This window comes from Enterococcus termitis, assembly GCF_001730305.1.
GTDB lineage: Bacteria > Bacillota > Bacilli > Lactobacillales > Enterococcaceae > Enterococcus_L > Enterococcus_L termitis.
Window position 1 is genome coordinate 1 of record NZ_MIJY01000008.1, and the last position, 57,671, is coordinate 57,671.

A 57,671-nucleotide genomic window follows, 5' to 3' on the forward strand; every position below is an offset into this window, starting at 1 on the left:
CTTCAAGGTATTCCTTTACTATGTTCAATTTAAAATCTGCTTCATAAAAGTTCAAAAAAATGACCTCCCAAAGTTGTATTTTTCATGTACAACTTTTGGGGGTCACCTCATTCTGTCCCAGCCTCTCTGCTGTTTATTCATCGTTTAGGCGACTGGTTGTAACTCATAAAGTTATCTTCCAGTTATTTTTTTACTATTTTTCCCACTCCTGCTGCATTTGATCTAATAGATCGATCACATCTCTTGTTAAAAAGAGAGAACGGTTCGGCAAGGTGCCTTCAATCATTTGGATCATATTGGTGATTTCGTAATTCAGTGCTTGAGAGCTATCGCCAGAAACGATTGTTTCCGTTGTCCCATCATTAAAATATACCTTTGCTTCATCCGCACGAGGATAGTCATTAATGACAAGATACGCATCTTCAAAGGCTACGACGCCTTGTTTGGGCATTTTTGCTTGGAAACTCAGAGAAACTGTGGCTATTTCCTGTACATCATTTTGTAGAATCGTTGCGGACTGCTCATCTACTCCAGTAGAAAAAGGCTGCATCACAGAAGCAATCACTTTAGGCTGAGCACTAAGGAACCAGCGGGCGAAAGAAACGGCGTAAGTCCCTATGTCTAAAAGAGCACCGCCTGCTAAATCTGGATTAAAAAAGCGGTTTGTAGGATCCGGCTCTTTATAACTACCAAAGGGCGCTTGGATCATTTTCAATTTACCAAAACGACCAGAATCGATCTGGCTTTTTAGTTCGTGGTATAACGGCATGTTAAAAATAGTCATCGCTTCAGCTAAAATCAGATTTTTTTCTTCGGCAAGTTTTGTCGCTTCAGTTAATTCAGAACTATTCATTGTAATTGCCTTCTCACAAAGTACATGTTTTCCAGCATGTAGAGCCTTTAAAATATGCTCAATATGCTGTCTATTCGGCACTGCGACATAGATGATATCGATTGAATCGTCTGTCAAAAGCTCGTCAAAAGAACCATATGCTTTTGGGATATTGTGCTGCTGAGCAAAACGTTCTGCCTTGCTTAGGGTGCGGGATGCAACGGCTTGAATCTTGCTATTTTCCTGATGAAAACTTTCTGCAAAGCTGGTTGCAATATCCCCAAGCCCGATTATTCCCCAATTGTAATTTGCCATAATCAATTCCTCCTTGAATAAAGATCACTCCTATTATACATGAGAAGAGTGAAATCGTGGACTATTTTAAGTTAAAGTGTGAAATCATAAAAATTATTGAAGAAAAAGAGGAATGTTTTTTAAAAAAACAAAAATAAATGAACCAAAGAGGTGCTTTTTTGTGGTATTTTCAGTAAAATAAAGAAAGGAGGCGAAAGTCATGCACCAAATGTATATAGATATTCTTATTGATGCAATTATAGAAGAGTTTGAAACGGAAGAAAAATTTTATACCGACTATCTCCAAACCTCAAAAGAAAACTGGGAAAATTGGAAAAAAGGCCGTACTAACTTAACGAATGAAGAAATGCAAAAAGTTAAAAATGTCTTCACGGATTATGAGTGGATGCTAACACAAAAAGTGTTACGTCAAACAATCCTTTTTCCGGAAAAAAGAAATATTGCAGTGTCTGAATATAAACGACTAAAAACGTTGATTGCCAAAAAATGGCTGCAGTCAGGAGTAGGTATTGCTGAATTGATCCCTTCAAAAGCTGCACATGAAAAAAAGGAACAGGCATTTATTGATTTGAAAGTCACAGTTTCTTATGGAGAATGGGGTTTTGATGATATCGTTACATTTCGACTACCAGCGACATTACAAGGGCAGCTGGAAGGGTCAAAAGTAGAATTGCTAGATTGGGTAAATGAAAATTTGATGGGGACTTACGTTGGTGAATAAGTAAGTGAGGAGCTTTTATGTGAAACAAATTTTAGGCATTTTATCCGTCATAATAATGTTGGGTGCTGTGATCTATGTGTTTTTTGGACACGACACCGAAAAAGATAAAACAAAGACAACGACTGAAACAAGCCAAACGGTTACGACGACGACTTCAAAAGTACCAACGAAAACATCGACAACTACAACTACGACAGCTGTTGATTGATTGTAATGAAAAAAACTGATATAATCAGTCAGCCATTATCCGAGAACAGTTCGGAACGAATACAAGAAAAAGTAGGGAATGTATGAATAGTCCAAGGTATAAAAAGAAAAGAAGACAGTCGAACTTGCCAGCATTATTTGCAGGTTTATTAATTGTCGGAGTTGCGTTTATCTTTTCAATCAATGTATTGTCTGACAGCTCGAAAAAGGAAGAGAATTCAGCACAACAAAATGAACAAGTATCAAAAGAACAATTTATCGATAGGATCAGTCCCCATGCACAAGAATTGCAGGCATCTTATGGTGTTTTACCGAGTATCATTATTGGTCAGGGGATATTAGAATCAAATTGGGGGCAAAGCACATTGGCTTCCAAATACAATAATTTATTTGGTATTAAAGCCTATGGTGACCAAAAAAAGATCAATCTGGAGACGCGAGAATACATAAACGAAGAGTGGATTGTCATACAAGGTGATTTTAGAGTTTATGATACGTGGGAAGAATCGATGGATGATCATACACGATTATTTGTTAATGGCGTCACATGGAATCCAAGATTGTATGAAAATGTTTTGCTGGCAACGAATTATAAAGAAGCAGCACAAGCATTACAAGACGCTGGCTATGCGACCGATCCGACCTATGCAGAAAAAGTGATTCATGTTATTGAAAGTTATGATCTGAACAAGTATGATTATTAATAAAAAGGAGGCGTTTAAATGGAAGAAAAATGGGTTCCGGAAATTGTTACCCCTTTGAAACAAGACATCGTTCAAGTTCCAAAAGTGATTGCACAAGCGAGCGGTATTAGGATTTTTGGTAAAAAAATCAAATCGATCATTTTTACTACTGACATTGCTATCATTCGAAATACAGATGCAAATGCAGTGATCGCAGTGTATCCTTTCACCCCGCATCCGGCAATAACGAAAAGTATCATTGAAGCGGCGGATATTCCTGTATTTTCAGGTGTTGGTGGTGGATTGACGCAAGGACAAAGATCGGCATATATGAGCTTGTTTGCTGAGGCGCAAGGATCAATTGGTGTAGTTTTAAACGGACCGACTCCCGTTGAAACGGTAGAAATGGTTTGTGAGGTTGTTGATATTCCTGTTGTAAGTACGGTGACATCAATACATACTCCGATCGATGAAAAAATAGCTGCCGGAGTGACGATGATCAATATTAGTGCTGGAAAGAAAACGGCAGAGACTGTTAAATATTTTAGAAATAAATATCCGGAGCTGCCGATTATTGCTACTGGCGGACCGACAGATGAATCGATCACTGAAACAATCCAAGCTGGGGCAAATGCCATTACGTATACGCCACCAAGTAACGGAGAACTTTTTAGTCATAAAATGGATAAATATAGAAATTTAGAAAAAGAAAACGACCAGGCTAACACCTAACGAACTCCATAGAGTAATAAAGAGCAAAGAATGTTAGTTAAAAATGCAGACAGAGAGTGCGGACAAAACGAAAAATCAGTTTTGTCCGCACTCTAAAACGTTATAAACGGTAGCCAAAGTCAGATTCTTCAGCAATTTAGCAAAAATTGAGTAATACAAAAACGTATTATACGATTGTTCTTTCAATTGCTCGAATCCAATCGACCTTTGACTGAACCTCATTCTCATTGTTACAAAAACGAATTATATTACAAATTAATGAAAAATAGAATAAGCTGACTTTACTAGTCAAAATTAGAGTATTTTTATGTTATCATTAAAGTAAATGAAATGAGGAGTTGGGAAAATGAAGAAAAAGTATAGTTACATAGTTATCGCTGCTTTTGCATTATTGGCAGTTGGTAAGGCTCAGTCTGTTGAAGCGACTGAGGTTTTTGGGGATGAAAGTTATCAAGAAGCGATCGAGGCTGGTTACACAGCAGAGCAGATCCAACAAATACAAGAAATGCCTGACTTTTCATTAGAAACGATCGAAGAACAGCCTAGCGCAAGAAGTGCAGCTACTTTTGCAGCGGTTTCTCAGAAAACACAAATCGTGAATGAAGCAAGAAGACATTTAGGTAAACCATACGCTTGGGGTGGCAAAGGACCCAATGTATTTGATTGCTCTGGTTTGACTCGCTATGTTTATCTGCAAGTAACTGGAAAAAATATTGGTGATTATACTGTGCCTCAAGAAAAATCTGGGGATCAGATCAGTGTTGCACAAGCAGAACCAGGAGATCTTTATTTTTGGGGAGCAAAAGGAAATACGTATCACGTAGCGATTGCGATCGGTAATGGTCAGTATATTCACGCACCTAATGCAAATGAAGTAGTAAAAATCAATTCAACAACCTATTTTAAACCTGATTTTGCTGTTCGAGTAATAAAAAACAGTAGCTCAACCCCAAACTTAGTAAGCTATAGAACTCACGTACAAGATTTTGGCTGGGGCGGTTATGTTCAATCTGGTCAATCAAGCGGAACAACTGGCAAAAAGAAACGTTTAGAAGGAATCCAGATCAAGTTGGATTCTTCTGTAAATGGGAATATTCAATATAAAACACATATCCAAGATATTGGTTGGCAAGGTTGGAAAACGAATAATGTATTGAGTGGAACGACAGGTCAAAAGAAAAGACTAGAAGCGATCCAAATACAGCTGACAGGAACTGCGGCAACACAGTATGATGTCCAATACCGTGTGCATTCTCAAGATTACGGCTGGCAAGCATGGACGAAAAATGGTCAATCATCAGGAACACAAGGACTATCTAAACGCTTAGAAGCAATCGAAATTAGAGTAGTTCCTAAAAATACTGCTCTGCCAACAGGTGGTAAAGCAGCGTTTATCAAAAAATAATCATTAATTTCATAGTATAAAAAAATATATGTAATCAAAGCTCTGTAAAATTTCAATGAAAAATAATTATTTTCATTGAAATTTTCAGAGTTTTATACTATTGTATAGTAATACGAGAAGCTTATATATGGTCATAATACGGATGACCGTTTCTACCCAATACCGTAAATATTGGTCTATAAGTGAAAAAGAGCCTGGGGGTCTTTTTTGCTTTTTTGCAAAGAAGGCTTTTTTGTTTTTTTATAGTTGGCGATCTGAAAAAAATGGTGAAGGAGTCGGAAGGAATGGAAGAACTAGTAAATCGAATCAAGGAAGATGGGAGAATTTTGGGGGATGGTGTACTAAAAGTAGACAGCTTTGTTACACACCAAGTGGATCCTGTATTGATGGAGGCTATCGGTTATCGGTTTGCAGAAGTATTTGCAAATGCAGGTATTACAAAAGTTGTTACCATCGAAGCTTCAGGAATCGCTCCTGCTCTTTTTGCAGCAAAAAAATTGAATGTACCGATGATTTTTGCCCGTAAAGCTAAAAGTTTAACAATGGATGAAGAACTATTGACCTCTTCTGTCTATTCTTTTACAAAGCAAGTGACTAGTCAAATTTCTATTTCTAGAAAATTTCTATCAAGTGATGATAAAGTGTTAATCATCGATGATTTTCTAGCAAATGGTCAAGCAGCTAAAGGCTTGATCGAATTGTGCCAACAAGCTGGGGCTGATGTGGATGGCATCGGTATTGTGATCGAGAAATCATTCCAGGATGGAAGAGCATTATTAGAAGAAATGGGTATGAGAGTGGTTTCTTTGGCTCGGATTGCTTCTTTACAAAATGGAGCAGTTGAATTTCTTGAGGGGGATGCATAACGTTGGAAAATGAAGAAAAACAAATTGCTGCATTGAATCAACCAGAAACAGAAAACGGTAAAGCCGCAGTATTGGGCTTGCAGCATTTATTAGCGATGTATGCTGGAGCTGTAGCAGTCCCACTACTAATTGGAACAGGTCTGAATTTTAATTCGGAACAAATGACTTATTTAATTTCTATTGATATTTTCATGTGTGGAATTGCGACGTTGTTGCAGTTGACGGTTAATAAATTTTTCGGGATTGGCTTGCCAGTTGTCCTTGGTTGTGCGATTCAGGCGGTAGCACCATTGATCATGATCGGGAATGATAAAGGAATTGGTGCGATTTACGGTTCAATTATTGCCTCCGGTATTTTTGTTGTTTTAGTATCAGGCATTTTTTCGAAAATCAAAATCTTATTTCCGCCATTAGTTACTGGAACCGTGATTACGGTGATTGGTTTGACCTTAATACCTGTTGCAGTGGAAAAAATGGGCGGCGGAGTTGCTTCAGCTGCTGATTTTGGTAGCGGCACTCATTTACTTTTAGCATTTGTCACGATAGCGTTGATTATTGTGGTTCAAGTGTGGGGTCGAGGATTTATCAAATCGATTGCTGTTTTAGTTGGTTTGGTCGGCGGTACAGTTTTAGCTGCTCTATTAGGTCAAGTTGATCTAGCGCCTGTTGGTGAAGCGACTTGGTTTCATTTTCCACAGCCCTTCTACTTTGGTGCACCGACATTTGACATTTCATCGATCGTGTTAATGATCATTATTTCGATCGTAAGTATGGTTGAATCAACGGGTGTCTATTTTGCTCTTGGAGATATTACTGGAAAACAAGTGGGAGAAGAAGAGCTGAAAAAAGGATATCGAGCTGAGGGATTAGCAGTTATTTTAGGTGGGATATTTAATACCTTTCCTTATACTGGTTTTTCTCAAAATGTTGGTTTAGTACAGCTTTCAGGAATCAAAACTCGGAGACCGATTTACTATTCCGCGTTTTTCTTAATTGCTTTAGGGCTATTGCCAAAAGTCGGCGCGGTCGCTCAAATAATTCCAGAATCTGTATTGGGCGGGGGAATGCTAGTGATGTTTGGTATGGTAGCTGTTCAAGGAATGAGAATGCTATCAAAAGTCGATTACACAAATGATAAAAATCTATTGATTATTGCTATTTCGATTGGTTTCGGTTTAGGCTTCACTATGATGCCAACCTTATTCCAGCAGATGCCTGAAACCTTGCGCATGTTTACTGGAAACGGAATCGTGATGAGTAGTTTAACAGCAATTATTTTGAATTTACTATTTAATGGTTTAAAATCTGATATAAAATAAGAGAACTATAGGAAGAAAAACCGAATACTATTTTGGTTTTTCTTTATTTTGTCTGTATATACGAACATTAGTATAAAAAAATACTCTAATATTCGATTTTATTTTGACAGCTACGTACAGCATTGCTAAAATGAAGAAGAATAGAGGAAGGGGAATGTTATGTCTGTCTTGGTTTCAGTAGTAATGGGAAGTACATCAGATTGGCCCACAATGAAGCATGCGTGCGACCGTTTAGAAGCATTTGGCATTTCGTATGAAAAAAAGGTAGTCTCTGCGCATCGAACACCTGATTATATGTTTAGATTCGCGGAACAGGCGAGAGATCGTGGTATCAAGGTAATCATTGCAGGAGCAGGAGGTGCAGCTCATTTGCCGGGAATGATTGCTGCGAAGACAACATTACCGGTGATTGGTGTACCGATTCAATCGAAAGCTTTGAATGGATTGGATTCTTTATTATCGATTGTTCAGATGCCTGGAGGAGTTCCTGTTGCAACCACTGCTATCGGTAAAGCTGGTGCAACGAATGCCGGACTGCTTGCAGTTCAGATGCTTTCCATGTATGATGTAGAGTTAGCAGGGAAATTAGCCGCTGAGCGGAAATTTCTTGAAGAAACAGTGATGGAAAGTAGTGATGAACTTGAATAAACCGTTATTGCCGGGGCAAATGATCGGTATTGTCGGCGGCGGACAATTAGGTAGAATGATGGCGTTGAGCGCACGTGAAATGGGGTTTCGCGTTGGTGTTTTGGATCCAACAGTCGATTGTCCAGCTGCTCAGGTCGCTGATTGGCATTTATTAGCTGAATATGATGACTTAGAAGCTCTGAAAGAATTGGCAACACGTTCACAGGTTTTGACGTATGAATTTGAAAATGTGGATGTTGAAACATTGATGCAAGTACAGGATTTGGTCGAGATTCCTCAGGGAACAGATCTTTTGGCAATCACCCAAGACCGCTTATTGGAAAAATCATTTTTAGAAGAAAATAACATTGTTATTGCCCCATATGCAACAATTGTTAGTCCTACAGATATTCAAGATGCGATTGATGGAATTGGGTATCCTTGCGTCTTAAAGACTACTAGAGGCGGTTATGACGGTAAAGGCCAATTTGTCTTGTACAGTACCTCTGATGTGGCAGCTTCCATGCCTTTATTGAGAGAAGGAACATGTGTCTTAGAAGCATGGATCCCATACGAAAAAGAAATCTCTGTTCTTGTAAGCGGCAATGGTCAAGGAGGATATACTGTATTTCCTGTTGTGGAAAACATCCACCGTAACAATATTCTTCATGAAACGATTGCTCCAGCGAGAGTAGAAGAAGAGGTTATCGCTGAAGCACAGAGGATAGCGCTTGTTATTGCGGAGTCCGTTGATTTAGCTGGAACTTTGGCTGTTGAGATGTTTTTGACGAATGATGGTGGCATCTATGTGAACGAATTAGCACCAAGACCTCATAATTCTGGACATTACTCGATCGAAGCTTGTTCAATGAGCCAATTCGATGCTCATATCCGTGGAATATGTGGTTGGCCGCTGGCAAAAGTGGATCTTTTATCTGGAGCGGTAATGGTCAATATTTTAGGTAACGAGATCTATGAAACAATGGATATCATTTCTGAAAAGCCAGACTGGCATTTTCACTATTATGGTAAAGCAGAAGCAAAAAAAGATCGTAAGATGGGACACATTACGATTTTAACAGAAGACACATTTGAAACATTAGAAGAGATTTACCAAACGAATATTTGGGATTAAAAAGGAGCAGATAAACGAATGATTGATCGTTATACACGACCGGAAATGGGCGCTATTTGGACAGATGAGAACCGTTACAAAGCATGGTTGGAAGTTGAGATTTTAGCTGATGAGGCTTGGGCTGAATTGGGCGAGATACCAAAAGAAGATGTACAGAAAATTCGTGAAAATGCATCGTTTGATGTTGCGCGTATTTTAGAGATCGAAGCAGAAACCAGACACGATGTGGTTGCTTTTACACGAGCAGTATCGGAAACATTGGGTGACGAACGAAAATGGGTTCACTATGGTTTAACCAGTACAGACGTTGTTGACACAGCCTATGGTTATCAATTGAAGCAAGCCAATGATATTTTACGAGAAGATCTAAAACGATTTACTGAAATCATTGGGGAAAAGGCAAAAGAACATAAACATACTGTAATGATGGGGCGGACACATGGCGTACATGCTGAACCGACAACCTTTGGATTGAAATTAGCATTGTGGTATTCAGAAATGAAACGTAACTTAGAGCGTTTTGAGCATGCTGCAAAAGGTGTAGAAGCTGGAAAAATCAGTGGAGCAGTAGGTACATTTGCGAATATTCCGCCATTTGTTGAAGCCTATGTTTGTGAACGATTAGGGATCAGAGCGCAAGAAATCTCAACACAGGTTTTACCTCGTGATCTACATGCAGAATATTTATCTGCAATGGCATTGGTTGCCACAAGTATTGAGAAATTTGCAACTGAAATTCGCGGACTGCAAAAATCTGAAACGCGTGAAGTGGAAGAATTTTTTGCAAAGGGACAAAAAGGATCATCTGCAATGCCTCATAAGCGTAATCCAATCGGCTCAGAAAATATGACTGGACTTGCTCGAGTGATTCGTGGACATATGGTAACTGCGTATGAAAATGTTACATTATGGCATGAAAGAGACATCTCACATTCTTCTGCTGAGCGGATCATCATTCCAGATACAACGATTTTACTAGATTACATGCTGAATCGCTTTTCTACTATTGTGAAAAATCTAACTGTTTTTCCTGAAAATATGAAACGCAATATGGATGCGACGTTCGGATTGATATATAGCCAACGTGTGCTTTTAAAATTAATTGATCATGGTATGGCAAGAGAAGCAGCTTATGACTTAGTACAGCCTAAAACAGCGTATGCTTGGGATCATCAAACAGCGTTTAGACCATTACTTGATGCAGATGAAAAGATTACTTCTGTTCTGACAAAAGAAGAATTAGACGATGCATTTGATTATAACTATCATTTAAAAAATGTAGATATTATTTTTGAGCGAGTGGGACTTGCCTAAAAAGACCGAGACAAAGGTATTTAGCTCTAATAAATAGCAAGAAATCCACGAAAGTTGTTCTTCAAACTTTTGTGGATTTCTTGCTATTTTGAATAAGTTGCCTTTTTCTCGTTGTTTGTTCGGATTTAGAGCATCTCTACATAGCTATCAAAATGTTGTTCAATAAAATAAGTTTGCGCCTCAATTTCTTTTGCAGATATCGAGGAATCTTCAGGAATGACAATCCATTTCGTTTCGTTGTCATCATTTCTATAAATCACAGCAGAAACAATACCAACAAACGTTTCTAACTTTTTTGCCGGAACATTTAAAATATACGCATCTTGCTCTTCATCATCCCCGCCGATCACACCTGCTACAAACCCATAATTGACTGGATAGCGATTACCATAAGAATCCAAGTAACCAAATGGACGATCAACAGTGACTCTGACTTTTAATTTTTCCATAAAAACCTCCTTTGGTAATAAAAAAACTTAGCTGAAGCTCTCAGAGCTCAAGCCAAGTTTTCAATTGTTTGTCTGAACGGTTAAACCGCAATTTCTCTAAATGATCGAAGCGGAGAAACATCAGGTGCTTTTAAAGTAGCGAGTAATTGTTCGATGACAATATAGCTACATTCAGTTGAGTTAAAATATATTTGAATACAATACTTATTTTTAAAGAAGTGCTGTTCATGAATCTGATGGATAAGCAATTCGTTATTATGGCTATTTATATAGCGAAATGTCCGTTTTCTTCTTTCGGAACGACGGCGGAACACGCGTTTTAGATTTTTGAATGTGTAGTATGAGCTGTGCTGGTTCAACTTGTGTACTTCTTCTAGTGCCAGTAAATCATTATACAATTTGGTTCGCTCTTCAAGTACTAATCCTGCCAAAAACTCCTGGGTCAAAGTATCATAATCGCTAGTCATTCTGGTGGTCCCTCCTAAAAAATCATCCATAAAAAACAATAACAGATTAAAAAGCTATTTTTTATTAGCATACCACTTTTGTCCTTTCTTGTAAATGCTTACAGGTGCTTTTCTCTTGTTTGAAGGAGCAGTAAAAGGATGTTCCGGCGAAAACACGAACGATAATAATAAAAAGGATTAGATTGTTAATAAATAGGTTGACGCTCAAAATATAGCTTGTTAAAATGTAAACAAGGTTAATAAACGAATTATTTTCGGTTTTATTACATTTAACGTACGGGAAAGAGAGTGTTGAGTAGCAATGAAGGATGCATTAGTGTATGAAGGTAAAGCTAAAAAACTATTTAAAACAGACGTGCCAGATCAATTACGAGTAGAATATTTAGATCAGGCAACAGCATTAAACGGAGCTCGCAAGGATGTCATTTTTGGTAAAGGGAATTTGAATAATCAAATAACCTCAATCGTTTTTGAACAATTACACAAGAAAGGCTTAGCCAGTCATTTTATCAAACAATTATCAAAAAACGAACAATTGATTCAAGCGCTTGACATTATTCCTCTAGAGGTCGTGATCAGAAATGTATCAGCGGGCAGCTTTGCTAAGCGTTTGGCTTTTGGGGAAGGAATTCAATTGGAACGTCCAATCCTTGAATTTTATTACAAGGAAGACGCGTTAGATGATCCAATGATCAATGATGATCACGTTCAGATTCTTAAAATCGCAAACGAGCAGGAAATAGAAACCATTAAAAAAGAGGCATTTAGAATCAACCAATTACTAATTGAGTTATTTAAGGAAATCGATATACGGCTGATTGACTTTAAGGTTGAGTTTGGCAGACGAGCCGACGGCGAGATTTTATTAGCAGATGAAATCACTCCTGATACGTGTCGTTTGTGGGATTTAGCAACAGATGAGCCATTGGATAAAGATGTTTATCGAAAAAATTTAGGAGAAATCGTACCAGTTTATCAAGAAGTGTTAGATCGGTTGGAGAAAAAATTTAACTAATAAAAAGGGGAATAGTCAATGAATTATCTAGTAAAGGTCTATGTTACGTACAAGGATTCAGTTTTAGATCCACAAGGAGAAGCGGTAAAAGGAGCTGTCCACCGTTTAGGTTTCGATGAAATCGAAGAAATTCGTATTGGTAAATATTTTGAGATCAAAGTAGCACAAAGCGAACGACCTGTGGAAACAGTGATCGAAGAAATTTGTGATAAGTTATTGGCAAATGTCAACATGGAAACCTACCGCTATGAAATCACGGAGGCTGATTAATATGAAATTTGCAGTCATTGTTTTTCCTGGATCAAATTGTGATATGGATCTTTTATGGGCTGTCAAAGATATTTTAGGGGAAGAGGCAGAATATGTCCGTCATGATGCTGAAAGCCTAGCAGGTTTTGATGGAGTGTTGATTCCAGGCGGATTTTCATATGGCGATTATCTTAGATGCGGAGCTATTGCTCGTTTTTCTAAAATCATTGATGAAGTTATTCGCTTTGCCGAGGAAGGAAAGCCTGTTTTTGGTACATGCAATGGTTTCCAAGTACTAACGGAGGCAGGATTACTGCCAGGTGCCTTGATTCGTAATGAATCTCTTCATTTTGTGTGTAAAACGGTGACATTAAACGTCGTGAACAATCAAACGAATTTTACATCTGAATATGAACAAAATGAACAGATCCAAATCCCAGTTGCTCACGGCGAGGGCAATTATTATTGTGATGAAGAAACACTTGAAGCATTAAAGGCAAATCAGCAGATCGTTTTTACGTATGCAAATGAAAATCCTAATGGAAGTTTGGAAAACATTGCTGGGATCATCAATGAAAAAGGAAATGTTTTAGGAATGATGCCTCATCCAGAAAGAGCAATGGAACGTCTTTTAGGCTCTGATGACGGGTTACGTTTTTTCAAATCGATCGTTAAAAATTACGCAAAGGAAAGGGCAAACGCATGATGAAAGTAACAGAACCAACACCAGAAGAAATCAAAAAACAGCGGATCTATTCTGATTGGGGCTTGACGGATGAAGAGTATCGGCTGATCGAAGAAGACATTTTAGGTCGTATGCCAAATTATACGGAGACAGGCTTGTTCTCAGTGATGTGGAGTGAGCATTGCTCTTACAAAAATTCAAAACCTGTTTTGCAAAAATTTCCTACGTCAGGACCGCAAGTTTTACAGGGACCGGGAGAAGGTGCCGGAATTGTCGATATTGGTGATGGTCAAGCAGTCGTTTTCAAAGCTGAGAGCCACAATCATCCTTCGGCGGTAGAACCATATGAAGGCGCAGCAACTGGAGTTGGCGGGATCATTCGTGATATTTTCAGTATGGGTGCTAGACCAATTGCGTTATTGGATTCCTTGCGTTTTGGTGAGTTGACGAATGAGCGGACCAAATACCTTTTAGAAGAAGTTGTTGCGGGAATCAGCGGTTATGGTAATTGTATCGGTATTCCAACGGTTGGCGGTGAAGTTGCTTTTGATCCTTGCTATGAAGGAAATCCTTTAGTAAATGCGATGTGTGTGGGATTGATCGATCATAAGGATATTCAAAAGGGTCAAGCCAAAGGTGTAGGGAATGCTATCATGTATGTCGGAGCGAAAACAGGACGTGACGGTATCCATGGAGCAACGTTTGCTTCTGAAGAGTTTGTTGAGGGAGAAGAACAACAGCGCTCAGCTGTGCAAGTTGGCGATCCTTTTATGGAAAAATTATTGTTAGAAGCTTGTCTGGAATTGATTCTAGAACATTCAGATATCTTAGTAGGAATTCAGGACATGGGCGCTGCTGGTCTCGTATCATCCAGTGCAGAAATGGCTTCAAAAGCTGGTTCAGGATTGATTTTAGATTTGGATGATGTGCCGCAGCGAGAAACAGGTATGACACCGTATGAAATGATGCTGTCTGAATCGCAAGAGCGGATGTTGATTTGTGTTGAAAAAGGACATGAGCAAACAGTGATCGATCTTTTTCAAAAGTATGATTTAGATGCGGTGACGATTGGAAAAGTAACGGATGATGGATTATATCGTTTGAACCATAGAGGTGAAGAAGTAGCTAATTTACCAGTTGATGCCTTAGCGGAAGATGCGCCAGTTTATCATAAAGAAAAACAGGAACCAGCTAGAATCAAGGCCTTTGAAGCGTTAGCTGATTTTTACCCAACATCTATTGATGGAGCACAAACATTACTCGATTTACTTAAGCAACCGACCATTGCATCGAAAAAAATGATTTATGAAACTTATGATTCACAAGTGAGAACAAATACAGTCGTATTACCTGGTAGCGATGCTGCTGTTTTACGTGTGCGTGGTACAAATAAAGCACTGGCGATGACAACCGATTGCAATGCTCGCTATCTTTATCTGAATCCTGAAATCGGAGGACAGATTGCTGTGGCCGAAGCTGCCAGAAACATTGTTGCCAGCGGGGGGCAGCCCTTAGCAATCACGGATTGTTTGAACTATGGTTCACCAGATAAACCAGAAGGCTTCTGGGAGCTATGGACTTCTGCGGATGGTATCGCAAAAGCCTGTAACGTTTTAGATACACCAGTCATCTCTGGGAATGTCTCTCTATATAATGAAACGAATGGAAATGCCATTTACCCGACACCTGTTATTGGTATGGTAGGGCTGATTTCAGATATAAAAGATATCACTACGCAAGATTTCAAAGCAGCAGGCGATTTGATTTATGTGGTAGGAGAAACAAAAGCAGATTTTAATGGCAGTGAGTTACAAAAGATGCAACTAGGACGAATCGAAGGAAAGCTGATGAACGTTGATTTAGCAGTCGAAAAGGAAAATCAACAGTTAGTGTTAGCAGCAATCAAAGCAGGAGTTGTTGCAAGTGCTCATGATTGTTCCGAAGGAGGCTTAGGTGTGGCGCTTGCAGAAGCAGCCTTTAAAAATAACTTAGGTTTAACAGTGAATCTGGAAATGAACGCAGCCTTATTATTTTCTGAAACGCAATCACGCTTTGTCCTTTCAGTGAAACCAGAAAATCAAACAGAATTTGAACAAGTAATGCAAGAAAAAGCGCAAAAAATCGGTACTGTAACTGATTTGGGAACAATTGACATACAAACAGCCGATCAAAAAATAGAGATACCGACACTAAAGGCGAAAGAAGGATGGGAGGAAGCCATTCCATGTCTTATGAAGTAAAAAGTTTAAATGAAGAATGTGGGATCTTCGGGATCTGGGGACATCCAGATGCCGCACGAGTGACGTATTTCGGTCTTCATAGTTTACAGCATCGCGGTCAAGAAGGTGCTGGTATTGTTACGAATCATGAAGGGAAATTGAATGGTCATCGTGGCTTGGGCTTACTTTCGGAAGTGTTTAAAGATGAGCGTTCACTAGCGTCACTTAAAGGGAATTCAGCAATTGGACATGTTCGTTATGCAACTGCCGGTAATGGCAGTGTAGATAATATTCAACCGTTTCTATTTAAATTTTTTGATGGAGCCTGTGGTTTAGCTCATAATGGAAATTTGACAAATGCGAAGAGCTTACGGAAAGAATTAGAGATAGATGGAGCAATTTTTCATTCTAACTCTGATACTGAAATTTTAATGCATTTAATCCGCCGTAGTAAAGAGCCTACATTCATTGAGCAGCTTAAGGACAGTTTGAGAAAAGTCAAAGGCGGCTTTGCCTATGTGTTGATGACGGAGACTGCTATGATTGCCGCACTTGATCCTAACGCTTTTCGTCCCTTATCCATCGGTCAGATGAAAAATGGAGCCTATGTGATCACCAGTGAAACGTGTGCACTTGAAGTGATTGGAGCGACCTTTGTTCGAGATGTTGGACCTGGAGAATTGATCATTATTGATGATAACGGCTATCGGATTGAAAAATATACGGAGGATACGCAATATGCTATTTGTTCGATGGAATACATTTATTTTGCTCGACCAGATTCAAATATTGCCGGTGTAAATGTTCATACTGCTAGGAAAAATATGGGCAAACGTCTTGCTGAGGAAGCGCCGGTCGAAGCAGATATGGTAGTGGGTGTGCCAAACTCATCACTTTCTGCAGCGAGTGGTTATGCTGAAGCAAGCGGCATTCCGTATGAAATGGGTTTAGTCAAGAACCAATACATTGCACGAACATTTATTCAACCAACACAAGAGCTAAGAGAACAAGGCGTTCGAATGAAACTATCAGCTGTTCGCGGTGTAGTTGAAGGCAAACGAGTGATCATGGTAGATGATTCACTTGTTCGTGGAACTACGAGTCGCCGAATTGTCCAACTGCTCAAAGAAGCAGGAGCGAAAGAAGTTCATGTTCGGATCGCTTCTCCACCGTTGAAATACCCTTGTTTTTATGGAATTGATATTCAAACGAGAAAAGAATTAATTGCCGCCAATCATTCGGTTGCAGAAATCGAGCAGCTGATCACAGCGGATTCATTGAATTTCTTAAGTGAACAAGGATTGATCGATGCGATTGGTCTTTCTTATGATGCACCTTATTCAGGGCTTTGTATGGCCTATTTTAACGGGGATTATCCGACACCTTTATATGATTATGAAGAAACGTATCGATCCTCTTTAAAGGATAAAATCAGTTTCGTTTGATAAATGATTTTACGTGCTGGAATTGAAAGAACGGGGAGGAACACAAATGGCAAATGCCTATGCAAAAGCTGGTGTAGATGTTGAAGCTGGCTATGAAGTAGTAGAAAGAATCAAGAAACATGTTAAACGTACAGAGCGTGCTGGTGTGATGGGAGCATTGGGCGGTTTTGGCGGATGTTTTGATTTGAGTAAGGTGGAAGTGAAGGAACCTGTCTTGATTTCGGGAACAGACGGGGTAGGAACAAAATTAATGCTTGCGATTGATGCAGATAAACATGATACGATCGGGATCGATTGTGTGGCGATGTGTGTCAATGATATCGTTGCCCAAGGGGCAGAGCCGTTATATTTTCTTGACTATATAGCCACAGGAAAAAATGTTCCAGAGCGTTTAGAAAAAGTGGTTGCTGGGGTCGCTGACGGGTGTCTTCAAGCAGGAGCTGCACTGATTGGCGGTGAAACAGCCGAAATGCCTGGTATGTATGGCGAAGCTGACTATGACTTAGCGGGATTTGCTGTAGGTGTGGCAGATAAAAGTCAAGTGATTACAGGAAGTAATGTCAAAGCTGGTGATCTATTAATTGGCTTGCCTTCAAGTGGGATCCACTCAAATGGCTATTCGCTTGTGCGGAAAATTTTCTTTGAGATGCATTCCTTTACAGGAAATTCTACCCTTCCAGAATTAAATGAGAAACAATTATACGATGAGTTGCTAGAGCCGACAAAAATCTATGTTCAATCTCTGCTTCCGTTGATTAAACAATCATTGATCAACGGTGCTGCTCATATCACAGGTGGTGGTTTTGTAGAAAATATTCCTCGTATGCTGCCTGAAGGTCTTTGTGCAGAGATCCAATTCGGTTCATGGCCGAACTTGCCGATTTTTACAACGCTTGAAAAGTATGGTCAAATCGCTCATTTGGAAATGTATGAGATTTTTAATATGGGGATTGGTATGGTACTGGCTGTTGCGCCGGATAACGTTGATAGCGTTCAAACGCTTTTAAAAGAAACAGGCGAAGCAAGCTACGTAATCGGAAAAGTTAGTGAAAGAGAAAATCAGTCGATTGTTTTTAAAGAGGTGTGAACATGAGATTAGCGATATTTGCTTCCGGAAACGGCAGTAATTTTCAAGCAATTGCTGAGGCAGTTAAAGCTGGAAGGATTCAAGGAGAAATCAGCTTATTGTTTTGTGATAAAAAAGAAGCGTATGTTATTCAACGAGCTAAGGATCTGTCTATTCCAGTTATTTCATTTTCACCTAAGGATTTTGAATCGAAAGAAATATATGAAGCGGAGCTGCTTCATTTGCTTGAAGAAGAACAAATCGATTTGATCATCTTAGCCGGATACATGAGAATTATTGGTCCAACTTTGCTAGAGGTCTTTTCAAATAAAATCATCAACATCCATCCTTCTTTACTTCCCGATTTTCCAGGTCTAAGAGGAATTAAAGATGCGTTTGAGAGTGGTGCAACAACAACAGGAGTTACTATTCATTATGTTGATGATGGCGTGGATACAGGACCGATCATTGCCCAGCAATCTGTCGAAATTGAAGCAGATGACACGTTGGCAGATGTAGAAACAAAAATTCATGCGATTGAGCATAAATTATATCCAGAAGTGTTAGCCCAGATAATAAAAACGCAGCAGGGAGAGAGTTGTTCATGATAAAAAAAAGAGCATTGATCAGTGTTTCAGATAAGACAGGATTGGTTCCGTTTGCTGAAGGATTAGTTGCACAAGAGATAGAGATTATTTCTACAGGAGGAACCAAAGCGGCTCTTGATCAGGCTGGGATTCCGACTCTTTCCATTGAAGAAGTGACAGGATTTCCAGAAATGATGGATGGTAGAGTTAAAACATTGCATCCTAAAATTCACGGTGGCTTATTAGGAAGACGTGATTTGGATACGCATATGGAGGCAATGGCGCAACATGAAATTCGTCCAATCGATTTTGTCTGTGTCAATTTATATCCTTTTAAAGAAACAATTTTAAAAGAAGCTGTAACAGAAGAAGAAGCTATTGAAAATATCGATATTGGCGGTCCCAGCATGTTACGTAGTGCTGCCAAAAATCATCAAGCTGTGACAGTTGTCGTTGATCCGTCAGATTATTCATTGATTTTATCAGAACTCGAAACAGCAGGAGAAACAACACTTTCTACTAGAAAAAGATTGGCGGCCAAAGTCTTTAGACAGACAGCTGCTTATGATGCACTGATCGCAGAATATTTAACAGAGCTGGTCAATGAAACAGAACCTGAATCAGTTACTTTGACCTATGAATTGAAGCAAACTTTGCGATATGGTGAAAATAGCCATCAAGAAGCTAAATTCTATCAAGATGCGTTGCCAGTTGATTTTTCAATTGCTAGTGCAAAACAATTACATGGTAAAGAATTATCTTACAACAATATTCGCGATGCTGATGCAGCAATTCGGATTTCTAGAGAGTATAGCCAACCAGCTGTCGTTGCGGTCAAACACATGAATCCATGTGGGATAGGGATCGGTGAAACAATCAATGAGGCTTATCAATATGCTTACGAAGCGGATCCAGTTTCTATTTTTGGCGGTATTCTTGTTTTAAATCGTGAGGTGGATCAACAGATCGCAGAAAAAATGCATAAGCTATTTCTTGAGATTATCATTGCACCAAGCTTTTCAAATGAGGCGTTAAGCATTTTGACCAGTAAAAAAAATCTTCGTTTGATGACTTTAGATTTTTCTAAAAAGGATCAAGCACTTAAAAACGAAAAAGTAACAGTATTAGGTGGGTTATTGATTCAGGATCAGGATGTAGTGAAAGAAGATGCAGCAGATTGGCAAGTCGTGACGAAAAGAACACCGAGTGATGAAGAAATGGCTGCTCTTGAATTTGCTTGGAAAGCTGTTAAACATGTGAAAAGTAATGCCATCGTGGTCGCTAACAATCATCAAACTTTGGGTATCGGTGCTGGACAAATGAATCGTGTGGGCTCAGTTCAGATCGCAATGGAACAAGCTGCTGAAAATATAGAAGGTGCAGTATTAGCCAGTGACGCATTTTTCCCTATGGGGGATAGTGTAGAATACGCTGGCAAACACGGCATTAAGGCAATTATACAACCTGGTGGAAGTATCAAGGACCAAGAATCGATCGAAATGGCGGATAAATATGGAATCGCCATGGTCTTTACAAATATTAGACACTTTAGACATTAAAAGGAGTTTATCATGGGATTAAATATTTTAGTGATCGGAAGCGGCGGTAGAGAGCATGCAATTGCACAAAAGATGATTCAAAGCCCTAAGGTTTCTACTGTTTATTGTGCCAAAGGCAATGCAGGTATGAAAAAAGATGGAATTCAGCTTGTCGATATTGCTGAAGATGACCATGCAGGTTTGATTACATTTGCAAAAGAAAAAAATATCGACTGGACATTTGTTGGCCCTGAAGTTCCTTTGTTAAATGGAATCGTTGATGATTTTATGCGGGAAGGACTGCTGATTTTTGGACCTAAAAAGGAAGCCGCAATTATTGAAGGCTCAAAAGATTTTGCTAAAGAATTGATGAATCGATATGGGATTCCAACAGCAGATCATCAAACATTTTATGATTTTGAACAAGCAAAAGCCTACGTTCTTTTAAAAGGAGCACCGATTGTAATTAAAGCAGATGGCTTAGCGGCAGGGAAAGGTGTTGTGGTTGCTGAAACAACTGCTGAAGCAATTACAGCCTTGGAAGATATGCTAAAGGATAATAAATTTGGTCAAAGCGGTGCCAAAGTAGTCGTTGAAGAATTTTTAGAAGGAGAAGAGTTCTCACTACTAGCTTTCGTACGAAATCATGAGGTTTATCCTATGGTCATAGCACAAGATCATAAACGCGCATATGATGGCGATTTGGGTCCGAATACCGGTGGAATGGGGGCATATACACCTGTTCCGCAAATTTCAGAGGCGCTGGTACAAGAAGCGATAGATAAAATTGTAAAACCAACGGCTCTTGGTATGATCCAAGAAGAGAGAGCCTTTACTGGTATTTTGTATACTGGACTAATTGCGACAGAGAGCGGTCCTAAGGTGATTGAATTTAACGCTCGTTTTGGTGATCCCGAAACTCAAGTTGTTTTGCAGCGCTTAGATAGTGATTTAGCACAAATTATCGATGATTTACTTAAGGATAGAACACCAAAAGTTGAATGGAAGCAAGAGGGCTATAGCTTTGGTGTCGTCGTAGCTGCGAACGGGTATCCTGGAGACTACCTAAAAGATCAGCTGCTCCCTGCTTTTTCAGATACTACCAACGAGCATATATATTATGCAGGCGTGAAGGAACAAGCAGAGCGATTGGTTTCAACTGGCGGTCGTGTTTATCTTGTTGAAGCTAGTAGAGACACCTTGAAGGAAGCTCAAAAGGCAGTCTATGATCGCTTGACACAAGCAGATACTACAGGTACATTTTACCGCAAAGATATTGGTTTTAAGGCAATCGATTGATCTTATAGATTTAAATTTTAGTTGAAGAAAATGCTTAAAATGTAGTTGGAATTGCTCAATAAATACGTCCTGTTTTCGACAGACAACTCAAAAGCCCTTCACACAATTTTTGTGTATGATATAATCGTCTAGGAAGGGAAGTTGACTAATGAAAAGTAAAAAAGAAATTTCTGTTTCGATCACTGATGTGAAACAATCTCCGATGACAGTTTTTGCAACGGCAAAAAAAGAGAACACAGGTGTCTATATTTATAATAGAAACAGGGTTGCAGGAGTCATGCTGACAGCTGAACAATATGAACGGTTGATTGAAAAGCAGTCTGAACAACAAGATCCAACAGTGAAAATTGCTGAGTTGGAACAATCAATTCGTAAGAAAGTTGCTTTTGGCTCGTTGATATCCGCTAAAAATCTAGATGAGCAATTAACTGCATTAGGGTTTATTACGAAAAAAAATGAAACAGATAATTACACTGAAATGATGAATGAATTGAATGAAACTGGCAAAATTGATTATCAGTTGCAAAAAAAGGAAGATCGAACCAATATTTTTGCCGAAGTGATTGGAGAGCAGAGCAATCAATCGCAGTTGCCAGACAAATTAATCGTCAAAAAAATTCATCTTAAAATCAATTAACATAAAATTGAACACGTACTAAGCTTCCAAAAGTGAACGATTCCTATAGAAGCAATTCAACTCTTATACTCAGGCTATTTTGGTAAAGGGCCTTTCGTTTCTTTTAAAATCGTCAACCTTTGGCAGCTCGTATTTTAGACACTGATGTGATCAAAACAAAGTAGCGTAGTAGTTTCTACTTCTGCTAGTTAGGTGACTGGACTATGACTCATAGAGTTAAGTCCAGTCACTATTTTTTTCTCATTGAAAATCGATCATATTGCCTCGAAAACGTTTTGGTAAATGTGACAGCTGAACTCGTTCATTTTTTCGTTCATCGATCGTCACAGCTTGAAGAAACGTGCGCCAATTTTGTTGAATGTCTTGTTCAGAATCGTGTGTCTGAAAAGCAGGTGGGTCTGTGTTTTCGATAAAACGAATATGAGACTGCTCAATCATTGCAAGGAGACGGTGTGTTTCATCGTAGATCATGAGTGTTTCATTTGGGTATCTTCGTGCGAAATGTGGGCATAAAAAAGGCAATGAAAAATGCTTTGGTGTAATTTGACTATATAATAATGTACCAATATATTCAAAACGAACAAAGCCGGTAAATAAATGCACTTCACTAAACAGTGCCTGGATTGACTTTTGTAAAGCCAAAATAGCTGGATGACCTAGATGATTCGTTAACAAATCCTTGGAGGTTAGAGCAAGATAAATTGCTTCTAGTAAGCAACGTTCCTTATTTTTCAATGAACAATAAAAACCCTCTACGATAAATTGGACATTTTCCTTTCGTACTCGTTGAACCAGTCGTTCATACATTTTTTTTGCTATTTTTTCGTTGGTATCGATCCATTCACTAAGAAATAGGGTTTCAACAGACGTCTCAGGTGTCAAAATCATCTCAGGAAAACTGTTTTTTTTAAATGCATGATAAACAACTGTTAAAAAACCATAGTAACTGCCGTCGTATTCCCAAACGTCAGTTGTCCTTTCAATATGCATAATGCGCTTCCTTTCTTTTCGTTGCTTCTAAGCGTTCAACGTCAAACAAAGATAATTGTTCATGCTGAGATTGGGTATTGTGTTTTTTTAAAGTATCGTATTGTTTAGAAGAAATCAAAGAAGAGATGATCCACTCTGGCTCTTGAATCAAGCCAGGTTGAACAGCTCCATTGCAACTGACAAAGTATTGAGCACGCTTAACAACAACGCCCAGCTTTTTCAAATCAGATAAGTGCAAATTATAGTATTTACGAGCTTTAACAATGTTTTGGGCGCTTTTTGGTCCGATCCCAGGGATTCGTAGCAATTGCTCATAGGAAGCCGTTTGAACGTCAATAGGGAAATGATCGTAGTTTTGAACTGCCCAATTTGCTTTTGGATCTAAATATAAATTGAAATTTGGTTTTTCCGGCGATAGAATTTCGTCAGCTGAAAAACGATAAAAACGCAAAAGCCAATCTGCCTGATACAATCGATGTTCTCGTAGTAAAGGCGGATCTGTTGTCACAGCAGGTAATAAGGAATCGTGATTTACAGGGATATAGGCTGAATAGTAGACCCGTTTTAGCTCGTATTTCTGATAAAGATTTTCGGCGATTTTTACAATTGAATGATCACTTTCAGGAGAAGCACCGATAATCATTTGAGTGGATTGTCCAGCTGGCACAAACGAACTGCCTTTTCTCAAGGCAGGAACCAGTGATTGCTCTTTTTTCTTTTGAGTGATTTGTTTCATAGGTTTATATAAAGCATAAGGATCTTTGTCTGGTGCTAGAAGCTTAAGGCTTTCTCGTGAGGGTAACTCAACATTGACACTCATTCGATCAGCAAGAAACCCCAATTCTTCAATTAATTTTTCATCGGCTCCAGGAATAGCTTTTACATGGATATATCCTTTGAAGCCTTTCTCATATCGTAAGATCTTCAACGTTTTTATCAGAAGCTCACTTGTATAATCGACATTTTTAATAATAGCTGAACTTAAAAAAAGTCCTTCGATGTAATTTCTCATATAAAAATCCATCGTTAAATCTGCAACTTCTTGTGGTGTAAAGGTGGCGCGTGGGATAGCATTGGACTTGCGGTTGATACAATAATGACAATCGAAAATACAGGCATTCGTAAATAATAGCTTCAGTAAAGAAACGCAGCGTCCATCACTAGTAAAGGAATGGCAGATTCCAGCTTTCGCAGTACTACCAACGGTACCTGAGCGATTATTATCGACAACCCCGCTGCTGGAACAGGAAACATCATATTTCGCTGATTCAGCGAGGATTTCTATTTTTCTAGATAGGTCCATCTTTTTTCCTCTTTTCTATCATTCTTTATCGAACGTATGTTCTTATTTTATCAAGTGGGAAGGTTTTTGTAAAGACAAAAAAACTGGTAATTGCCTACAGCGCAATTACCAGTTTTCTGATCTGTATAACTAAAAATAATTGATCAGCATGATGTATTAACGATCATTTAATCCTAAATAACGTGTTAAATAATCAGCGAGACCATCTTCATCATTTGTCTTATCTGTAATGTCGTTTGAAACAGATTTGATTTGGTCCGTTGCATTTTTCATTGCGACACCCCAACCAACGTAATCAAGCATTTCTTCATCGTTATGCTCATCACCGAAGGCAATGATATCTGAACGTTTAATGTCGAGATAGCTCGCAACTTGTTCGACACCCTTAGCCTTTTGAATTCCTTTAGAAACAATTTCTAAAATTGGCGTTGGACCACCCCAAGTTCTGACATCAACATAGTCGCCGTATTGTTTCATCAAAGAGTCGGAAACATTTTTTGCTTGCTCATGAGATGTACGAACCATCATAGAAGTTGGATCGGTTACTAAATTTTTAGTTGTTAATAAATTGTTCGGTGTCGCTTCAGAAGCGAAAAAGGCAGAATCAAAATAATCTAAAGTATCAATGAAAAAGGTTTCTTTATTTTCAGCTGCAACAAAGTCAAGGTTCAATGCTTGTTTTTGTGCCAGAATATCAAAAACTAAATCTCTTTGAATGCCTGTTTCCTTTTCATCCGCCCATTGCTTTTCAGGTAAATGAACAAGTGCGCCGTTAAAGTTGACCATTGGCGTCGTTAAACCTAATTGACGGTAAAACTGACTACTCATGCGGTAGGGACGGCCTGTGACGATACTAACGTAATGCCCATGATCTATTGCATTTTTTAATGCTTTTTCAGTAGTGGGACTGATAAGTGACTGGTTATTCAAGGTTGTGCCATCTAAATCGATTGCGATTAATTTTTTCAAAATGATTCCTCCATGAAGTTTACTTAAGGACAGTCTAGCATAAAATGGCAGAATAACAAGTTTTCAAGAAAATTTTTGAAAAAAATTAGTATTCATTGGAAGTGACAACTTTTGAGCTGAATAATCGTATTTCTTTATGATTAATATAGAAATAACCGGATAATTTATTGAGAAAATCACCTTGAATATCTGCTATTTCTATCCGATAGAATGGTCTTTAAAGTTCTATAGACAGTCATAGGATTTGAAAGAGGAGATTGACAGGGTGTTCGGAACTTGTTACTCTTAAATTAAGTTTTTTTAAAGACATGTTGGAAGAGAGGATTTAACAATGAAAAAGTGGCAAATCTCCTTATTAACAGTTTTCTTAACTTTTGGAGGTATCAGCGGCGGAGCTGTTTGGGGCAGTGAAGCGGTACAAGCAGAAACAATTAGAGGAACCAATGAGCAACAAAAGGCAACAATAGAAAGGCAAGCAGGAGAATCAGAAGAGTTGATTCCTCTGCAGATTCTAGGAATCAATGATTTTCATGGAGCATTAAATACCACAGGTTCGTTTTACGACGATTTAGGAAATAAGGTAGGAAATGCTGGTACTGCTCCACTTTTAGCTGGTTATTTGAACCAAGCGGAAGAACAGTTTGCGGCTGCAAATAAAGGAGCTCAGACTTTAAGGGTACAGGCCGGTGATATGGTAGGAGCAAGTCCTGCGAGTTCTGGTTTGCTTCAAGATGAACCAACGATCAAAATATTGAACCAGATGGATTTTTCAGTGGGAACTTTGGGAAATCATGAATTTGATGAAGGTTTAGCTGAGTTCAACCGTATCATGACTGGGAAAAATCCTGTCGAAGATCCCTATGGTATTTTAATGGATTATCCAAGAGAAGCGTCTAAAACAGAAATTGTGATCGGAAATGTAGTCAAAAAAGGAACAGAAGAGATTCCATTTAACTGGCAGCCGTATACGATAAAAGAAGTGGGAACAGGCACGAATAAAGTCAAGGTCGGTTTTATTGGGGTCGTAACGACTGAAATACCCAATTTAGTTTTGCGTGAACATTATGAAGCCTATGATTTTTTAGATGAAGCTCAGACTATTGCTTATTATTCTAGTGAATTAAGAAAGCAAGACGTAAATGCAATCGTGGTTTTAGCCCATGTACCTGCAACGAGTAAGGCAGGAAAAGTGGAGGGCGAAGCGCTGGAAATCATCAATGAAGTCAATAAAATTTATCCTGATAACAGTGTAGATGCTTTTTTTGCTGCTCATAATCATCAGTATACGAATGGCGTAGTAAACAACACGAGAGTCGTTCAATCAACTTCACAGGGAAAAGGCTACATTGATCTTCAAGGCGTGTTGGATCCTAAAACGAATGATTTTGTAAAAACACCTGAAGCGAAGGTTTCTGCCGTTGATCCAGCAGGAAAAGAAGTACCAAAAATCGATGAAACTGTCGACAAGCTGGTTAAAGATGCTGAAACCCGAGTCGCTGCTGTAACAAATAGAAAAATCGGCACAGCAAAAGATAGCGCGATGATCACTCGTGAAGTGAATGAATGGAAAGAATCGCCTTTAGGCAACCTGATTACAGATGGACAAGTAGCTATGGCTAAGGCACAGGGGATCGAGGCAGATTTTGCTATGACCAATAATGGCGGAATTCGTGCTGATTTGCTTGTAGGAGAAAACGGCGAAATTACCTGGGGAGCGGCGCAAGCTGTACAACCATTTGGAAATATCATGCAGGTCGTTGAAATGACTGGGGCTCAAATTGAACGAGTATTGAATGAGCAATATGATGAAGAAGAACGGTACTTTTTACAAATTTCTGGTTTAACGTATACATTTACTGAAACAGGTGATCCAAATCAGCCGTATGCAGTGAAAAATATGTATAAAAAAGACGGCACACCACTTCAAGCAGAACAGCCGTATCTTGTGGTCATCAATGACTTTCTTTTTGGAGGAGGAGATGGCTTCGCTGGTTTTACTGAAAGTCGGCTAATCAATGCGATTCAGCCGGATACAGAAACATTTATTGGTTACATCGAAAGTAAGGAAGCCGCTGGAGAGCTGATTGAAGCTACGATTGAAGGACGTAAAAAATTAGCTGATCCAGAAAAACAGCCAGATCCGGATCCAGCGGATAATGATCGGTTAAAAAAAGCAACGATTTTCGATCCTTTATATGAAGATGATGAGCTCTTAAGAGGAGTTACATTACCAAACGCAACGATTGTTTTGTTTGATGGAGAGCGTCCAAAAACACTGGCGAAAACAAGTGACATTCCAGAAGGTGATCTGGTCGGGCAAGCAGATGCACAAGGGATCATCAAAATCAATGTTACATCTTTGAAGCTTCAAGGCAAAGAAAAACTAACCGCTTTAGTGATTGATGAAAATCAACAACGCGCTGAGTTTACTATCTCTATTTTACCGAAAAAGGAAACAGAGACAAGTTTGGTCACTAATAATACTCAAAAGCTGGCTGAGACTTCTGCCAAAAAAGAGTTACCTAAAACAGGTGAACGGTCTGGAACCCTTATTCTGATTATTGGTGGTTTATCCGTTAGCTCAAGTTTCATCTTTTTACTTAAAAGAGTGTTTTAAAACGTTAGTCCATGCTTAACACACAGAAAAGTTGCCTATTAACTTTTCTGTGTGTTTTTATTTATATAAGTAAAACACGAACATTAAAAAGAAAAATCTCTTTTAAAGTTAATAATTTGTTGAAAAAGAAAAAAGATTAACTTATACTTTATAAGTATTCGTCAGGAAACAGGAACAAGCACTTATTTTTACTCAGCTGCTAAAAGGCTGATTTCATTATTTCTCTGACAATATATCGAGTAAAGAGAAAAGTATTTGCTGAAAACAAATGAATAGCGAACACTTGGATCGAGAAAAGGGAGAGACATACGTAAATGGAAAAGTTTTTCAAATTAAAGGAAAACAAAACAAACGTTTCAACTGAAATGATGGCTGGGGTTACAACATTTTTCGCAATGAGTTATATTTTATTTGTGAATCCATCCATTTTATCACAAACAGGAATGCCGTTTCAGGCAGTCTTTTTAGCGACAATCATTGCTTCGATCATCGGAACATTGATTATGGGATTATTTGCTAATGTTCCTTATGCACAAGCCCCTGGAATGGGATTAAACGCTTTTTTCACGTTCACTGTGGTCTTTGGACTAGGCTATACGTGGCAACAGGCTTTAGCTATGGTATTTATTTGCGGGCTGATCAATATATTGATTACGGTCACTAAAATACGTAAGCTGATCATTAAAGCGATTCCTGAAAGTATGCAGCATGCAATTGGCGGAGGGATTGGGATCTTCGTCGCTTATGTAGGGATAAAAAATGCGAAACTTCTTGATTTTACCGTACAAGCTGAACCAAAAAATGGAGCAGTCAATGGTGATAGCATCGTTCCTGCATTAGGGAATTTCAATAATCCTGAAATTATTTTGGCTGTGATCGGTCTTGTTTTGACAACAGTGTTGGTGGTTTTAAATGTCCGCGGCTCTATTTTGATTGGAATCGTTGCGACTACGATCATCGCTATTCCTCTTGGGGTCGTCGATCTTTCGGCAATCAACTGGCAACAAAATTCTTTAGGTAGTTCTTTTGGTGATTTGAAGACAACCTTTGGGGCAGCATTTGGTGCTGAAGGAATGCAGTCCTTATTCAGTGATGCTTCAAAAATTCCTCAAGTATTGATGACTGTTATTGCATTTAGCTTATCAGATACTTTTGATACAATTGGAACGTTTATTGGGACAGGTCGTCGTACAGGAATCTTTTCAAAAGAAGACGAATTGGCTTTGGAAGATAGTAAAGGTTTTTCTACTAAAATGGATAAGGCCCTTTTTGCTGATGCGATCGCTACATCGATCGGTGCTGTATTTGGCACATCCAATACAACGACCTATGTAGAAAGTGCTGCTGGGATTGGTGCCGGCGGACGAACTGGGTTAACTTCTGTTGTGGTAGCTGTTATGTTTGCTTTAAGTAGTTTGCTTTCACCACTGATTGCGATCGTCCCTGCTCAAGCAACAGCACCAGCGTTGATCTTGGTAGGTGTAATGATGTTAGCTTCCTTCAAAGATATTGAATGGACGAATTTAGAAGAAGCTGTTCCAGCATTTTTTGCATCAATTTTCATGGGCTTATGCTATAGCATTTCTTATGGGATCGCAGCTGGTTTTATCTTCTATGCAATTGTGAAAGTAGCAAAAGGCAAATTTAAAGAAGTCTCACCGATTCTATGGATCGTAAATGGGTTGTTCATATTGAACTTTATCATTTTAGCAATTTTATAATTTTTGCAACAAGCCTCAATCATTAGCGTGCAAAAAGATAGAACAGAAATGTTTAGCCCAAAGCCTAAGTTCTTCAATTCCTTAGTGTTTTGATATGTAGAGATGGTGGGGGCGAACTGGCTACTTCTGCCGCCATTGATTATTTATATTTTAAGAGACTGGATTGTAACTCATAGAGTTATCATTCAGTCTCTTATTTTTCCATTTATTGATAATTTTTTGAGAGATTTTGAATTTTGGAGTATAGTAAATAGTGAAGAACTTGTGAGGTGTGCATGAATATGAAAATTGATTGGAAAAAGAACTTGATGGTCGCTTGGTTAGGTTGTTTCTTTACTGGTTCCAGTATCAGTTTGGTCATGCCGTTTATTCCGGTATACGTGGAACAGTTAGGGACGCCGAAAAGTCAAGTCGAGTTGTTTTCGGGTTTGGCAATTTCGGTGACAGCATTTGCTGCGGCTATCGTAGCACCAATTTGGGGCAATTTAGCAGATAGAAAAGGTCGGAAGCTTATGATGATTCGAGCGGCTGCAGGGATGACCTTTACAATGGGTGCTTTAGCGTTTGTACCAAATGTATATTGGCTTTTGATTATGCGTTTTTTTAATGGGATTTTATCTGGTTATATACCAAATGCGACGGCGATGATCGCATCGCAGGCTCCTAGAGAAAAAAGTGGCTGGGCATTAGGGACGCTATCAACAGGAGCGGTTGCAGGAACATTGATCGGCCCTTCATTTGGTGGGGCATTGGCGCAATGGTTCGGGATGGAAAATGTATTTATCATTACTGGAATCGTTTTGCTGATCACGACTTTGTTGACAGTATTTATGGTTAAAGAAGACTTTAAACCGATAGAGAAAAAAGATTTGCTGAGCACAAAAGAAATATTTTCAAAAATGGATCATGTTTCTATCTTGATCGGTTTATTCGTTACTACCTTGATTTTACAAATTGGGGTAACAAGTATTAGTCCGATTCTAACATTATATATTCGCTCTTTGAGCAGTGACACAGGGAATATATTATTTGTTAGTGGGTTGATCGTATCAGTTGCAGGTGTTTCGGCTGTGATTTCTTCACCAATTTTAGGGAAATTAGGGGATAAAATCGGCAATCATAAAGTTTTATTAGCAGGATTGGTTTTGTCATTACTTTGCTATATACCGATGGCGTTTGTTAATACTCCTTTTCAATTAGGACTCTTACGTTTTATTTTAGGCTTTTCAACAGGTGCCTTAATGCCGTCAATCAACACATTGATCAGTAAAATCACACCAACAGAAGGTGTAAGTCGTATTTACAGTTACAATCAGATGTTTAGTAATTTTGGTCAAGTTCTCGGCCCGATGATTGGCTCTACGGTAGCGCATGGTATGGGCTATAGTTCCGTATTTATTGTGACAGCTTGTTTTGTTTTCGGGAATATCTGCCTCTCTCTGTTTAATTTCCGGAAAATTTTGACGAAACGGTTATAATAAGTCGAGACACAAGACATTTAAAGCTATATAATAGGTAAAATCTATAACGAACGGTTTAGATTTTGTCTATTTTTTTCTGGTTTTAGGACAGTATAGAATTTGCTTAAATAAAAAATTGATAGAAGAGAAATGAGTGCCTAAAAGTTTAAGCATCACACAAAGAAGGCTAAGAAAATAGACGACAACAGCAGCTAAGCAGTGTATAATTAGTTTATACAAGTAATGATTATTCAGCAGTTTAATTTAGAGGCGAAAAAATGGAATGCACAAGCAGTCAAAACATTGAATAAGCCAAAATAAAAAGGAAAAGCTGGTTGAGTTAGCTTTTCCTCTTACTATTTGCTTAAGTTTCCTAATTAAGACCACGTTTTTGTAGTAACTAGTCTTTTTTATGTTTTTCTCAATGGTAGAGAACGTGATTATTGCACTTGTTTTGTCGTTTCTTTTTTTGGTACGGCAAATTGTCCGATCAATAGAATAACAAAACCACAAATCAATGATATAATTGTTGTTAGCATAAAATCATAAGTTCCGTTTGTTAAGGCTCCGCCGATATAACCAACGACTTGCCCCAGAATAAAAGACCACAACAATACAAGAATGTAACGCATGGCTCACACCTCTTTTCTAGCTTTTAGTTTAGCACAATTTTTCTAAATGTAAAGAATTTGAAAGGCACAATTTTAAGTTGAAAAGATGTGATAAGAAAGGAGATGCCCAATGCTCTTTCCACAATTATATACAATTACATCGTATTCGTTACTTTCTAGTACAATACGAATTTCAGAATTTGTTCAACAAGCTAAAAAAATGGGGTACACGACTCTTGGAATCACAGATATCAATGTACTACATGGTGCAATAGAGTTTTTTGAAGCGTGTAAAAAAGAAGCAATCAAACCAGTGATCGGACTGACACTGGAATACACTCCGCAAAAATCTGAACAATCTGCACAGCTTATATTATACGCGAAGGATCTACAAGGGTACCAAAACTTGATGCAGATCTCGACAGCTAAAATGACTGGAGAAAAAGTCTTCTATCTAGAAACGATCAAAGAGTATTTATCTCATTTATTTGCCGTTATGCCTTCAGAGAAAGGAGAAGTTACTGCTGCTTTCAAAAGAGGAGAACAAGAAGGGGCTGCCAGTCTTGCTCAATTAGTGCAGTTATTTGATCCTGACTCTTTTTATGTAGGTGCATCATTGACCAGTAATCCAGAAACTGCTCCGGAACTTTTTGATTTTTATATAAAAGAAAACCAGCCCTTGCTGGCCTTACAGGAAACACGCTATTTACATCGCGAAGATGGTTTTGCACTAAACGTTCTAACACATATTGATGAAGGACAACATATGACGTTAAATGCGGAAGAAACCAAAATTGAAGGCCCGTATTATTTAAGAAATCAGGCAGATGCAGCAAAACAGTTACAAGTAAAAATCGGGGAAGAAGCGGTTCAAAATGCAGAGAAGATTGCTTCGTTATGTTCAGTGGAAATTCCTCTGCATCAACGGTTATTACCACATTATCCGGTTCCTAACGACAAATTAGCAGGTGAATTTTTAAAAGAACTGTGTGTGCAAAAATTACCACAAAGAGTACCAGACTGTTCTTCTATTTATGAGGAACGTTTAGCAAAAGAGCTGGACATCATACATACGATGGGCTTTGATGACTATTTTTTGATCGTTTGGGATGTGATGGCGTTTGCCCATGAACGAAAAATCGTAACTGGAGCAGGACGTGGTTCGGCTGCCGGCTCGTTAGTTTCCTATGTTCTATCGATCACGGATGTTGATCCGATCAAATATGATTTACTCTTTGAGCGTTTCTTGAATCCCGAAAGACATTCCATGCCGGATATCGACTTGGATATTCCAGATAACAGACGAGAGGAAGTCTTGCTTTATGTACGTGAAAAATACGGACATGAGCATATGGCCCAAATTGCTACTTTTGGTACGATGGCGGCAAAAATGGTTTTACGCGACGTGGCAAGGGTTTTTGGTCTTTCTCAAAACGAATCGAATCGCTGGTCAAATGCAGTGCCAAATGCTTTAAAAATGACTTTGAAAACTGCGTATGATGAGTCAAAGAAATTGGTTGAATTGGTCAACTCATCGGATACCAACCGCCTGCTTTTTGATACAGCATTGCGCTTGGAAGGATTACCACGACATGTTTCGACGCATGCTGCTGGGGTCGTAATCAGTGATTTGAATTTGTTAGAGCTGGTTCCTTTACAACCAGGAACAAACGATATTTTACTTACACAGTTTACGATGAACGATGTGGAGAAAATCGGACTGCTAAAAATGGATTTTCTTGGTTTAAGAAATTTATCGATCATCGATGATACGATCAGAACAGTGAAGCGTGTCAATCAAAAAGACATCATTCTTAATCAGATTCCTTTGGACGACGAGAAAACATTAGCTCTTTTTAGACGTGGTGAAACAAGTGGTGTGTTTCAATTTGAATCTGCTGGTATACGGAATGTTTTGAGAAAATTAGGCCCAACCAGTATTGAAGACATTGCTGCGGTCAATGCATTATATCGACCAGGTCCGATGCAGAATATCGATTTATTTATTCGTAGAAAAAAAGGCTTGGAGCCGCTCACTTATCCTGATGCTAGCTTGGAACCGATTTTAAAAAATACGTATGGCATTATTGTCTATCAGGAACAAATCATTCAGGTTGCTTCTCAAATGGCTGGCTTTAGTTTAGGGCAAGCGGATATTTTACGCCGTGCTGTCAGTAAAAAGAAAAAGGATGTCTTGGACGAGGAAAGAAAACATTTCGTTGACGGGGCAAAAAATCAAGGGCACGATGAACAATCGGCAAATCTGATTTACGATTATATTGAGCGTTTTGCAAACTATGGGTTCAACCGTTCACATGCATTTGCTTATTCTTTTATTGGCTTTCAAATGGCGTATTTAAAAGTGCATTTTCCTGGTGCATTTTATGCAGCGATTCTTCATTCTGTTCGGCATAATCCAAATAAAATCAAAGAGTATATCAGTGAAGCACGAAAGAATAAGCTAGTGATTTTACAGCCATCGATCAACACTAGTCAGTATAGCTTTTACTTGACCAAGGATAATCAGATCATGTTTGGCTTTAGTTCGCTTAAGGGGATTCGACGGGATTTCATTCAGAACATTTTACAAGAACGGAAAGAACGAGGCCCTTTTCAAACGTTTGATCAATTTTTATTACGTATCGATCGTAAGTGGTTAAAAGCTGAAAATATTCAGCCGTTGATCGCGATTGGCGCTTTCGACGAATTAGAGCCGAATCGTCGACAATTAGCAGTAAGTTTAGATAGCGAAATCCAAAATATCATATATAGCGGAGGCAGTATGAATCTTTTAGAAGATACATTAAAACTAAAAGAGGTCGAAATAGCGGATTATACGCTTGAAGAAAAACTTGAGCAAGAAGAACAATATTTAGGTGTTTATCTGTCAGGACATCCTACGGAAGAGTTTAAAAAGACGAGAATTGCCAAACAAACTCTGCAGATCAGCGATGTTGTAGAAAATCAAGCGGCGCGTTTATTGATTTATGTCAAGGATGTGCGGGTGATCCGAACGAAAAAAGGGGAGCAGATGGCATTTGTTGAAGGGGATGATTTATCTGGTTCATTGTCTTTGACCTTGTTTCCAACTGTCTTTCGATCATTGAGGCAAACCGTTGAACAAAATCAAGTCTATTTTGTAGAAGGAAAAGTAGAAAAAAGTAATTATAATCAGGAACTGCAGCTTTTAGTCAACCGTATCGAAAAAGCTAGTGATATAGAGCAAAGCATTAGTGCAACGACTTGTTATTTAAGAATAACCGAAGAAAAAGATCAGAAAGATATTCTAGCGAGTGTCAATCAGCTGATCCAAAAAAACAAAGGCAATGTTCCTGTAATCATCTATTTTGAAAAAACTGGAAAGAAACTTGTTTTGGGTGAAGAAAACTGGTTAACTGAAACAACAACGGTAAAAGAGCAGTTAGTAGACATTTTAGGAGATGAAAATGTCGTTTTCAAATGATTTACGGTAAAAATTACTAATTGTTTTCATCTTTTTTCAATTTTTTCTTCTTAAATCAAGACATTTTGCACTATTAATGGTAAAATGAGTGACGTAATATTTTTGAGTAATGAATAACTGTGACAAAACCTGTTGCAGCTTAAAAGTATATTATATGAGGTGAAAGAACGAATGAAACGTATCGGTATTTTAACCAGCGGGGGAGACGCCCCAGGAATGAACGCTGCAATTCGTGCAGTGGTACGTAAAGGGATTTATGATGGAATCGAAGTTTATGGGATCAACTACGGTTTTGCAGGTTTGGTGGCTGGAGATATCCGCCGCTTAGATATTGCTGATGTTGGCGATAAAATTCAGCGTGGAGGAACATTCTTATATTCTGCACGTTATCCAGAATTTGCAACAGAAGAAGGTCAGCTAAAAGGAATCGAACAATTGAAAAAATTCGGTATCGAAGGTTTAGTTGTTATTGGTGGTGACGGTTCTTATCATGGAGCGATGGCGTTGACAAAACGCGGTTTCCCTGCTGTAGGAATTCCAGGTACGATTGACAATGATATTCCGGGAACGGATTTCACGATCGGATTTGATACAGCGATCAATACTGTCTTAGAATCGATTGACCGTATTCGTGATACAGCAACATCTCACGTACGTACATTCGTTATTGAAGTAATGGGCCGCGGAGCTGGAGACATTGCTTTATGGTCAGGAGTTGCTGGTGGAGCAGACGAAATCATCATTCCAGAGCACGACTTTGACATGGTTAATGTTGCTAAACGTATTAGAGAAGGCCGTGACCGTGGTAAGAAACACTGCTTAATCATCTTAGCTGAAGGTGTGATGGGCGGTAATGAGTTCGCCGATAAACTTTCTGAACATGGCGATTTCCATACACGTGTGTCAATTTTAGGGCACGTTGTACGTGGAGGTTCACCTAGTGCACGCGACCGTGTATTGGCAAGTAAATTTGGTTCATATGCTGTAGAATTATTGAAGGCAGGAAAAGGCGGTCTATGTATTGGAATGTTGGATAACCAAGTTGTTTCAGCTGATATCGTTGACACTCTTGAAAACCACAAACATAAACCTGACTTATCACTTTATGATTTAAATCAAGAGATTTCTTTTTAAGCAGTTGTCGTAATCATTGAAAAGGAACCTTGAGGAAAATAGATAATCTTCATAGTATAAACAAAATTGGAATAGGAGCGTTTGGTAATGAAAAAAACGAAAATCGTATGTACGATCGGACCAGCTAGTGAAACTGTTGACATGCTAGTAAACTTAATGAATGCAGGGATGAATGTTTGTCGTTTGAACTTCTCACATGGTGATTTCGAAGAACACGGCAACCGTATCAAAAATATTCGTGAGGCTGCAAAAATTACAGGTAAACGTGTAGCAATCTTGCTTGACACAAAAGGTCCAGAAATCCGTACGAACGAAATGGAAAACGGTGCGATCACTTTAAAAACTGGTGATACAATTCGTCTTTCTATGACAGAAGTTTTAGGAACAAACGAAAAATTTTCAATTACTTATCCAGAATTAATTGACGATGTAAATGTTGGCTCTCATATTCTTTTAGATGATGGGTTGATTGATTTAGAAGTAACTGACATCGATCGCGCTGCAAACGAAATCGTTACATTAGTGAAAAACGAAGGCGTATTAAAAAATAAAAAAGGTGTTAACGTACCTGGCGTTTCAGTGAATCTTCCAGGGATCACAGACAAAGATGCCGCTGATATCCGTTTCGGTATCGAACAAGGCGTTGACTTTATCGCTGCCAGCTTCGTGCGTCGTGCAACAGATGTTTTAGAAATTACAAAAATTTTAGAAGAAGAAAATGCAACACACATTCAAATCATTCCTAAAATCGAAAACCAAGAAGGAATCGATAACATCGATGAAATCTTGAAAGTTTCAGATGGTTTGATGGTTGCTCGTGGAGACATGGGTGTTGAGATCCCAACAGAAGATGTTCCTGTTGTACAAAAAGAATTGATCAAAAAATGTAACGCATTAGGTAAGCCTGTTATCACAGCGACACAAATGCTGGATTCTATGCAACGTAATCCTCGCCCAACACGTGCGGAAGCAAATGACGTAGCTAACGCTATCTATGATGGTACGGATGCGGTTATGCTTTCTGGTGAAACAGCTGCTGGGGATTATCCTTTAGAAGCCGTTCAAACGATGGCTCGTATTGCTGTACGTACTGAAGAAGCGTTGGTCAACCAAGATTCATTCGCTTTGAAACTTTACAGCAAAACAGATATGACAGAAGCAATCGGTCAATCTGTTGGTCACACTGCGCGTAACTTAGGGATCCAAACAATCGTTGCTGCGACAGAATCTGGACATACAGCTCGTATGATTTCTAAATACCGTCCAAAAGCACACATCGTTGCGATTACATTCTCTGAGCAAAAAGCTCGCAGCTTATCATTATCTTGGGGTGTTTATGCCACTGTAGCAGAAAAACCATCAAATACTGATGAAATGTTTAGCTTAGCAACGCATGTTTCTCAAGAAGAAGGCTTTGCAAGTGAAGGCGATCTAATCATCATCACTGCGGGTGTTCCAGTTGGAGAAAAAGGTACAACGAACTTAATGAAGATCCAAATGATTGGTTCAAAATTAGTTCAAGGTCAAGGGATTGGCGAAGATTCAGTTATTGCCAAAGCAGTTGTTGCGAATACAGCTGAAGAAGCAGTAGCAAATGCAGTAGAAGGTTCTGTATTGGTTGTTAAAACAACAGATAAAGACTACATGCCTGCTATCGATAAAGCAATTGCTTTGGTTGTTGAAGAAGGCGGCTTAACGTCTCATGCAGCAGTTGTTGCAATTGCAAAAGATATTCCAGTTATTGTTGGTGCTGCTGATGCGACAAACCTTATCAAAAATGACGAATTGATCACAGTTGATCCTCGTCGCGGTATCGTTTATCGTGGAGCAACAACTGCAATCTAAAACAAACTGTATCCTATCAAAATGGAAAATGAATCGTGCAGAATGATTCATTTTCCATTTTTTTTGTGTATGTTGAACAAATTTTCTCTTTTTGTGAACATTTTTTCGAATATGCTTTTAAAGCGATTTCGTACATGGTAGAATGTAAACGTTACTATTAATGATAAATATAGGAGTGATTGTGTGAAGGCAGCTGTTGTAAGTAAAGAAAGCAATGGAAAAGTAGAAATTAAAGAAATGAACTTAAGACCACTAGAAGCTGGTGAGGCTTTGGTGGATGTAGAATATTGTGGTGTTTGCCATACTGATTTACATGTGGCTCACGGAGATTTTGGAAAAGTGCCTGGGCGAGTAATCGGTCATGAAGGTATTGGAATCGTCAAGGAGGTCGCATCAGATGTAAGTAGCCTTAATGTAGGTGATCGTGTCAGTATTGCCTGGTTTTTTGAAGGCTGCGGTACATGTGAATATTGTATTACTGGACGAGAAACATTTTGTCGCCAAGCGAAAAATGCAGGATTTTCTGTCGATGGCGCAATGGCAGAACAATGTATCGTCAAAGCTGACTATGCTGTAAAAGTTCCAGATGGATTAGATCCAGCTCAAGCGAGTAGTATTTCTTGTGCAGGCGTTACTTGTTATAAGGCGATCAAGGTATCAGAAGTAAAACCGGGTCAATGGATCGCTATTTACGGAATCGGTGGGTTAGGAAACCTAGCCATTCAGTATGCTAAGAATGTGTTTAATGCAAAAGTAGTTGCCATTGATATCAATGATGACAAATTAGACTTTGCAAAAGAATTAGGCGCTGATCTTGTCTGCAATCCCCTAAAAGATGGTGATGCTGGTGAGTGGATCCAAAATGAAATCGGCGGAGCCCATGGCGCAGTGGTTACTGCTGTTTCAAAAGTAGCTTTTAATCAAGCTGTAAACTCTGTGCGTGCTGCAGGAAAAGTTGTTGCTGTAGGACTGCCACCAGAAACAATGGACTTAGAAATTGTAAAAACAGTATTAGACGGTATTCAAATTGTTGGGTCATTGGTTGGAACGCGTAAAGATCTAGAAGAAGCTTTTCAGTTTGGCGCAGATGGGAAGGTCGTTCCTGTTGTCGAAACTCGTTGTTTACACGAAGTTAATGACATTTTCGAAGAGATGGAACAAGGAAAAATCAAAGGCAGAATGGTTGTTGATTTAAAAAAATAGTCTAGAGTTCGTTGGAATGACATAGATTGAAATAGAGATTCTCAAAACGCTAGGAGATTCATTTCTAGCTTATGAGGGTCTCTTTGCTTCATCTTCTAAAAAAGTAGGGATTATTAGGGTCATTGATAGCTTCTTAAAATAGATTCTGTTAGTATAAGTAGAAAGAATTTAAACTTTCATATACAAAGGAGGAGGGCTGAAGTGATCATTCGCTTAGAAGCAGAGAAGGACTTCGAGAATCTTTACACCTTTACAAAAGAAGCATTCAAAACAGCTAAAGTCAAAAGTGGAGACGAACAAGATTTTGTAAATCGTTTAAGACAGAGCAAAGAATATTTGCCTGACCTTGCTTATGTAGCAGAAATCAATGATGAAATCGTGGGACATGTAATGTCGACAAGATTATATGTTGAATCCGAGCATAATGAACACGAGCTTTTACTTTTAGCACCATTGACAGTCAGGCTTGATCAAAGAAATAAAGGCTTGGGCGGAGCCATTAATGAATGAAGCTGAAGCCGCCGCAAGAAAGACCGGAGAACAGGCAATCATTTTAGTAGGAGATCCAGAATACTATACTCGCTATGGCTACCAAACAGCAAGTGATTTTGGGTTTTTAGTGGGACAAGAAATCCCTCAAAAATACATATTGGTCAAGAAAATTGGTCAAACGGAACTGACAGAATTAGCTGGAAAATTGATGATTCCAGAGTAAAGAAAGTATTCGTTAGGAGGAATTCAACATGAAGGAAAGTGCAAAGGCTGGTATTTCTTTTGGTTGTGCATTAGCAATGGTTATTTCTTATGTAAATTGGCATAGCATCATTTGGGCAATTGTGCATGGGATTTTAAGCTGGTTTTATGTGATTTATTACGTGATTGTCTATGGGCTGAACTAAAATAAGCGCAGGATTAAATTCTATATTTGCCTATGGTTCGTTTAAACAGGATAGAATAAAATGAGAATTTTTTTCATTCGAGTTTGATAAAAATTAAAAAAAATGTTAAACAAAGGATTTTCAGAAAATTTCTGTTAATAATCAGATAAATTATGCTATAATTACATAATTAAGATGGGAGGTTTGGTGCACATGGAATCCATTTCAAAAGAGTTTGCTATTCAGTTATTAAACGAGGATGCACAAAGAATTATGATGCTGATCCGTAATCAAAAAAATAGCCTATGTATTTCCCAGTGTAAGGCTTTTGAAGAAGTCGTAGATACACAAATGTATGGTTTTTCTCGTCAGGTGACCTACGCGATTCGTCTTGGTATTTTGAGTTCGACCCAAGGACACCAATTATTGAGTGATTTAGAAAAAGAGCTTAATCAATTATATAGCGATGTTTACGAGGAAACACAAGAAAAAAAAGAGATTGGCAAGGAGGTCTAAACTTTGCCAAACAAGATAAAAAAGCGTCATCTGTTAGATTATAGTATTTTGATTCCGTACATGGTTCTTAGTGCGATAGGTTTGATCATGGTATACAGTTCAACTTCTTCACTATTAGTATCGCAAGGAAAACCGCCGACCGGCATGGTGATTACACAACTTCAATTTTGGCTTTTAAGTTTAGTAGCGATGTTTTTTATTTATAAAATGAAAACGACCGTTTTTCAAGTCAAAGGATTCATCATGTTGGCAATCGTTGTCATTTCAGTTTTGCTGTTAGCTGTTCGTTTTACAAAGCTGGGAGCTGAAATCAATGGTGCCAAAGGGTGGATTCAAATTGGTTCATTTTCAATGCAGCCGGCTGAATATTTAAAAATTATGGTTATTTGGTATCTTGCCTATATATTAGGGCGCAGACAAAAGTATATTGACAAAGAATTTAAAAAAGCAGTATTTAGACCAATGCTTTTGGTTGGTTTTTTAATTTTTCTAGTTGCGATTCAACCCGATTTAGGAAACGCAGCAATCTTAACGTTATTAGTGATCATCATGGTGCTTGCCAGCGGTATCAATTATATGTATACATATTTGGTCGGTGGTGTTGGTATTTTAGGAAGTATTGCCGTTATTGAAACATTACTTTTAACGGGTGGAAGTTTTATTCCTGCTAGGTATCAGTATGTGTATCAACGTTTTGCTATTTTTTTGAATCCATTTAAAGATGAACGAAATGCAGGTCATCAGTTAGCGAATTCTTATTATGCTATCAATAATGGAGGCTGGTTTGGCAAAGGCTTGGGTAATAGTATCCAGAAAAAAGGGTTTTTACCTGAGGCTCATTCAGACTTTATCTTTGCCATTACGATCGAAGAATTAGGCTTGTTCGTTTCATTAATCATTTTAGCCATTTTAATGTTTATGATTGCTCGCATTATTTTGGTTGGTGTACGTTCTAAAAAACCATTCAACTCATTAATGTGTATCGGGATAGGCTCAATGTTATTACTACAAGTTTTTATCAATCTAGGCGGGATCACAGGAGTCATTCCTCTAACAGGGGTAACTTTTCCTTTTCTAAGTCAAGGCGGAAATAGTGTATTGATCATTTCAATTGCTGTAGCATTTGTACTAAACATTAGCGCGGATGAAAAAAGACAAAAGATGGCTCAAGAATATCAATTATTAGAAAATCAATAAATGAAGGTAGCTAAAATGACAAAAGGCTTTTGAATTTTTTGTTATAGCTTCAATAAACAGGTAGGAGTGAAGGAATGAAAAAAGTTTTAGTAGCGAATCGTGGAGAAATTGCAATCAGAATTTTTAGAGCCTGTACAGAGATGCACATCGGGACAGTGGCAATCTATGCAGCAGAAGATGAATATTCAGTACATCGTTTTAAAGCGGACGAAGCTTATCTAGTTGGTAAAGGGAAGAAGCCGATTGAAGCCTACCTTGACATGGAAGATATTATTCGAATCGCAAAAAAATCGGGAGCAGATGCAATTCATCCAGGATATGGTTTTTTATCTGAGAATCTAGAATTTGCCCGTCGATGTGAAGAAGAAGGCTTGATTTTTGTCGGTCCTTCGTTGCATCATTTAGACATATTTGGTGATAAGATCAAAGCAAAAGAGGCAGCTGTTGCAGCTGGAATCGCCTCAATTCCTGGTTCTGATGGACCCGTTGAGACCGTTGAGGGTGTTTTGGCATTCGGTCGGACTCATGGGTTTCCGATCATGATCAAAGCAGCATTAGGCGGCGGCGGTCGTGGTATGCGTGTGGCTCACGATGAAAAAGAAGCCGCAGAAGGGTACGAACGAGCTAAAAGTGAAGCCAAAGCAGCCTTTGGTTCAGATGAAGTTTACGTAGAAAAATATATCTCCAATCCAAAACATATCGAAGTTCAAATTTTGGGAGACAAACATGGTAACGTGATCCATTTATTCGAACGAGACTGTTCTGTTCAGCGCCGTCATCAAAAGGTAGTAGAAGTTGCTCCCTGTGTTTCAATGAATGAAGAGCAACGAAACAAAATCTGTGCTGCCGCAGTTCAGTTGATGAAGCATGTTGATTATATCAACGCTGGAACAGTTGAATTTTTAGTCGAAGGGGATCAGTTCTACTTTATTGAAGTTAATCCTCGTGTTCAAGTAGAGCATACGATTACAGAGATGATTACAGATATCGATATCGTAGTGTCTCAATTACAAATTGCTCAAGGGCTTGATTTGCATAAAGATATGAAGATTCCGCAACAAGCTGATATCACTTTGAATGGTGCAGCGATCCAGTGCCGGATCACGACAGAAGATCCATTAAATCAGTTCATGCCAGATACTGGTAAGATCGATACTTACCGTTCACCAGGTGGATTTGGCGTACGTCTTGATGTTGGAAATGCCTATTCAGGTGCAGTAGTGACGCCTTATTTTGATTCACTTCTTGTAAAAGTCTGCACGCATGGTTTTACATTTGATAAAGCCATTCAAAAGATGGAACGTTGTTTGCGTGAATTTAGAATTCGCGGAGTCAAAACCAATATTCCATTTCTGCATAAAGTGATCGGTCACCCAGAGTTTCAGTCTGGTGAAGCTAAGACAACCTTTATTGACAACACACCGCAATTATTTGAGTTTCCTAAATTAAGAGACCGCGGCAATAAAACCATGAAATACATTGGCGAAGTCACTGTAAACGGCTTTCCAGGTATTGAAAAGACAACGAAGAAATACTTTGATGCACCTCGTATCCCGACTGATCTTGAATTACGCAGTGATTATATTACTGCTAAAAATGTTCTTGATAAAGAAGGGGCCGCTAGTGTGATCGACTGGATTCGAGCACAGGAAAATGTCTTATTAACAGATACAACGTTTCGTGATGCGCATCAAAGTTTACTTGCGACACGTGTCAGAACACAAGATTTCAAAGAAATCGCTCGCTTGACTGGTGAAGGATTACCTGAACTATTCTCGAGTGAAATGTGGGGCGGAGCAACCTTTGATGTTGCGTATCGTTTCTTGAATGAAGATCCTTGGCAGAGACTTCGCAAAATCCGTAAGCTGATGCCGAATACTTTACTGCAAATGCTATTTAGAGGTTCGAATGCTGTTGGTTATCAAAATTATCCAGATAATGTAATCGAAGAATTCATTAAAGAGTCAGCACGACAAGGGATTGATGTTTTCCGTATTTTTGATAGTTTAAACTGGCTTCCACAAATGGAAAAGAGCATCCAAACCGTTAGAGATACAGGCAAAATCGCTGAAGCAGCGATCTGTTATACAGGAGATATCAACGATCCATCTAGAGCAAAATACAATGTTGAGTATTATAAAAAAATGGCTAAAGAGCTTGAAAAAATGGGTGCACATATCATTGCAATCAAAGATATGGCAGGCTTGTTAAAACCACAGGCAGCCTATCGTCTGATTAGTGAATTGAAAGCGACAACTGATTTACCAATTCATCTGCATACACATGATACCAGCGGAAATGGAATCATTACTTATTCCGCTGCGACAAAAGCAGGCGTCGATATTGTCGATGTTGCGACAAGTGCGATGAGCGGCGCAACAAGTCAGCCAAGTATGAGCAGTCTATACTATGCGTTAGTCAATGGGGAACGTACGCCGGATATCAACATCGATAATACACAAAAAATCAACCATTATTGGGAAGATGTCCGCATGTACTATAAGCCATTTGAAAATGGGCTGAATGCACCTCAGACAGAAGTGTATATGCATGAGATGCCAGGCGGTCAATATTCCAATTTGCAGCAACAAGCAAAAGCTGTTGGTTTAGGACATAAGTGGGACGATATCAAAAAAATGTATCATACCGTGAATTTGATGTTTGGTGATATTGTCAAAGTAACACCTTCATCAAAAGTGGTTGGTGATATGGCTTTATTCATGGTTCAAAATGATCTGACTGAAGAGGATATTTTTGCAAATGGAGACAGCTTGAGTTTCCCAGAATCTGTTGTAACCTTTTTCCAAGGCGATTTAGGTCAGCCAGTAGGCGGTTTTCCTAAAGAGCTGCAGCAGATCATTCTAAAAGGTCGTCCAGCATTTACAGAAAGACCAGGAAGTTTGGCAGCACCAGTGAAATTTGATAAAGTAAAAGCAGAATTAGCAGAACTGATCGGTTATGAACCGAGTATGGAAGAATTACTGAGTTACTTAATGTATCCACAAGTATTTCTTGATTACCGTACTTCTTACCAAAACTTTGGTGATGTGACGTTATTAGATACGCCAACTTTCTTCCAAGGAATCCGTCAAGGAGAATCTGTGGAAGTTCAAATCGAAAAAGGGAAAACATTGATCATTCGTTTGGACGAAGTCGGTGAACCTGATATTGAAGGGAATCGAGTGCTGTTTTTCAATTTGAATGGACAACGGAGAGAAGTCGTGATAAAAGACACGTCAATCAAGTCTGCCGTTCAAGCAAAACGAAAAGCAGAACCTACAAATAAGGAGCAGATCGGTGCAACAATGTCTGGTTCTGTTTTACAAGTCTTAGTTAGAAAAGGCGATAAAGTCAAAAAAGGTGACGCGTTACTTGTTACTGAAGCAATGAAAATGGAAACAACGATCGAAGCACGTTTTGATGGCGTCGTAGAACATATCTATGTAGCCGAAGGAGAAGCGATCAGCTCCGGTGATTTACTGATCGAAGTCAGCGAAAAATAAATGAAAGTGGGGAAAAAGATGAGACGATTTTTAGCTTTCTTAGGCATATTTCTTGTAGTCCTAACAATCGGCTATTTAGAGCCCGTCTTTTTCCCCGCTGAAAAACCGCAGCACGTTGCAGAGGATTCTGGGAGACAAAATGTCTCCCACACTGCTTTGCCGTATGAAGAAATCAAGACATCAGGCTATGCTGAATATGTTGGAAAACCAGCAAGTAAATTTATAGAGAAATTTGGAGAACCTGTTGAAAAGCAAGCCTCCGGTATGTCATATGAAGTATGGACTTATGGTGAGAAGGATTCAGATTACCTTGAACTAAACATTCAAGATGATAATATTTCAATGATCAAAGCGTTTAATGACTCAAAGGAATTATCTCCTTTCTCAATAGGAATGAACTTGTCAGATATCTCTGAACGAATGACGATATACTCTGACTTTGCTTTTACATATAATGAGATGAACTATAACATAGAGTTAACGGAAGAAGATATGAACTATCGTCCTTTGATTGCTTTTGATAATCAAACGTTTGCAATTTTGTTCTTTAATCAAGGAAAAAGTGAGCTTGCAGCAGTTGTTTATTTAGCTAAAGAAGCTTTGTTGACCTTGATGCCTTATCAATTGATTGAAGGCGAAGCACGTCCGCTTTTACCGAAAGATCAATTAGCTGGTTTTGATCCAGTAAAAAGCAATCAAATGGTTAGAGTGATTAATATGCTAAGGTCGGATGAAGGATTACCAACCTATCATGTGAACACTGAAAATCAGAAAAATGCACAAAAGCTTTTTGAATTATTATCAAAACAACAGAAAAACATTTTTTCGATGGAAAGACTCGAAAATTGGCAATTCAGTAAGGAACAGCTGAGTGCGACTGAAATGTTCACTCTGTCAAATGATGAATATCAAAAACTTTTAAAGCTCGGACAATTAGATAAGAAAAATGCAACTGGCATGTACACAGAACCTATTTATGATCCTACCTTCACGGTTCTTTCATGGTTTTCAGATTCACTTTATCATTCTCGATTTGCTCATGAAGGAAATGAAAACATTGGCGTTGCATTCTCCAAAGCAAGTGTGTTAGTCTTAATACAAGAAACTGAAAAAGAAATATCTCAAACAGAGGATAGTGAATAAGTATGATCGTTACAGAAAAACTTTTTGAAATAGAAGATCAAGTAGAAAATCTTGTTGAAGCAATTTTAGCAAGTGATAGTATTACTTCTTATAAAAATAATCGAAAAAACATGTATGACTCCCAAGATGTTCGTGAAAAGCAAAAGGCCTTTTTAGATGCAAAGGATTCTTTTGAACGGATCGAAGCATATGGCAATCATGCTCCAGATTTTCGAACAAAACAACGTGCTGTTCGTCAAGCCAAACGGGCATTAGATATGAGTGAAGAAGTGGCTGAATTTCGTTTTTCTGAGACAGAAGTTCAAACAATTTTAGATTTGGTTGGCATGTCCGTCGCTCAAACCATTTCAGAAGATATCAAGGTAGATGCCGGCAATCCATTCTTTGAAAAAGGAAAACACTCAGGTTGTGGAGGTAATTGTCATGCAAGTTAATGAGGAAAAAGAACTCAATATCCAAAAACGACGTTGCTTGGTTGTTTGGGTCTACAGCTTAAAACAATTAAGAACTTTGAAGCGATTCGGCTTGATTCATTATGTGTCGCGTCGCATGAAGTACGTGGTCATTTATATGAATGAAGAAGACATTGAGACCTCAGAAGCAAAAATAAATGGGCTGCATTTTGTCCGTAAAGTAGAACGATCTTATAGACCAGATGTAGAGATGAATTTTGCTGAGAAAATCGGTACCAAAGCAGCCTATCAATACAAAGAAGAAGAAGGATTTGAAGTTGAAGAATTAAAAACAGAGATCCGTCTAGCTGAAAACGTCTAAAAATCAAGATGAAAAATGTGCACGAACGTCAAACATTTTTCATCTTTTTTCTGTATATTTGGTATACTATTAAAGGATAATAGAGCAACAAGTAAAGGAGCGTTATAAAGTGCGTGTGATTTCTGGAGAATACGGCGGTCGCCGATTAAAAGCATTGGACGGAGATAATACACGTCCAACAACTGATAAGGTTAAAGAATCGATTTTCAACATGATTGGCCCCTATTTTGATGGTGGTACAGTTCTAGATTTATATGCAGGCAGTGGCGGACTTGCGATCGAGGCAGTATCAAGAGGGATGGAAGAGGCTATTTGTATTGAAAAAAACTTTGCAGCAATCAAAATTATTAAAGAAAACATTGCTGTAACGAAAGAACCTGAGAAATTTACGATAAAAAAAATGGATGCAAACAAAGCACTCGACTTACTAAAAGAGGAACAGAAGAAAGTTGATTTGGTATTGTTAGATCCGCCGTATGCTAAACAAGAGATTGAAAAGCAGATCGTGCATATGCTTGCAAATCACTTATTGAACGAAGACGTTATTGTTGTTTGTGAAACAGATAAATCTGTCGAGCTTCCTGAAAATATCGGACAACTAACTAAGGTACGTGAAACAGTGTATGGTATTACACAGATAACGATTTACAAATGGGAGGAAGACAATGAGTAGAACCGCACTTTTTCCGGGAAGTTTTGATCCTTTGACAAAGGGGCATTTGAATTTAATCGAACGTAGTACAAAAATCTTCGATAAAGTAATCATCGGGGTTTTTGTTAACACCAATAAAAAGTCTTTGTTTACCTTAGAAGAAAAACTTTCTCTCATCAAAGAATCAGTTAAACATCTAGACAATATAGAAGTTGTGGTTCAAGAAACAAAGCTGACTGTTGAAAGTGCATCTGAATTGGGTGCAAATTTTTTGGTTCGAGGAATTAGGAATGTTAAAGACTATGAATATGAAAAAGACATTGCCATGATGAATCATCATTTGGCATCTGGAATAGAGACAGTTTTTTTATTAGCAGACGAAGCCTATAGCCATGTTAGTTCTAGTTTATTAAAAGAAGTTCTGGCATTCGGAGGAGATGTCTCTGCCTATTTGCCTAAACCAGTCAATGAGGCACTAAATCAAAAGAATCGAGAGTTGAAACTATATGAATAATGAACAGGAAGAAAAAATATCCATTAAATCGATGCTGCCATTTGTGCTCATTGTATTGTTGATTATAGCTATCTTAATGCCGATTCCTTATTATATTGAAGGACCAGGTTCTACCGAGAATCTAAAAGAATTCGTGACAGTAGATAATAAACAGGACACAGAATCTGGCGCCTTTTATTTAACGACAGTTGGTGTGCGTAAAGCAACATTAGGCTCTTTGCTCACTGCGAAATTTTCTGATTTTCAGGAAATCATTAGTAAAAAAGACTTAATGGGAACAAGCACAAATAGTGAATATGAACGTATTCAACAATATTACATGGATTCATCTAAAAACGCAGCAATCGAACAAGCACTAAAATTAGCAGAGGTACCTTATGAAATGTCCTTTAAAGGTGTTTATGTTTTAGCTATCGAAGACAACTCGAGTTTTAAAGGAAAAATTTCAGTGGGCGATACGGTGACGGGAATCGATGGACACACATTTAAAAGCAGTGAAGAATTTGTTACGTATGTAAAAAAACAAAAGGTTGGTCAAGAAGTTACAGTAAGCTATTTGCAAGATGGCAAAGCCAAAGAGGCGACAGGCGAGTTGATTGAACTGCCGACTGATAAAAAGGCTGGTATTGGTATTGGGTTGACCGATCATACTGAAATCGATTCTTCGGTTCCTGTTGAGATCGACTCCGGCGATATCGGAGGACCTTCAGCTGGGCTGATGTTTACTCTAGAAATCTATGAACAGCTGACGCAAAAAGGCATTCGAAAAGGCCATAAAATCGCTGGAACAGGAACGATTAATTCTGATGGAATCGTTGGACGAATCGGCGGAATAGATAAGAAAGTGGTCACTGCAAGTAAAAATGAGACAGAAATTTTCTTTGCGCCAGATGATGAAATCACAAAGGAAATGAAAAAAGCCGAGCCGAGAATCAAAACGAATTATGAAGAGGCAAAGGCAGCGGCAGAGAAAATTGGAACTAAGATGAAGATTGTTCCAGTGAAAAACGTACAAGATGCACTTGATTATCTTGACACACTGAAAGAAAAATAATTAAAAAAGATAACAACAATTAAGCATAAGCTAGGATTCATAAAAAGGGATATTCCCTTTTTGTGAATCCTAGCTTATTTTAGAACTCTATAAATATAGTACTTTAGTCTTTAGAGTGTTTTAGCTGTGTATTTGACTTCAAAAGAGTGAGGTAAAGCTTGTGGTTGAACTAGTCTGTACCTTTTACCTCAGAAAATGACTGAAAAGCGCTGGAAATATTGTCGCTGTACTGAAGTCAAACATGTGTTTTGCTGGTCCAAAGTGAAAGAATCCACCTAATGCTAACAACAAGAGGAACACAACAACGGCTACAATCGAAAAATAATATGTAAGCCGATAAGCTAGCACAGGATTGTTTACGACTCGGTCAAAGCGTTTTTCACGATAGATCTCTTTCGTTACAAGAATTGTTTGCAATGCAGGGATTTCAGCAAGTTGGCGTTTCAAGATTTCAGCATCTCTTTCACTTAATAATTCGGAAAAAATATGATTGTCGGATTCAAAATCAAAAGTGTACGTATGAAGAGTCAAACGCTTAGGCGAAAATCGATTTTCCCAGTCAAAATAAGAAAGCTTGTTTTGTTTCAGTGTGATTGCTCTGATTGTGCTATACGGATAGCTGAAAAAAGGTTGTTTGTCTAAAAATTCAATAATCGTGGTAAAGATCATTCGTTGATTCGTAAAAACAAGTATTCGATTTCCTCTAAGATCATTAAACTCTTTTATATACGCTTTGGCTGCTTCAGTTGTTGGATGATACATTCCTAATAAACCAACGCCCACAACTGAAGCATTCTCTCCATCAGCTGTCATTGGTAAATAGGCAACGATTTCTTCTTCTTCATGTAAATGAGTCTTCAACTGTTCAATAAAATCCTGTAAGAAAATATACATTTTTGTTTGATTGTATAGTTCCTTTTTTTGTTGATTATTTAATTCATTGTTGATACGTTTTATCGTAGATTTAAATGGATTGGGCATTTGAGATTCCTCCTAACATAACTTGTATTTACGTTGGCTTGATCGAGTGTCTAAGTTTTTCGCGTCCTCTAGATAAGCGATTATAGATTTGAGTAACCTCCATATTCAGCTCTTTTGCAATTTCTGCTGCTGAATCTTGATAGTAGTAGTATTTTAGAAAGATCAATTGATCGTCATCTGTTAAATACGTTAATAAATCTAAAAAGTTTTCTTTTTCAAAATAATCCTCTTCCCAAAAGCTCTCTGGTAGTTGCTCCATCGGGATGATCTGTTGCTCGCGGATAATCTGTCTTTTTTTATCAAGACAAAGATTTCGCGTGATCGTAAGACTCCACGTTTTTAAACTACTTTTTTCGGCATCATAAGAAGCTATCTTTTGCCAAATTCGGTAAAACACTTCATTTTCAACCTCTTTATGATACATTTTTTCCTTTGGATGATTCAAAATTGAACGAATACATTTAATGATGTCCGTACCAAATAGATCAATGAATTTTTCCAATCCTAAAAAATTTTTAGCGATTAAAAGTGCGATAACTTCCTTTTCCATATTTCATCACCTTCTTACCTTATTATACGATGGACTTTTCTATTTTCTATCATGAAAACGAAAAAATAATGCGTATCTTACTTATGAAGGAGGAAAAAAATGAATTATCAAGAACTCTTCAAGAAATACAACTATTATTTGCTCGGAGCTGGCCTCATGGTAATAGTTTTTAGCATTGTTGTGTTCATTTATTTGAATAGATCCAGTGAAACAATCGATGAAGCACTTCAACTAGAGTCTACGTCGCCTAGCTCGCTGGAAAGCTCCAGTGTTTTTGACGAGCCCAAACAACTATATGTTGATATAAAAGGTGCAGTAAAGCGGCCAGGCATGTATGAAGTAAAGGAAAATATGCGTGTTTGGGATGCGATTTTACTGGCTGATGGAGTAGAGGAGGAAGCAGATACAAAGCAAGTCAATTTTGCAGAACAGGTCACTGATCAAATGGTGATTTACGTGCCCAAAAAAGGAGAAGAGCCACTAGTAAAGCAAGAGCTGAACAGTGAAGAGAGGGATGAGGCAGATACTAAAATCAATCTTAATCAAGCGGATGAGAATCAACTACAGACATTGCCGGGAATCGGTCAAAAGAAGGCACAGGAAATTATTCGCTATCGTGAGGATAATGGCGGGTTCAAATCGATTGAAGACATAAAAAATATTTCTGGGTTTGGAGAAAAGACATTTGAAAAGCTAAAGGAAAGTATCACTGTTTCATAAACATTTGGAAAACAAATCGATCATTCTACGTATTTTTTTTAAATATATCGCCGATAATCTTGACGAGACTTTTTCTATAATTTACTATTTGTATAGCCTATTATATTTTAGAATCAGCAATAAAGTATTTTTGAAAAACAATATTATTCATATAGAAGAGGAGCATGAACGAATGACTTTAGAACGGATTCCTTGGGACCAATATTTCATGGCACAAAGTGTGCTGTTGTCTTTAAGAAGCACCTGTACTCGATTAGAGGTGGGAGCGACGATAGTCAGAGATAAACGTATCATTGCAGGAGGGTACAACGGCTCTGTCAGCGGAGATGTTCATTGTATCGATGATGGCTGTTATGTAGTGGATGGACATTGTGTTCGAACCATCCATGCGGAAATGAACGCCATTTTACAATGTGCAAAATTTGGAATACCGACAGATGGTGCGGAAATTTATGTTACCCATTTTCCTTGTCTACAATGTACCAAAATGATTTTACAAGCAGGTATTAAAAAGATTCATTATTTAAAAGATTATCGTAATGATCAATATGCATTGGCTCTGATTGAACAAGTTGGAGCAAGTGTAGACCAAGTGACACTTTCAAAAAAATATTTTGCTGAACTACAGTTAGGAGAAGAGCTTGCTTCAATCGATGAAGCACCTCAAACAGATCAATAATTTCTGGATCTTTCCAGTATTATTAATGGCCGCATCTGTTTTTCTCATTATAGAATTCAGTTGGTCGTCAAGTTTATTATGTCTTTATCTCTGTTACCGAATCATTTATACCAGAAATAAGCTCCTTGTCTTGATTAGCTTGGTGGCAGTTGGAATAATAACCTTCTCGTGTGTGTTGCTGCTAAACAAAGAAAAACAGCCCAAATTTCCTGAAAATAGTGAACAGATTGGTGAACTGACAGTTTTACCAGATCAACTGCGAATCGATGGTGATGGACTCCAAATGGAGGGGCTTTTTTCTTCTCAAACTCAAAAGCGGAAGGTCATCGCTTTCTATCGGTTCTCTTCTGAACAAGAAAAACAGTATTGGGAGCAGACAGCACATGTTTTGACTATGCAAATTGTTGGAAACGTTGAAACACCTCTTCCTCAAACAAATTTGCATGGATTTGATTATCAAAAATATTTAAAGACAAAAGGAATTTATCAAACAATAACGATAAGCAGTATACAAGAAGTTTGTGCAAAAAAGCGTCCTTTTTGGGATGTTTTTTCGTGGATCAGTATCTGTCGAAAAAAAGCGATCGATTATTGTTCAAAAGCGTTTATGCGTGAAACGGCACTTTATATACAAACGCTTTTATTTGGATTTAGATCAAGCGATTTTTTTCAGAAAGAAGCTGCTTTGGCGAATCTTGGAATCCTACATTTATTTAGTTTATCTGGTATGCATGTGACTTTTTTTATAGGTAGTTTTAGGTATCTATTTTTAAGAAGCGGCCTAAGTGTTGAAAAAGTATTTTGGCTTCAATTGTTATTTTCAGTCATCTATGCAGGTTTTACAGGATTTTCTGTTAGTGTTGTTCGGGCGTTAGTTCAACGGTCAATAATGTTAACCAACCGTCGATTTTCTTGGAAACTATCTGGACTGGATTGTTGGAGCTTTACCTTGATGATAGGGCTACTTGTTCAACCGTATGTATTGTTTTCTATTGGTGGTCAATTAAGCTATGGTTTGTCTTTTATTATTATAGTTGTTGACCCGATTACTGAACGTATCAGCAATCGGTATTTGAAAAGCTATTGTTTTTCCTTGCTTTTGAATATCGCCATTCTGCCTTTAGTAGGACTTTCTTTTTTTGAGTGGCAGATTACAGGTAGTATATTTACCTTTTTCTTATTGCCGCTTTTTGAGCGGATTATCTTGCCAGTTCTTACTTTTAGTTTTTTCAGTTCGTTTTTTGTTCAATTTGATTTTTGGCGGGTGGGCTTGGAATTCTATTTTTTATTGCAACAACAATTAGTTGATTGGCTAAATGACACGAGCACTTTTTCCATCGTTACGGGCCATTTTCCTTTCTGGCTATTCCTGGTAGCGGCTTTTTTAGAGGGTCTACTCCTAAATCAGTTGGTTCAGCGATCAAAAAAGGCTTATCTAGCAGGAATCCTATTGTTTTTATTGGTACACAGTAAGTATGCTTCTCCAAAAGGGACAGTAGCTATTATTGATGTAGGACAAGGAGATAGTCTATTTATTCAAACGCCGTTCCATCAGGAAAATATTTTACTAGATACTGGTGGTAAATTGAGCTTTGAAAAGGAAAAGTGGGCAACGAAAAGTAAACAGAAAAGTAATGCAGAGTATTCGGTGGTTCCTTATCTAAAAAGTAAAGGCGTAAAATACCTAGATAAAGTATTGATCAGTCATGGAGATATAGATCATTGTGGCGATCTTTTAGCAATCCATAAAAAAGTTCCGATTCGAGCACTCTATTTTCCAGCTGGAACAGAAAACAAAGGCGTATTTAGAAAAATGCTTGAGACCTTGAAAAAAGCGGGTGTTAAATGCTATCCTGTATTAGCAACACAGTCTCTTGGGCGTTCGCTATCATTACAGGTTTTAGCACCTGCCAAAGCTGGTCGCGGCGAGAATGAAGATTCATTGGTTGTCTATACAAAGGTTGCTGGACAGCGTTTTCTCTTTACAGGTGATTTAGATATACATGGAGAAAACCAATTGATCAAGCACTTTCCTAATTTAAAAATAGATGTATTAAAAGCTGGCCATCATGGGAGCCGCACATCAACAGATCGCTCTTTTATAAAACAAATTTCACCGACCGATGTTGTTATTTCTTGTGGACGAAACAATCGTTTTAAACATCCTCATGAAGAAGTGTTAACGACATTAGAGCAAGAAAAGGTAACTATTTTTAGAACGGATCTAGCAGGGATGGTCTATTATGAATGGACCCCTTGGACAAAATTATCGCCAGCACAAACGATCATTAAACATGACTAGCATTTCTTGGATTGTCATGATAGGATTGATAAGAGAAATGAGGGGAATTATGAATTTACAAGAAGCACTCCATCAAGTTCGTCAACATCAGTTTGCCTCTGTTTATTTGGTTCAGGGAACAGAAGGATATCTGAGTGAATTATTTAAAACAGAATTAATGAATCAACTAATCAAAACGGAAGATGATCAGTTCAATTACTCTTCTTTTGATATGGAAGATGTCCCCTTATCAACGGCAATTGAGGAAGCTGAAACGATTCCTTTTTTTGGTGATTACCGCTTAGTTTTCATTGAAAATCCTTATTTTTTGACGGCTGAGAGGAAAACGAATGGTCTCGAACATGATATTGATGGTCTACTGAGCTATTTAGAGCAGCCATCACCAACAACGATCTTAGTATTTAGTGCAAACGTTGAAAAACTAGATGAACGGAAAAAAATCACAAAGGCAGTTAAGAAGCATGCCACCTTTATTGATGTGAATCCTATGGGCGAGCGAGAAGTACGCCAATACATCGAACAAACAATCCAAAGCGAAGGCTATGAGATTCGTCCAGAAGCGTTCGAATTGTTATTACAGCTGACAGATCTGAATCTCTCAAAAGTGATGGGAGAATTACAGAAGCTATTTCTATTTTCTTCTGACGATAAAGTTATAGCATTGCATGCTGTAAAAGAATTAGTACCAAAATCTTTGGAACACAATGTATTTGATTTAACGAATGATGTATTATCCGGAAATGGAGAAAAAGCGATTCAGCTTTATGAGGACTTATTACTTCAAGGGGAAGAAACAATCAAGTTAAATGCGATTTTATTGAATCAGATCCGTTTGTTTTTACAGACAAAAATATTAGCCAAGTTAGGTTATCAGCAAGCCAATATTGCGGATACTTTAAAAATCCATCCTTATCGTGTAAAACTAGCACTTCAGCAAGTAAGACGCTTTGAGTTGGATCGTCTAGAGATTATTTATGATGAGTTGGTTGAAAATGACTTTAAAATGAAAACTGGACAGATGGATAAAGAATTGTTATTCGAATTATTTATTTTGAAGCTTTCTGCCCAAGTCGCGAAATAGCCAGTCAAAGGAGACCATATAGTATGGACCAAGCAAAAAGAATAGTAACCGACTTCTTTGAAGATGTACGTTCTGGAAAGAATCTTTCAGCAGCGTATGAGTTTATGCATGAACGAGTGATTGCGCACCAAGTTCAGTCAGAAAATGAATATACAATCGAACGCTCTCCTAAAGATTACATTGCACATGTAAAAGAGATGCAAGAACTTTATGGTGAGTTTCAATTGGAAATCCAAGAAATAGTGGCAGATGAGAACAAAGTCTATGTTCGGTGGAAACAAATAGGCCATACAGCAGCTGGAAAACAAGTGATTCAAATTGCGAGTGCTGTGTATCTTGTTGCACAAGGTAAAATTTCTGAATATTGGATTCAAATTGACCGAAAAGGATTAGAACTTCAAAGTAACTGATTTATTAAATAGAAAGAGTGGACAAACGATATTATTCTGTTTGTCTGCTTTTTTTGTATAAAAAAGAAGCTAACATAACTGTCAGCTTCTACTAATTCTTTATTTTGCTAATTTTTTGCTTAGACGAGATTTGTCGCGGCTCGCTTTGTTTTTATGGATCAATCCTTTTGATTCAGCCATATCCACAGCTCTAGCAGCTTCTTTATATAACTCATCCGCGTTATCAGCACCAGTAGCTACAGCATCTTCAAATTTCTTGATTGCTGTACGCATAGAATTCTTTTGAGATGAATTTTGAGCATTCGCGTTAGCGTTAGTACGTACACGTTTAATTGCAGATTCAATATTTGGCATTTCTTTCACCTCCGATAAAATAAGGTCTTACACAGGAATATCCATATGTAATTCAACACTAATCATTATACCTAATACAAACTATCATTGCAATAAAAGATGACAAGTTTTTTTCCTTAACAGTAAATTAGTGACTTTCAGTGAACAAAAAAGGTACATATATGAAAAATTAGATACATTTAACAAAATATATGATATTATTACAGGTGAAATTGAAATGGTGGGGTGTGAATGTGAATATTGCTATAATGATAACGATTACATTGGTGATGGGAGTTATTTTTGTAAATGGTTGGACGGATGCGCCAAATGCAATTGCGACGGCTGTCTCAACCAGAGTCTTAAAACCCAATGTAGCGATCTGGATGGCTGTTGTCATGAACTTTTTAGGAGCATTGGTTATGACCTATTTCAATGCTCAAGTAGCTGAGACGATCAGTAATATCGTCAGTTTTGATGCACATGGGAATGCCTCTCAAGTAGCCTTGGCAGCATCATTGTTTTCAATCGTTGTCTGGTCAGTTGCAGCGTGGTATTTTGGTATTCCAACAAGTGAGAGCCATGCCTTGATTGCTGGTCTGACCGGCTCTGCAATGGCGTTAGGTGGTCTCGGAGCGGTCAACGGATCAGAATGGACAAAAGTCTTGGTTGGTCTAGTCGTTTCAACTGTCATGGGATTTGGCGGAGGTTTTCTAGTGACTAAGCTGATCGTATTTCTGTTCAAAGGTGTAGCTAGAAGAACCGCTGACAAAGTATTTACCTATGGTCAGGCGTTTGGTGCAGGAGCTAATGCCTTTTTGCACGGCGCACAGGATGGACAAAAGTTCATGGGTGTGTTTATGCTAGGCTTATATTATAATAATCTTGCCGAAAAGTCTGGTTCAGGCTTTATTATCCCTATTTGGGTCATGGTTCTTTGTTCTGTTACGATGGGCTTTGGTACATCTGTCGGTGGAATGAGAATTATTAAGTCTGTTGGAATGGATATGGTCAAATTAGAACGTTATCAAGGATTTGCTGCCGATTTGAGTACGGCTATTTGCCTGTTTGCGGCATCAATCTTTGGGATTCCAGTGTCAACAACTCATACGAAGACAACAGCGATCATGGGAGTCGGTGCATCAAGACGCGTTTCCAGTGTTGATTGGCGCATTGTAAAAGAAATGCTGATTGCCTGGATTTTAACATTTCCTGGTTGTGGTGTGATTGCGTTTGTTATGGCGAAGCTATTTGTT

55 protein-coding genes and 1 riboswitch (1 of these 56 running past the window's edge) are annotated in these 57,671 nt (G+C 38.3%); of the genes, 45 read left to right on the forward strand and 10 right to left on the reverse strand.

What is annotated here, in order from left to right; translation table 11 throughout:
- Nucleotides 1–193: 193 nt before the first annotated feature.
- Complete coding sequence (locus tag BCR25_RS06260) at nucleotides 194–1,147, reverse strand: Gfo/Idh/MocA family protein (RefSeq protein ID WP_069662765.1); 954 nt, start codon at nucleotides 1,145–1,147, stop codon at nucleotides 194–196.
- Between the two features lie 199 nt (nucleotides 1,148–1,346).
- On the opposite strand from BCR25_RS06260, the gene BCR25_RS06265 reads away from it, so the two are divergent.
- The 10 genes from BCR25_RS06265 (at nucleotide 1,347) to purB (ending at nucleotide 10,156) form a co-directional block, all read left to right on the forward strand.
- Nucleotides 1,347–1,868, forward strand: coding sequence for a hypothetical protein (locus BCR25_RS06265; RefSeq protein WP_069662766.1), 522 nt, complete (start codon nucleotides 1,347–1,349; stop codon nucleotides 1,866–1,868).
- Between the two features lie 19 nt (nucleotides 1,869–1,887).
- On the forward strand, nucleotides 1,888–2,076 hold the full coding sequence (locus tag BCR25_RS06270) for a hypothetical protein (RefSeq protein WP_069662767.1): 189 nt from the start codon (nucleotides 1,888–1,890) through the stop codon (nucleotides 2,074–2,076).
- Nucleotides 2,077–2,158: 82 nt separating this feature from the next.
- On the forward strand, nucleotides 2,159–2,779 hold the full coding sequence (locus BCR25_RS06275; protein WP_069662768.1) for a glycoside hydrolase family 73 protein: 621 nt from the start codon (nucleotides 2,159–2,161) through the stop codon (nucleotides 2,777–2,779).
- Between the two features lie 18 nt (nucleotides 2,780–2,797).
- Nucleotides 2,798–3,490: a beta/alpha barrel domain-containing protein gene (locus tag BCR25_RS06280; protein WP_069662769.1), complete on the forward strand. Its 693-nt coding sequence runs from the start codon at nucleotides 2,798–2,800 to the stop codon at nucleotides 3,488–3,490.
- A 346-nt stretch (nucleotides 3,491–3,836) separates the two neighbouring features.
- Complete coding sequence (locus BCR25_RS20955; RefSeq protein WP_069662770.1) at nucleotides 3,837–4,895, forward strand: NlpC/P60 family protein; 1,059 nt, start codon at nucleotides 3,837–3,839, stop codon at nucleotides 4,893–4,895.
- 101 nt (nucleotides 4,896–4,996) lie between these two features.
- Nucleotides 4,997–5,094: riboswitch (purine riboswitch) on the forward strand.
- A gap of 85 nt (nucleotides 5,095–5,179) precedes the next feature.
- On the forward strand, nucleotides 5,180–5,761 hold the full coding sequence (locus tag BCR25_RS06290) for a xanthine phosphoribosyltransferase (protein ID WP_069662771.1): 582 nt from the start codon (nucleotides 5,180–5,182) through the stop codon (nucleotides 5,759–5,761).
- Nucleotides 5,762–5,793: 32 nt separating this feature from the next.
- Complete coding sequence (locus tag BCR25_RS06295; protein ID WP_071879570.1) at nucleotides 5,794–7,080, forward strand: nucleobase:cation symporter-2 family protein; 1,287 nt, start codon at nucleotides 5,794–5,796, stop codon at nucleotides 7,078–7,080.
- 159 nt (nucleotides 7,081–7,239) lie between these two features.
- Nucleotides 7,240–7,728 (forward strand): 5-(carboxyamino)imidazole ribonucleotide mutase, encoded by a 489-nt coding sequence (gene purE, locus BCR25_RS06300; protein ID WP_069662772.1) that lies wholly within the window; start codon nucleotides 7,240–7,242, stop codon nucleotides 7,726–7,728.
- Nucleotides 7,721–8,842, forward strand: a complete 1,122-nt coding sequence (gene purK, locus BCR25_RS06305; RefSeq protein ID WP_211272498.1) for a 5-(carboxyamino)imidazole ribonucleotide synthase — start codon at nucleotides 7,721–7,723, stop codon at nucleotides 8,840–8,842. The genes purE and purK overlap by 8 nt, the downstream gene beginning before the upstream one ends.
- An 18-nt stretch (nucleotides 8,843–8,860) precedes the next feature.
- Nucleotides 8,861–10,156 (forward strand): adenylosuccinate lyase, encoded by a 1,296-nt coding sequence (purB, locus tag BCR25_RS06310; protein ID WP_069662774.1) that lies wholly within the window; start codon nucleotides 8,861–8,863, stop codon nucleotides 10,154–10,156.
- A gap of 125 nt (nucleotides 10,157–10,281) precedes the next feature.
- Here purB and BCR25_RS06315 read toward each other — a convergent pair whose 3' ends face one another.
- The gene (locus tag BCR25_RS06315; RefSeq protein ID WP_069662775.1) at nucleotides 10,282–10,605 is read right to left on the reverse strand and encodes an inorganic pyrophosphatase; all 324 of its coding nucleotides are present in this window, start codon (nucleotides 10,603–10,605) and stop codon (nucleotides 10,282–10,284) included.
- 80 nt (nucleotides 10,606–10,685) lie between these two features.
- A complete protein-coding gene (locus tag BCR25_RS06320; protein WP_069662776.1) occupies nucleotides 10,686–11,072 on the reverse strand; it encodes a hypothetical protein in 387 nt (128 codons plus the stop codon).
- A 301-nt stretch (nucleotides 11,073–11,373) separates the two neighbouring features.
- Here BCR25_RS06320 and purC point away from each other — a divergent pair, with 301 nt between their 5' ends.
- From purC to BCR25_RS06370, 10 genes are all read left to right on the forward strand, one after another.
- Entirely contained in the window at nucleotides 11,374–12,087 is a 714-nt protein-coding gene (gene purC / locus BCR25_RS06325; protein WP_069662777.1) for a phosphoribosylaminoimidazolesuccinocarboxamide synthase, read from the forward strand.
- An 18-nt stretch (nucleotides 12,088–12,105) separates the two neighbouring features.
- Nucleotides 12,106–12,357: a phosphoribosylformylglycinamidine synthase subunit PurS gene (purS, locus tag BCR25_RS06330; protein WP_069662778.1), complete on the forward strand. Its 252-nt coding sequence runs from the start codon at nucleotides 12,106–12,108 to the stop codon at nucleotides 12,355–12,357.
- A gap of 1 nt (nucleotide 12,358) precedes the next feature.
- On the forward strand, nucleotides 12,359–13,042 hold the full coding sequence (gene purQ, locus BCR25_RS06335; RefSeq protein WP_069662779.1) for a phosphoribosylformylglycinamidine synthase subunit PurQ: 684 nt from the start codon (nucleotides 12,359–12,361) through the stop codon (nucleotides 13,040–13,042).
- Nucleotides 13,039–15,261, forward strand: a complete 2,223-nt coding sequence (gene purL, locus BCR25_RS06340; protein ID WP_069662780.1) for a phosphoribosylformylglycinamidine synthase subunit PurL — start codon at nucleotides 13,039–13,041, stop codon at nucleotides 15,259–15,261. Before purQ ends, purL begins: the two co-directional genes overlap by 4 nt.
- Nucleotides 15,246–16,685: an amidophosphoribosyltransferase gene (gene purF, locus BCR25_RS06345; RefSeq protein WP_069662781.1), complete on the forward strand. Its 1,440-nt coding sequence runs from the start codon at nucleotides 15,246–15,248 to the stop codon at nucleotides 16,683–16,685. The genes purL and purF overlap by 16 nt, the downstream gene beginning before the upstream one ends.
- A gap of 46 nt (nucleotides 16,686–16,731) precedes the next feature.
- The gene (purM, locus tag BCR25_RS06350; RefSeq protein ID WP_069662782.1) at nucleotides 16,732–17,772 is read left to right on the forward strand and encodes a phosphoribosylformylglycinamidine cyclo-ligase; all 1,041 of its coding nucleotides are present in this window, start codon (nucleotides 16,732–16,734) and stop codon (nucleotides 17,770–17,772) included.
- A gap of 2 nt (nucleotides 17,773–17,774) precedes the next feature.
- Entirely contained in the window at nucleotides 17,775–18,359 is a 585-nt protein-coding gene (purN, locus tag BCR25_RS06355; protein ID WP_069662783.1) for a phosphoribosylglycinamide formyltransferase, read from the forward strand.
- Complete coding sequence (gene purH, locus BCR25_RS06360) at nucleotides 18,356–19,897, forward strand: bifunctional phosphoribosylaminoimidazolecarboxamide formyltransferase/IMP cyclohydrolase (protein ID WP_069662784.1); 1,542 nt, start codon at nucleotides 18,356–18,358, stop codon at nucleotides 19,895–19,897. The genes purN and purH overlap by 4 nt, the downstream gene beginning before the upstream one ends.
- A gap of 12 nt (nucleotides 19,898–19,909) precedes the next feature.
- Nucleotides 19,910–21,175, forward strand: coding sequence for a phosphoribosylamine--glycine ligase (purD, locus tag BCR25_RS06365; RefSeq protein ID WP_069662785.1), 1,266 nt, complete (start codon nucleotides 19,910–19,912; stop codon nucleotides 21,173–21,175).
- Between the two features lie 148 nt (nucleotides 21,176–21,323).
- Nucleotides 21,324–21,812: a type II toxin-antitoxin system Phd/YefM family antitoxin gene (locus BCR25_RS06370; protein WP_069662786.1), complete on the forward strand. Its 489-nt coding sequence runs from the start codon at nucleotides 21,324–21,326 to the stop codon at nucleotides 21,810–21,812.
- 240 nt (nucleotides 21,813–22,052) lie between these two features.
- Here the strand turns inward: BCR25_RS06370 and BCR25_RS06375 are convergent, their stop codons facing one another.
- From BCR25_RS06375 to BCR25_RS06385, 3 genes are all read right to left on the reverse strand, one after another.
- Complete coding sequence (locus BCR25_RS06375; protein ID WP_083242602.1) at nucleotides 22,053–22,802, reverse strand: TIGR03915 family putative DNA repair protein; 750 nt, start codon at nucleotides 22,800–22,802, stop codon at nucleotides 22,053–22,055.
- Complete coding sequence (locus BCR25_RS06380; protein WP_069662788.1) at nucleotides 22,792–24,105, reverse strand: putative DNA modification/repair radical SAM protein; 1,314 nt, start codon at nucleotides 24,103–24,105, stop codon at nucleotides 22,792–22,794. Before BCR25_RS06380 ends, BCR25_RS06375 begins: the two co-directional genes overlap by 11 nt.
- 156 nt (nucleotides 24,106–24,261) lie before the next feature.
- Nucleotides 24,262–25,074, reverse strand: coding sequence for a Cof-type HAD-IIB family hydrolase (locus BCR25_RS06385; protein WP_069662789.1), 813 nt, complete (start codon nucleotides 25,072–25,074; stop codon nucleotides 24,262–24,264).
- A gap of 331 nt (nucleotides 25,075–25,405) precedes the next feature.
- Here BCR25_RS06385 and BCR25_RS06390 point away from each other — a divergent pair, with 331 nt between their 5' ends.
- From BCR25_RS06390 to BCR25_RS06400, 3 genes are all read left to right on the forward strand, one after another.
- Entirely contained in the window at nucleotides 25,406–27,691 is a 2,286-nt protein-coding gene (locus tag BCR25_RS06390) for a bifunctional metallophosphatase/5'-nucleotidase (RefSeq protein WP_069662790.1), read from the forward strand.
- A 314-nt stretch (nucleotides 27,692–28,005) separates the two neighbouring features.
- Nucleotides 28,006–29,412, forward strand: a complete 1,407-nt coding sequence (locus tag BCR25_RS06395; RefSeq protein ID WP_069662791.1) for an NCS2 family permease — start codon at nucleotides 28,006–28,008, stop codon at nucleotides 29,410–29,412.
- Nucleotides 29,413–29,693: 281 nt separating this feature from the next.
- Nucleotides 29,694–30,890 carry a multidrug efflux MFS transporter gene (locus BCR25_RS06400; RefSeq protein ID WP_069662792.1) on the forward strand — a complete coding sequence of 399 codons (1,197 nt, stop codon included), beginning with the start codon at nucleotides 29,694–29,696 and terminating at the stop codon, nucleotides 30,888–30,890.
- A 422-nt stretch (nucleotides 30,891–31,312) separates the two neighbouring features.
- Here the strand turns inward: BCR25_RS06400 and BCR25_RS06405 are convergent, their stop codons facing one another.
- Nucleotides 31,313–31,504: a YjzD family protein gene (locus BCR25_RS06405; RefSeq protein ID WP_069662793.1), complete on the reverse strand. Its 192-nt coding sequence runs from the start codon at nucleotides 31,502–31,504 to the stop codon at nucleotides 31,313–31,315.
- A 109-nt stretch (nucleotides 31,505–31,613) separates the two neighbouring features.
- Here BCR25_RS06405 and dnaE point away from each other — a divergent pair, with 109 nt between their 5' ends.
- The 16 genes from dnaE to BCR25_RS06475 all read left to right on the forward strand — a co-directional run bounded on the left by dnaE (nucleotide 31,614) and on the right by BCR25_RS06475 (nucleotide 49,359).
- Nucleotides 31,614–34,946: a DNA polymerase III subunit alpha gene (gene dnaE / locus BCR25_RS06410; RefSeq protein WP_069662794.1), complete on the forward strand. Its 3,333-nt coding sequence runs from the start codon at nucleotides 31,614–31,616 to the stop codon at nucleotides 34,944–34,946.
- A 171-nt stretch (nucleotides 34,947–35,117) separates the two neighbouring features.
- Nucleotides 35,118–36,080: a 6-phosphofructokinase gene (gene pfkA / locus BCR25_RS06415; protein WP_069662795.1), complete on the forward strand. Its 963-nt coding sequence runs from the start codon at nucleotides 35,118–35,120 to the stop codon at nucleotides 36,078–36,080.
- A gap of 87 nt (nucleotides 36,081–36,167) precedes the next feature.
- Nucleotides 36,168–37,925: a pyruvate kinase gene (pyk, locus tag BCR25_RS06420; RefSeq protein WP_069662796.1), complete on the forward strand. Its 1,758-nt coding sequence runs from the start codon at nucleotides 36,168–36,170 to the stop codon at nucleotides 37,923–37,925.
- A 183-nt stretch (nucleotides 37,926–38,108) separates the two neighbouring features.
- Complete coding sequence (gene adhP, locus BCR25_RS06425; RefSeq protein WP_069662797.1) at nucleotides 38,109–39,128, forward strand: alcohol dehydrogenase AdhP; 1,020 nt, start codon at nucleotides 38,109–38,111, stop codon at nucleotides 39,126–39,128.
- 201 nt (nucleotides 39,129–39,329) lie between these two features.
- The gene (locus BCR25_RS19845) at nucleotides 39,330–39,638 is read left to right on the forward strand and encodes a GNAT family N-acetyltransferase (RefSeq protein WP_083242603.1); all 309 of its coding nucleotides are present in this window, start codon (nucleotides 39,330–39,332) and stop codon (nucleotides 39,636–39,638) included.
- On the forward strand, nucleotides 39,631–39,843 hold the full coding sequence (locus BCR25_RS19850; protein WP_083242604.1) for a hypothetical protein: 213 nt from the start codon (nucleotides 39,631–39,633) through the stop codon (nucleotides 39,841–39,843). Before BCR25_RS19845 ends, BCR25_RS19850 begins: the two co-directional genes overlap by 8 nt.
- 28 nt (nucleotides 39,844–39,871) lie before the next feature.
- On the forward strand, nucleotides 39,872–40,027 hold the full coding sequence (locus BCR25_RS20325) for a hypothetical protein (RefSeq protein WP_169818992.1): 156 nt from the start codon (nucleotides 39,872–39,874) through the stop codon (nucleotides 40,025–40,027).
- A 192-nt stretch (nucleotides 40,028–40,219) separates the two neighbouring features.
- Nucleotides 40,220–40,522 (forward strand): Fpa/YlaN family protein, encoded by a 303-nt coding sequence (locus tag BCR25_RS06435; protein ID WP_069662798.1) that lies wholly within the window; start codon nucleotides 40,220–40,222, stop codon nucleotides 40,520–40,522.
- 3 nt (nucleotides 40,523–40,525) lie between these two features.
- A complete protein-coding gene (locus BCR25_RS06440) occupies nucleotides 40,526–41,719 on the forward strand; it encodes an FtsW/RodA/SpoVE family cell cycle protein (protein WP_069662799.1) in 1,194 nt (397 codons plus the stop codon).
- A gap of 74 nt (nucleotides 41,720–41,793) precedes the next feature.
- Nucleotides 41,794–45,222, forward strand: coding sequence for a pyruvate carboxylase (locus BCR25_RS06445; protein ID WP_069662800.1), 3,429 nt, complete (start codon nucleotides 41,794–41,796; stop codon nucleotides 45,220–45,222).
- Nucleotides 45,223–45,240: 18 nt separating this feature from the next.
- Nucleotides 45,241–46,365: a CAP-associated domain-containing protein gene (locus tag BCR25_RS06450; protein ID WP_069662801.1), complete on the forward strand. Its 1,125-nt coding sequence runs from the start codon at nucleotides 45,241–45,243 to the stop codon at nucleotides 46,363–46,365.
- Between the two features lie 2 nt (nucleotides 46,366–46,367).
- On the forward strand, nucleotides 46,368–46,799 hold the full coding sequence (locus BCR25_RS06455; RefSeq protein WP_069662802.1) for a YlbF/YmcA family competence regulator: 432 nt from the start codon (nucleotides 46,368–46,370) through the stop codon (nucleotides 46,797–46,799).
- Nucleotides 46,789–47,139 (forward strand): YlbG family protein, encoded by a 351-nt coding sequence (locus tag BCR25_RS06460; RefSeq protein WP_069662803.1) that lies wholly within the window; start codon nucleotides 46,789–46,791, stop codon nucleotides 47,137–47,139. Before BCR25_RS06455 ends, BCR25_RS06460 begins: the two co-directional genes overlap by 11 nt.
- Before the next feature lie 79 nt (nucleotides 47,140–47,218).
- A complete protein-coding gene (rsmD, locus tag BCR25_RS06465; RefSeq protein ID WP_281247213.1) occupies nucleotides 47,219–47,812 on the forward strand; it encodes a 16S rRNA (guanine(966)-N(2))-methyltransferase RsmD in 594 nt (197 codons plus the stop codon).
- The gene (coaD, locus tag BCR25_RS06470) at nucleotides 47,805–48,305 is read left to right on the forward strand and encodes a pantetheine-phosphate adenylyltransferase (protein ID WP_069662805.1); all 501 of its coding nucleotides are present in this window, start codon (nucleotides 47,805–47,807) and stop codon (nucleotides 48,303–48,305) included. The genes rsmD and coaD overlap by 8 nt, the downstream gene beginning before the upstream one ends.
- Nucleotides 48,298–49,359 (forward strand): SepM family pheromone-processing serine protease, encoded by a 1,062-nt coding sequence (locus BCR25_RS06475; protein WP_069662806.1) that lies wholly within the window; start codon nucleotides 48,298–48,300, stop codon nucleotides 49,357–49,359. Before coaD ends, BCR25_RS06475 begins: the two co-directional genes overlap by 8 nt.
- Before the next feature lie 183 nt (nucleotides 49,360–49,542).
- On the opposite strand, the gene BCR25_RS06480 is transcribed toward BCR25_RS06475, so the two are convergent.
- Together BCR25_RS06480 and BCR25_RS06485 are read right to left on the reverse strand one after the other, a co-directional pair.
- Entirely contained in the window at nucleotides 49,543–50,340 is a 798-nt protein-coding gene (locus BCR25_RS06480; protein WP_069662807.1) for a PH domain-containing protein, read from the reverse strand.
- A 28-nt stretch (nucleotides 50,341–50,368) separates the two neighbouring features.
- Entirely contained in the window at nucleotides 50,369–50,890 is a 522-nt protein-coding gene (locus BCR25_RS06485; protein ID WP_069662808.1) for a sigma-70 family RNA polymerase sigma factor, read from the reverse strand.
- Between the two features lie 99 nt (nucleotides 50,891–50,989).
- Here BCR25_RS06485 and BCR25_RS06490 point away from each other — a divergent pair, with 99 nt between their 5' ends.
- The 5 genes from BCR25_RS06490 to BCR25_RS06510 all read left to right on the forward strand — a co-directional run bounded on the left by BCR25_RS06490 (nucleotide 50,990) and on the right by BCR25_RS06510 (nucleotide 56,082).
- Nucleotides 50,990–51,610, forward strand: a complete 621-nt coding sequence (locus BCR25_RS06490) for a helix-hairpin-helix domain-containing protein (RefSeq protein WP_069662809.1) — start codon at nucleotides 50,990–50,992, stop codon at nucleotides 51,608–51,610.
- A gap of 172 nt (nucleotides 51,611–51,782) precedes the next feature.
- Complete coding sequence (locus BCR25_RS06495; protein WP_069662810.1) at nucleotides 51,783–52,289, forward strand: ComE operon protein 2; 507 nt, start codon at nucleotides 51,783–51,785, stop codon at nucleotides 52,287–52,289.
- On the forward strand, nucleotides 52,264–54,591 hold the full coding sequence (locus BCR25_RS06500) for a DNA internalization-related competence protein ComEC/Rec2 (protein WP_069662811.1): 2,328 nt from the start codon (nucleotides 52,264–52,266) through the stop codon (nucleotides 54,589–54,591). The genes BCR25_RS06495 and BCR25_RS06500 overlap by 26 nt, the downstream gene beginning before the upstream one ends.
- A 49-nt stretch (nucleotides 54,592–54,640) precedes the next feature.
- Nucleotides 54,641–55,672 (forward strand): DNA polymerase III subunit delta, encoded by a 1,032-nt coding sequence (gene holA / locus BCR25_RS06505; RefSeq protein ID WP_069662812.1) that lies wholly within the window; start codon nucleotides 54,641–54,643, stop codon nucleotides 55,670–55,672.
- A 23-nt stretch (nucleotides 55,673–55,695) separates the two neighbouring features.
- Nucleotides 55,696–56,082: an ester cyclase gene (locus BCR25_RS06510; RefSeq protein WP_069662813.1), complete on the forward strand. Its 387-nt coding sequence runs from the start codon at nucleotides 55,696–55,698 to the stop codon at nucleotides 56,080–56,082.
- A 99-nt stretch (nucleotides 56,083–56,181) separates the two neighbouring features.
- On the opposite strand, the gene rpsT is transcribed toward BCR25_RS06510, so the two are convergent.
- Nucleotides 56,182–56,436, reverse strand: a complete 255-nt coding sequence (gene rpsT / locus BCR25_RS06515; RefSeq protein WP_069662814.1) for a 30S ribosomal protein S20 — start codon at nucleotides 56,434–56,436, stop codon at nucleotides 56,182–56,184.
- A 212-nt stretch (nucleotides 56,437–56,648) separates the two neighbouring features.
- Between rpsT and BCR25_RS06520 the strand changes: the two genes are divergently transcribed.
- Nucleotides 56,649–57,671, forward strand: partial view of an inorganic phosphate transporter gene (locus tag BCR25_RS06520; RefSeq protein WP_139124540.1) — the 5' portion only. The gene runs 12 nt beyond the window's last position; 1,023 of the gene's 1,035 nt are visible here — the first part of the coding sequence; the start codon lies at nucleotides 56,649–56,651; its stop codon lies off the right edge, out of view.

Bases quoted from the DNA above. Each gene is read 5' to 3' on its own strand.
- purF (WP_069662781.1), top strand. From the start codon at position 15,246: ATGTCTTATGAAGTAAAAAGTTTAAATGAAGAATGTGGGATCTTCGGG.
- BCR25_RS06445 (WP_069662800.1), top strand. From the start codon at position 41,794: ATGAAAAAAGTTTTAGTAGCGAATCGTGGAGAAATTGCAATCAGAATT.
- BCR25_RS06460 (WP_069662803.1), top strand. From the start codon at position 46,789: ATGCAAGTTAATGAGGAAAAAGAACTCAATATCCAAAAACGACGTTGC.
- BCR25_RS06260 (WP_069662765.1), bottom strand. From the start codon at position 1,147: ATGGCAAATTACAATTGGGGAATAATCGGGCTTGGGGATATTGCAACC.
- BCR25_RS06265 (WP_069662766.1), top strand. From the start codon at position 1,347: ATGCACCAAATGTATATAGATATTCTTATTGATGCAATTATAGAAGAG.
- BCR25_RS06400 (WP_069662792.1), top strand. From the start codon at position 29,694: ATGAAAATTGATTGGAAAAAGAACTTGATGGTCGCTTGGTTAGGTTGT.
- BCR25_RS06435 (WP_069662798.1), top strand. From the start codon at position 40,220: ATGGAATCCATTTCAAAAGAGTTTGCTATTCAGTTATTAAACGAGGAT.
- BCR25_RS06370 (WP_069662786.1), top strand. From the start codon at position 21,324: ATGAAAAGTAAAAAAGAAATTTCTGTTTCGATCACTGATGTGAAACAA.
- BCR25_RS06495 (WP_069662810.1), top strand. From the start codon at position 51,783: ATGACTTTAGAACGGATTCCTTGGGACCAATATTTCATGGCACAAAGT.
- BCR25_RS20955 (WP_069662770.1), top strand. From the start codon at position 3,837: ATGAAGAAAAAGTATAGTTACATAGTTATCGCTGCTTTTGCATTATTG.
- purL (WP_069662780.1), top strand. From the start codon at position 13,039: ATGATGAAAGTAACAGAACCAACACCAGAAGAAATCAAAAAACAGCGG.
- purH (WP_069662784.1), top strand. From the start codon at position 18,356: ATGATAAAAAAAAGAGCATTGATCAGTGTTTCAGATAAGACAGGATTG.
- purS (WP_069662778.1), top strand. From the start codon at position 12,106: ATGAATTATCTAGTAAAGGTCTATGTTACGTACAAGGATTCAGTTTTA.
- BCR25_RS06500 (WP_069662811.1), top strand. From the start codon at position 52,264: ATGAAGCACCTCAAACAGATCAATAATTTCTGGATCTTTCCAGTATTA.
- BCR25_RS06375 (WP_083242602.1), bottom strand. From the start codon at position 22,802: ATGCATATTGAAAGGACAACTGACGTTTGGGAATACGACGGCAGTTAC.
- purE (WP_069662772.1), top strand. From the start codon at position 7,240: ATGTCTGTCTTGGTTTCAGTAGTAATGGGAAGTACATCAGATTGGCCC.
- BCR25_RS06395 (WP_069662791.1), top strand. From the start codon at position 28,006: ATGGAAAAGTTTTTCAAATTAAAGGAAAACAAAACAAACGTTTCAACT.
- BCR25_RS20325 (WP_169818992.1), top strand. From the start codon at position 39,872: ATGAAGGAAAGTGCAAAGGCTGGTATTTCTTTTGGTTGTGCATTAGCA.
- BCR25_RS06275 (WP_069662768.1), top strand. From the start codon at position 2,159: ATGAATAGTCCAAGGTATAAAAAGAAAAGAAGACAGTCGAACTTGCCA.
- BCR25_RS06485 (WP_069662808.1), bottom strand. From the start codon at position 50,890: ATGGAAAAGGAAGTTATCGCACTTTTAATCGCTAAAAATTTTTTAGGA.
- purC (WP_069662777.1), top strand. From the start codon at position 11,374: ATGAAGGATGCATTAGTGTATGAAGGTAAAGCTAAAAAACTATTTAAA.
- BCR25_RS06450 (WP_069662801.1), top strand. From the start codon at position 45,241: ATGAGACGATTTTTAGCTTTCTTAGGCATATTTCTTGTAGTCCTAACA.
- BCR25_RS06475 (WP_069662806.1), top strand. From the start codon at position 48,298: ATGAATAATGAACAGGAAGAAAAAATATCCATTAAATCGATGCTGCCA.
- BCR25_RS06405 (WP_069662793.1), bottom strand. From the start codon at position 31,504: ATGCGTTACATTCTTGTATTGTTGTGGTCTTTTATTCTGGGGCAAGTC.
- rpsT (WP_069662814.1), bottom strand. From the start codon at position 56,436: ATGCCAAATATTGAATCTGCAATTAAACGTGTACGTACTAACGCTAAC.
- purM (WP_069662782.1), top strand. From the start codon at position 16,732: ATGGCAAATGCCTATGCAAAAGCTGGTGTAGATGTTGAAGCTGGCTAT.
- purQ (WP_069662779.1), top strand. From the start codon at position 12,359: ATGAAATTTGCAGTCATTGTTTTTCCTGGATCAAATTGTGATATGGAT.
- BCR25_RS06315 (WP_069662775.1), bottom strand. From the start codon at position 10,605: ATGGAAAAATTAAAAGTCAGAGTCACTGTTGATCGTCCATTTGGTTAC.
- holA (WP_069662812.1), top strand. From the start codon at position 54,641: ATGAATTTACAAGAAGCACTCCATCAAGTTCGTCAACATCAGTTTGCC.
- BCR25_RS06510 (WP_069662813.1), top strand. From the start codon at position 55,696: ATGGACCAAGCAAAAAGAATAGTAACCGACTTCTTTGAAGATGTACGT.
- BCR25_RS06380 (WP_069662788.1), bottom strand. From the start codon at position 24,105: ATGGACCTATCTAGAAAAATAGAAATCCTCGCTGAATCAGCGAAATAT.
- BCR25_RS06280 (WP_069662769.1), top strand. From the start codon at position 2,798: ATGGAAGAAAAATGGGTTCCGGAAATTGTTACCCCTTTGAAACAAGAC.
- BCR25_RS06390 (WP_069662790.1), top strand. From the start codon at position 25,406: ATGAAAAAGTGGCAAATCTCCTTATTAACAGTTTTCTTAACTTTTGGA.
- BCR25_RS06320 (WP_069662776.1), bottom strand. From the start codon at position 11,072: ATGACTAGCGATTATGATACTTTGACCCAGGAGTTTTTGGCAGGATTA.
- BCR25_RS06455 (WP_069662802.1), top strand. From the start codon at position 46,368: ATGATCGTTACAGAAAAACTTTTTGAAATAGAAGATCAAGTAGAAAAT.
- BCR25_RS06290 (WP_069662771.1), top strand. From the start codon at position 5,180: ATGGAAGAACTAGTAAATCGAATCAAGGAAGATGGGAGAATTTTGGGG.
- purB (WP_069662774.1), top strand. From the start codon at position 8,861: ATGATTGATCGTTATACACGACCGGAAATGGGCGCTATTTGGACAGAT.
- pfkA (WP_069662795.1), top strand. From the start codon at position 35,118: ATGAAACGTATCGGTATTTTAACCAGCGGGGGAGACGCCCCAGGAATG.
- BCR25_RS06480 (WP_069662807.1), bottom strand. From the start codon at position 50,340: ATGCCCAATCCATTTAAATCTACGATAAAACGTATCAACAATGAATTA.
- purD (WP_069662785.1), top strand. From the start codon at position 19,910: ATGGGATTAAATATTTTAGTGATCGGAAGCGGCGGTAGAGAGCATGCA.
- coaD (WP_069662805.1), top strand. From the start codon at position 47,805: ATGAGTAGAACCGCACTTTTTCCGGGAAGTTTTGATCCTTTGACAAAG.
- pyk (WP_069662796.1), top strand. From the start codon at position 36,168: ATGAAAAAAACGAAAATCGTATGTACGATCGGACCAGCTAGTGAAACT.
- dnaE (WP_069662794.1), top strand. From the start codon at position 31,614: ATGCTCTTTCCACAATTATATACAATTACATCGTATTCGTTACTTTCT.
- BCR25_RS19850 (WP_083242604.1), top strand. From the start codon at position 39,631: ATGAATGAAGCTGAAGCCGCCGCAAGAAAGACCGGAGAACAGGCAATC.
- purN (WP_069662783.1), top strand. From the start codon at position 17,775: ATGAGATTAGCGATATTTGCTTCCGGAAACGGCAGTAATTTTCAAGCA.
- BCR25_RS06490 (WP_069662809.1), top strand. From the start codon at position 50,990: ATGAATTATCAAGAACTCTTCAAGAAATACAACTATTATTTGCTCGGA.